Source organism: Haloferula sp. (assembly GCF_049672945.1).
Lineage (GTDB): Bacteria > Verrucomicrobiota > Verrucomicrobiia > Verrucomicrobiales > Akkermansiaceae > Haloferula.
Genome location: NZ_JBATWY010000150.1, coordinates 1 through 57671 on the forward strand (window position 1 = coordinate 1; position 57671 = coordinate 57671).

Here is a 57671-nt window from a genome sequence, read left to right on the forward strand (position 1 = left end):
GGTGAGCATGGTGCCACCGCCCGCGACGGAATTCATCACCGCGGCGAAGAAGCCGGCGAGGAGGACGAGCCAATCAGCGGTCGTGGGCACACGGGCAGTACGCAGGCTCAGACCGGATGTGCCAAGATAATTGAAAGGGGAGATGCCTCCGATGGCTGTTCGAGAATCCCAATGGCCTGGCGGTCGCTAATGAGGCATCGGAGTCCGGATTAAAATTCAGTTTTTCCCGAGATCTGCGTCCATCCACGTTCATCTGCGGTTGAAAATGGAAGTCCTAAGCGCTAGCAATTCCCCAGCCTGATCGCCCTGATAAAAACTACTGGGTCGTGATCAAACTAAGGGCGAGTCAGAGCAGAATGGACTGGATCGGTCGGATGATGGCCATGAAATTCGGCAATCATCAGGTCAATCATCGTGATTGGCCCTCGGAGCGAGCCGACAAAAAACCTAATAGCGGCGAACTACACGTCTGGTGGTGCGGCGTGCGACGCCGGCGTAAGAGATGGGAGTCAAGGGGCGGCCGATGACGTCGATGAAGAGCGAGCATTCGGCACCGCTGGTTGGGATGGTTCCCTCGAGGACCTTGATGTCATAGCTGAGATTGCCGTTTTCAAGGACGGGATTACGTAGTTCGACAACGACATCGTTGGGTTCCTTTTCGCCAAAGATGGCGAGTGAGGCGTTGGGGTTATCGATCCGGAAACTATCCTCGCCCATGTTCCAGTTTTTGGTGAAATCGGCGGTGGTCATGTGACCGGCAATGCGGTCAGGGCGGTCGGAGAACAGGATGGTGACGTCGCTGATTCCCGTGAGTGTCATCTTACCCTCCGAGAATGAAACGCCTTTGGCATTCTGAACGAAGAGATACTGGACTTTGGTGTCGTCCGGCATGGTGTCTTCGGCTGATGCGGTTTGCCGGGCAAGAAGCACAGCGGGAAGTGTGGCTGCGAGAGCGAGTTTGGCGGATTGACGGCGGGTGATATTGTTCTGCGCGTTCATGTTACTGTTTATCTTTGATTCCTTTCGTCTCGTCCGTGAATAGGCGGGCCGCTTGTGATCAAGCAGCCCGCGGGGTTCACGGGCGAAACGTGATTACTTGGCGTCGTCGGCGCCCTTCATGGCGTCTTCGAGCTTCTTGATGTCCGCTTCAGAAAGCTCCGGGCGGTCGACCTTGATCGTCAGCTTGTTGAGTTTGGCGGTGAGGGTGAAGGGTGGCTTGTAGTCGGCGTCGTTCACGCCGGTGAGCGTGTCGGAGCCGATGTCAAAGCTTTCGTCCCACTGCAGGATCATCGGCAGGGTCTTCTTCATCTCGATGGTCTGCACTTCCTTGCCGTTCACCTTGAGCACGCCGGTGCCAGGGCGGCCGAGGCCGCTCATGTTGTTGAAGGCCAGCGTGCCGGCACCGAGACCGTCGTATTTGAAGTCGAACTCGATGGTGTGTTGGCCGGGTGCGAGTGCATCGGGGCTTTGCCACTTGATGCGTTCGAGGTCGACCAGGTTCCAGAGGAAGGTGGGCTTGCCATCCTGCAGATAGAAACCATAGCCGGCGAAACGGCCGCCTGAGGTCAGGATCATGCCTTCCGCGCCGCCTTCGGGCACCGTGATGTCGGCAGTGATCGTGTAGGATGCATTCAGCAGGCCGGGCGAGTCGCCCTGCGGCAGGCCGACCATCGGGGTGGTATAAACGAACTCGGTGCGTCCGGCGGTGATGTTCGGGCGGGGTGCGACGATGCGGCCGGCCACCGAGGCGTCCAATGGGAAGACCTGGTATTTCTTCGCCTCCTCAATGAAGACTTCCTTGAGCCATTTCACGTGGTTGGGGTTTTCCGCGGCGATGTCTTCGGCCTGATTCCAGCTTTTCGACAAGTCGTAGAGTTGGAATTCCTGATTGTTGAGCGGGTCCGGATTGGCCGCGCCGAAGGCTTCCCACGGCGCGCGGTTGACCTTGGTGCTGAGCAGCCATGGATCCTTGTAGAGCGCCCACTGGCCCATCATTTCGAAATACTGGGTGGTGTGGCGGGTGGGGGCCTTGGCGTTTTCCTTGTCGAAGGTGTAGAGGAAGCTGGTGCCTTCGATCGGTGACTGTTTGATGCCGTCGACCATGTCGGGCTCCTGAATGCCGGCGGCTTCGAGGATGGTGGGGACGACGTCGATGACGTGCATGAATTGCTCGCGCAGGCCGCCCTTGTCCTTGATGCGGTCGGGCCACATCACGACCATGTTCTGGTTGATGCCGCCGAGGCGGGAGGCGTTCTGTTTGAACCAGTCGAAGGGTGTGTCAAAGGCCCATGACCAGCCGGCGGACATGTGGTTGTAGGTTTCCTCGGTGCCCCAGACGTCATACCATTTCATCTGCACTTCCACCGGCAGTTTGTTGAGGCCGTTGAAGAAGGCGACTTCGTTGGGCGTGCCCATCGGGCCGCCTTCGGCGCTGGTGCCGTTATCACCGTTGATATAAATGACGAGGGTGTTGTCGAGCTTGCCGAGGTCTTCGAAGGCCTGGATCACGCGGCCGATCTCGTAGTCACTGTAGGCGGCATAGGCGGCGAAGATTTCAACTTGTTTGATGAAGAGCTTCTTCGTTTCCGCGTCGAGTTTGTCCCAAGGTGTGAGTAGCTCGTCTGGCCATGGGGTGAGGACCGTGTCGGCAGGGATCACGCCGAGCTTCTTCTGGTTTTCGAAGATGGTTTCGCGCAGCTTGTTGTAGCCGCCATCGAACAACTTCATGGCGCTGATTTTATCCACCCACTCCTTGGTCGGGTGGTGCGGGGCGTGGGTGGCGCCGGGCGCGTATTTGATGAAGATCGGCTTATCGGGCTGGATCTGGTGGATCCGGTTCATGTAGGCGATGGCGTCGTCCGCCATGCCGGTAATGAGGTTCCAGCCGGGCTTGCCGTCGAAGGGATAGATCTGGGTGGTGTTGCGGAAGAGGTTGGGCTGCCACTGGTTCGCGTCGCCGCCGATGAAGCCGTAGAAGTATTCAAAGCCCAAGCCGGTGGGCCATTGATCGAAGGGACCAGCCTGGCTGGCGGCGAAAGCGGGGACGTTGTGGTCCTTGCCGAACCATGAGGTGGCGTAGCCGTTGTCGAGGAGGATGCGGCCGATGGTGGCCTTGTCCTCGGCGATGATGCTGTTGTAGCCGGGGAAACCGGTGGACTGCTCGGAAATCACGCCGAAGCCAGCCGAGTGGTGGTTTCGCCCGGTGATGAGGGCGGCGCGGGTGGGCGAGCAGAGCGCGGTGGAGAACATGCGGTTGTAGCGCAGGCCGTTCTCGGCGACTCGGTCCATGGTCGGAGTCGGAATGACGCCGCCGAAGGTGCTGGGCATGCCGAATCCGGAGTCATCGGTGATGATGAGGAGGACGTTCGGGGCTTTCGCTGGTGGCACGATGCGCGGTGCCCACCAAGGCTTGGAGCTGAGGGCGTCGTCGGTGATTTTCCCGCCGAAGGGTGGCTGGGGCGCCGGAAGCTGGTTTCCCGGGATGGTGGTGGTGGCGCTCGGCGAGCCAGGCGTGCCGGTGGTTTCTTGGGCCGAGACCACTGAGATGGGCGCAAGCAGGGTGGTGAATAGAACGATTGTTGGTATATTCATGGTCGCAGAAGCGTGGATTAAGAGGGCAAGCTGCCTAGTTGTGGTATTTCCGGCAATACAATTCCCTATCCTAAATCCGTAGCGAATCGACTTGAAGCAGGACTTTGGGTCAGTCTTTAGTGTCAGCGCGATGGCAGAGGGAAAGGCAGCCGTATTGACCGTTGTGCTGAACCCCGAGCAGTTGGAGGAGGCCATTCGGAGTGCGGCCCTTCAGCCGCTCCAATTGAGTTCGGCTCCCCTTATGAGCCGACTTGTTCGGGTGATGTGCCCGGAGCTCTGCCTGGATCTCGTGGAGCTCGGTCCTGCGATGTTGTTCTCTGGCTCGATGGCGAGGGATTGCTATACGATGATTCTGGTTACGAAGTGTCCGACGGTTGGGCGATCGTTCAACTTCGAGGTCGAGCACGTGGAGGGCTACATGGGCCTGTTTCCTCCTGGTGGACGAATTGATGCTTACACCCCGGAAGGGTATGCCAACGCGACTTTGACGATTCCTGAAGCATCCTTCCATCTGGCACTGGAACGGCACTTTCCCGACATGCCGGATGAACTCCTGTGCCACGGTGCGGGTATGAAAGTCAGTCCCGAGGCGATGTCGGTAATGACCAGCATTCTGGGATCCGTCGAGCAAGCATTGAACGGGCAGGAATGTCCGCTAGAGAGCCTGGAGACCCGCCGGAAATTACAAGATCAGTTACTCGGGGCATTTCTCGACGGGCTGAAAAGCGGGCTGGTGATGGATGGCGTGAAATACGGATCAAGGACGGGTGGCCGAGTGGAGCGCCTGCGCTTGGCGCGGGAGTTTGTGAGCGTGAATGCCCACCGGCCTTTCGGACTTGAAGAGATGTGTCAGGCGATCGGCATGTCCCCGCGTGGAGTGGAGCTGTTGTTCCGGGAGTCCCTGGGCATTTCTCCCGGCAGTTTCATCAGGAATCAGCGGCTTCATGGCGTCCGTCGTGTGTTGCTCGATTCCGAGAGGAAGACCGGGGTGGTGAAGGAAGCGGCAATGAAATGGGGCTTCACACACATGGGGCATTTTGGACAAAATTACCGGGCGCTTTTTGGCGAGACTCCGAAGTCGACATTGGAACGGAGATGACGGCGCGGACCGGGCCGGATGAGCCTTTGTGCCGGATTCGAATTCAAGGACGCTCGATTCCAAGTCTTCATCCATGAACCCCGCCATCGCTGGCGGGATCGCACCGAGTCTTTCGGGCACGATACTAACCACGGAAGTCTCCGCCCAAGGCCAAGTGCAGGTTGATGCGATTGGCGAGCTGGAGGTTTTGGAGTTTGACGAGAGCCGTCTGGCTGGCGAGCTGACTCGCTTGAAGCTGGAGCACTGAAAGGAGATCAATACTGCCGGCCTCATACTGAACCCGAGCGATGCGGACGGCATCGGTCCGGTCCTGCAGCTCCTCTTTTTCGAGCTGCAGGCGTTCGTCAATCAGGCTTTCGTTTGTTAGAGCGTTCTCGACTTCTTCGAAGGCATTCAGGATCGCGCTGCCATAGGCGGCCAGTGCCTGTTGCTGTTGGGCGTTGGCAATCCGGATCTCTGCTTCCAGCCGACCACCCTGATAGATCGGAACGTTCATTCCGATGCTCGAGCGGAGCAACCAGGGATTGAGTCGCAGTAGATCAAGCAAGCCATCGGATAGTCGGCCTCCCGTGACATCGAGGAAAAAGCTCGGTAACAGGGCCAGCCGAGCGGATTCCTCCGCCCGCAGGGCTGCGAGCACATCGCACTCAGCGGCCACCAGGTCGGGACGGCGCGCAATCAAGGCGGAGGGAATGTCCGCCTGCACTGGAGGGGGTATGGGAGTGAAGGTCCGCGCCACCTCGATCTCCGCTGCAGGATAGCGTCCGAGGAGTTTCTCAAGATTACGGCGGGATTCACTGTAGAGGCCTTGCGCGACTTTCAGCTGGCCTTTGGCCGCTTTGAGATCGGCCGAAGCTTCCACCACATTCAGATCCGTCACCTTGCCTGACTCGCGCTGGATCTTCACCAGCCTGAGGAGATCGGTGTAAACCGTGACGCCTTCCTCGGCGACGTCGACCAGGCGGCGGGTTTCGACCGCTGTGTACCAACTTTTTGCCACGGTGGCCGCAAGCGACTGGCGTGCGTAGGCAAAGTCGAGGGCGCTCGAATTGAACGACTGCTCGGCTGCGCTCCGTTGGGATCTGATTCGGCCCCAGACATCCGGCTCCCAGGCGACGAAGACGGTCGCGCCTCGGCTCTGCGCCGAGCCTGAATCCTCGTCCTGAATCGCCGCTCCGCTGACACTGCCGCCGACCTGTGGGAGCAGTTGCGAATTGATCACGGTCACGTTTTCGCGAGCGACTTCAACTCGTGCCGCCGCCTGACGAAGGTCCGGATTGTAGCTTATCGCTTCGGCGACGAGAGAGTTGAGGCGAGGGTCGCGGAAGGATTTGAGCCAGCCCTTCGTGACTTTGCCCGCGCTGGTTTGCGATGCCCACTGGCGTGGGACCACGGTTCCTTCGGGCAAGGCACCGGCCACGTTCTGCTGCTGGGATGGTAGTTCGCTTAGATGGCACGCGGGAATCAGAGTGCCCAGCGTGATGGCCCATCCGAGTCGCCCAATGCCCTTCGAGGAATTCAAGATCGTCCGCATCAAAACGGAAGGGGATAGAGCCAGTTCATCCAGGTGTCCTTGCGAATGATCACGCGCCGAATTGCCGTCCACGCGCCGGTCATTCCTCCGGTGTAGATCGCCGCTGATCCTTCCGCGCCGATCGGAAACTTCGAGGCGATTTCATCATCGAAGACGATTTTTACTGCGAACTGATCCTGCGGAATTTCCGGTGCCTGTCGTTCGAAAACGGGAAGGTTGCCGCTGGGAAGCAGCTGACCGACGCCGCTGGCTTTCCAGATCGCCTCCACCTTCGCGGGGAAGACCTGACCGGGATAGAGATCGAAAGCGACCTCCACAGGCTTGCCGGGGGTCACGTATTTCAAGCCTTCCTGATCGTAGTTGGCGAGCAGGTAGCGGCCATCATCGCAGATGAACGAAGCGATCGCACCGAAACGGATGTCTCCCGAGACCATGCCCGGGCGGACCTGGAGGTTGACGATGCGTCCATCCTCAGGTGCGACGAGGGTGGTGTTATTCAAATAGTAATGCGCTTGGGCGAGTTTAGCTTCGACTTCGGCAACGCCGGTGTTCACCCCGTCGATCTGGGAATCATAGTTGAGCTTGGCGCGGGCAAGTTCGGCTTCGGCTTCTTTGATTTGTGCTTGGTTGACCACCAGTTGGGCATCCCATCTCTGGGCTTCCTCCATTGGTCCGGCTCCCTGCGCTGCGAGGGAGTTTGCCAGCTTCTTCTGGTATTCGGTGAACACCATTTCGGCCTTGATCTTGGCGACTTTTTGAACGGAGACATCCACGTCCGATTCCAAAACCTTGACGTCTTGTTTGGCAGCGGCCAGTTGGGCCTCGAGCTCGTCGACCTTTGCCTGATAGATCCGTTTGTCGAATTCGAACAGCGGTTGCCCCTTCTTTACGGGCACATCGGGATCGACCAAAACGGCGGTCACGAGCGTCGGCTCTGAAAGCCGCGGGATGAGCTGGATGGTATGCTGCACGATCTTCGCCTGACTCGAGTAAGGCGTCATGAAGCGCAGCCCGATCATAAAGATCAGCAGCACGTGAGCGACAAAGAAAAGCGAGACGATCGCCCATCCGGGACTGAGCTTGAGCCACTTCAATTTAAAGAAAACCAGCCAAACGAAGAGGATGAACGCAAGGAGTAGGACAATGGCAAAAAGCATGGCGGCAGAGGTTCAATTTTCAGGATTGTCTTCACCCGAACTCGGATCTTCAGATGACGAATCCTTGGGCGGAGCTTCCTCCTTTGCTGGCTTGGCATGCTTCCTCACCGGTTTTGCGGTCATCGCTTTCAAGCGGGCGATCTCCTTGCCGATCTCCTGGGCTTCGGCCGCGGGAAAGCGTCGGATGTCGATGATATCGGTAGGCTTGAAGGCCCAGATGAAGGCCTGAATCCATGGCACTACCGCAAGAAATCCCGAGTAGCCCATCACCTTGACGGCTTCGGCATCGGGGTGATTGCGGGCGATCGCGATCTGCCCGGGTAGGCCGGCCACCCAGACAATGAAAGTGAGGCCGATCGCGATGCAGGCGAACAATACAGCAAAGGTCACATAATCCCAGAAGGTGATCTTGAATCCGAGTAATTCTTCCATGGTTCGAACGAGGCGTTTGTTTCAGTAGGTGGGAGGCTGCTATTCTCAAAATGACCTGCTCGACGCCTGCGCCTCCCGACCCTGATAGCGCAGAGCAGGCCTTGAGATTGACAATTTCAGCTTGGTTTGTCGAGTCTGTCCAAAAAAGGCGGGACCAGATTTCGCCCCCATGCTGCCTCCGCCCATAGCCGATGAGGCCCCGTATGGAAACCAATGGGGATCGAGGGGAGGGTCGGCGGATCTTCTGACTTCGCATGCCGGATCGTGAGACCCGACATACGAGCCAATTTTCAAGTCACTTCACGAGTTCGATCTCGCCGGGACGCCAGGTTTTGTCGATCCATGGCTCCAGTGGTCCATACATGCGCAGGATGCAGAACCAGCTCTTGTTAGGCAGGGTGGCAAGCCAGTTGCCTTCCTTGCCTTCAGGGGCTTTCGGGCCGAAGTAGAGGTCGTAGGAGCCGTCCTCATTCTTCTCAATCCCCTTGGTCAGGCTTCCGACCGTTGGGAACAATTGGCTGGTCTGGAGCTGGCAACGGGTCTGGGTGTCGTACATCGTGACGGCCCAGAAGTTGTTGACCGGCACATTCGGTGGCAGATGCAGCTTGTAGGTTTTCGACCCGTCAAAGGGCTGGTTGTTCTGATCAAGGAAGGCCAAGGCGTAGTCCGAGCCTCTTCCAAGATGCGGCGTTGCCATGGCGGGTGTTACGCCGCCGGCGTTGTAGTAGAACAGAACCCGGGCATCGAGGTTCATGATGCCGTCGGCTTCGAACGTGGTGTTCTTGTGGGCGTAGGCGGTCACCCACTGGCTATTGGTGTCGGGATAGAACTTCACTCCTGTGATGCGAGGATCGTAGGTGATCGAGCGACCGGCGGCATTGCCGAGCAAGGCGGCTTCGGTCAGCAGCTTCTTCATCCGCTCGTCGGGATTGAAGGGCTGTCCTTTGACGATGCCGATGCTGGCCATGTAGCCACGAACTTCCGGATTCACCGCTTCGATCGGCTCGGCCTGGACGATGTCGTTCAGGATTTCATAATATTCCAAAGTGCTCGGGAAGATCGTGCTGAATGATCTGCCGGACATGTTGATGAGCTCGGTCGGCGCTGGATTGGCGGCATCCTTGAGCGGATAGACCTTCAACCCCGATTTGAAGTTATCGACCGCCGCCTCGAGACCGTCCTTGATGGACCCGCGGAGGAAGAGGAAATTCCGGTTGGTAGGCGGTTTCAACAGGAAATACCCGTCCGGGATCTCACCTTCGTAGCCGGGAGGGATGACGAGGTATTTGCCACCTTTGCCCTTGTCCGGTCCGGTGAGCCCCATGTTGCCGACGAAGCGCTGCCAGGCATCGTCGAGGAAGCCGAGCATGTCGGGTGGGATCTCGATGACCGTCGGTCCGTCGTTCGCCAGGTCCGTCGGAGCGTAGGCATACATCGTCGAGGTATTGGAAGTAATGACCGGCGTCCGGGAATCCATCAGCTGTTCCCAGATGGCGATCTTGTTAGGCGCGTCGGCACCTTGCTCGGCCATCCCGAGAAGGACGGTCTTGATGGAAACCGCGCCGACGTTATCAAGGTAAACCCCGAGCGCGCGCGAACGGGTCAGATAGTCATAGACCTTATCGTTGGTGTCGCCGATTGGCACGCCGTCGAAGAATTCCAGTTCGCCGGCGACGGTCTGGACCTTGTCCGGGATGGAGGCGGCTTTCGTTTTCGCGGCTTCGCGAGCCGGGTCGTCCTGTCCGTAGGCGGTCGCCATGGTGAGCGCGCCCGTGAGTGTCAGTGTGATGATGTTTGGTTTCATGTTATTTGGTCTCTGGGATTTGAGAATGTCGTGATTTTGAATCTGGAATCTTACGATACTTGTTTGGGACTAGGGGAAGAGCAGGGAGAACTGAAAGTTGAAGCCCCATTCCGAGGCGTTGTTGGGGCGGACGGCGTTGTAGAGTGCTTGGACGGAAGCGCTCGCCGACTGCTTGCCGATGGTGAAGACCTTGCCGACGCCGCCGGCGACTGGGAGGGTCCAGCGGTCGCTTGACGGGCTGAGCCAATCGGCGGTGATGGTGGCATTGCTGTAGAGGAACCAGCCGTCCGGCAGGTTGTAGTTGAGGAAATACTGGGCACCGAAGGCATTGACTTCATTGACGCCATCGCCGCCCAGGGACCAGACGTTCTGGAGGACCACGCCGGCACCCCATTTTTCCTCGGCATAATAGAGCACGGCCGACGGACCCAAGCCGACGCGGTCGGAGCCGAGGAGAGGGTCGGTGCGGGTCGGGATCAGGACAGTGGGACCCGCGCCCCAGACAAGCTTGCCGTCTGGCTTGGCCGGTGAGGCAAAGAAGTTCAGCAGGGTATTGCCGAGGCCGACTTCGTAATCACCGTTTCCCAGCGGTGCCTGAAGGACGGGCACGATGGAGTAGGTAATCAGCTTCCAATCCTCGCCGAGTGGAAATGGCCAGACGATCTGGGTGGAGTAGGAGGCTTCCGTTCCGCCGGTGACCGGAACGTCGGGACTCATGGTCACATCGAGAGCCACCTGACGCAATCCGCTGACCGGGTTCTGCTTGAGTTTGACCAGATCCGCGATCGAAGTGTCGGAGCTGGTGGTCGACTGGCCACTTGCCGTTGCGATGCACGCGATGAGCGCGGAAAGCGGGATGATGTCGTGGAGGTTCATGGATGGGATAGAAATGGATTCGGTTCTGAATGCACGGGCCGGTTGGGGAAAATGCTGACAAGCTGAAATTCTGAAACGCTGAAATCGAGACGGCCGGTCTATTGGCTATCTAACATTTTAGCGTTTCAGGTTTTCAGCTTGTCAGCATTTTCCTGCCGGCCCGCGTGTTTCAGAATCGAGGAGTTGACTATTTTGCCTTCACGATTCCCGGTGGTTTCCAGGTGCCTTTGCCCGGAGGAAGAACGGACGGGTCTTCGGTCTTCGGCCAGTAGAGGCGCATCACGAGATAGACGGTGTCGTTAGGTGCTGGGAGCCAGTTGGCTTCCAGTTCGCCGCCCGGGTTGTCTTTCTGGATGTAAAGGGTGAGTGATCCGTCATCGCCCTTCTTCATGTTCGGAATCATCGGGGAGTTGATGAGGTAGCGGTTGATCGGGTTCTCGATTAGATACTGCGACTTGCCATCATACATAGTGACTGACCAGAAGGCATTCACCGGCGGGTATTGGCCCGCAGGGAAGGTGATGGTGTAGTTGTTCTTGCTGCAATCGAGGGTCTCGCCCTTGCCGTCCACGCGGGTCAGCGGGTAAACGGCTTCGGCGGCGCTGTTGCCATAGAGTCCTGCTTTGGCGGTGCCGGAACGCATGAGCCAGTCGCCATTGTAGTGGGCTTCGTCACCGGGCAGAGATCCGATCTGCCAGCCATTGACGTCGGTCATCCCCGAGGCGAGGAAGGTGCTGATTTTCTCATCACCGGCCTTCATGCCTTCGACGATGGCTTTCTGGTGCTCTGGCGAAAGTTCTTTCATGTCGAAGGTCTTGTTCGGGCCGATGCCGATGTTTGCGAGCTTGGCGCGGATGTCCTTGTCCATGTCCGTTTCCGGAACGTATTTGAGCGCGGCGTCGAGGTAGCTCCAGAAGTTCTCCTTGATGCCGGCAGTGGTTGCCGGACTGAAGTCGATCGTCGGAGCGGCGGCAGGTGCTGGTAGCTTGAGGAAGGCGGAAAGCGGCTCCACCTTGTAGCCGTCCTGGACCTTGATCACGTTCGGCATGTCTTCAGGGTTGAAGAGCTGGGTGCGGTAAGCGACGAGGGAGAAGGGCGTGGTGGACGTGAAGACTTGCTTGATGCCTTCCGGCTTTTCGCCTTTCCAATCAGGGCCGACGACCATGTAGCTGCCGGGATCGTTGCCGGTGGCTCGACTACCGATGTAGCCGTAGTTGTAGGTATTGGCGTCGCACAGCATGACGGCGTAGTAGCGGTCCTTTTCGACCGCAGGCACGGTGAGAACAATCGGTTCGGCGCGCAGGTCGAGCCAGACGAACGAATAGGGCGTGTCGCTATTCGGCGTGATGACCGCCGTGTCCTTGTAGGTGTAAACGCGTGGCTCGTTCTTGATTTGGTTGAATGGGGCCTTGAACTGGCTGCCTCCCTTGTCGACCGCGTATTCATACATGACGGCGTAGTTCATCACGATCGGCAGTCCGTAGATGAAGCCTTCTTCTGCGACGATTTTGATTTCCTCCGGAGAAGGCGCGATTGAATCGTCGGCGACTTGGGCGCTGTCGTAGCCCGGCTTGTCACACGCGGTGAACGTGAGCGCGGCGGCTGCGAGAGCAGCGGAGGCGATGATGTTTGGTTTCATGATGGTTGTTAGGTCGTTGGTGGGGTGTTTGGTCGCGCTACTTTACCAGTTCAACTTCACCCGGACGCCAGGATTTGTCGATCCATGGTTCCAGCGGTCCGTACATGCGCAGGATCGTGAACCAGCTTTTGCCGGGGACGGTTTCGAGCCAGTTGCTTTCCTTGCCTTCCGGAGCTTTCGGGCCGAAATAGACGTCGTAGGAGCCGTCCTCGTTTTTCTGGAAGCCTTCGCTCTGGCTGCCGACGGTGGGGAAGGTCTGGCTGGTTTGAAGGAGCGAGCGAGTTTGCGTATCGTAGATGGTGACCGCCCAGAAGTTATTGATCGGGACGTTGGGAGGCAGGTGGAGCTTGTAGGTTTTCGCGCCGTCAAAGGCCTTCTTGTTTGCATCCAGATAGGCCAGCGCGTAGTCGGAGCCTTGTCCGACATGCGGTGTTGCCATGGCGGGAGTCACGCCTGTCGCATTGTAGTAGAACAGTGGCCGGGCATCCAGATTCATGGCGCCGTCGGCCTCGAACGAGGTGTTTTTGTTGGCGTAGGCCGTCGTCCACGCACTGTTGGTGTCGGGATAGATGAAGACGCCGTCGATGCGTGGCTGATAGGTGATGGCGCGGGCAGTGGCGCTGCCAAGATTCGCGGCTTCATTGAGCAGTTTGGTCATGCGGGCATCGGGCTTGAAAGGCTTGCCCTTGACGATGCCGATCGCCGCGAGCTGTCCGCGCAATTCCGGGCTGATCGCATCGATGGGTTCGACCTGCACCAGCTCATTGAGGTGCTCGAAGAAGCTGATGTCGCGGGTGACGATGGTGCTGTAGCTTTTACCGGAAAAGTTGATGAACTCGGTGGCAGGAGGATTGTCCGCCTTGGCGAGCGGGTAGATCTTAAGCTTCGATTTGATGTTCTCCACCGCAGGCTCCAGTCCTTTGGCAATCGAGCCGCGCAGGAACATCAGGTTGTTGTAGGTGGGGAGCTTGACCGTGAAGTAGCCATCCGGCACCGCTCCTTCGTATCCTGGAGGGAGGAAGAGATATTTGCCGCCCTTGCCTTTGTCCGGGCCGATCACACCGAGGTTTTCGACGAAACGGAACCAGGCATCATCGAGGAAGCCAAGCATGCCGGGTGGAAGCTCGACGACCAGCGGGCCTTCGGCTTTCAGATCAAGGTAGGTGAGGGCATACAAGGTCGAGGTGTTGCCGGTCAGGTAGAGTGACTCGGGCTTGAGCAACTGCTCGGTGATCGTCACCTTGTTCGATGCGTCCGCGCCGATGTTGGCGTTGCCCTTGCGCATGGCGTTGAGCGAACCCGCTCCGGAATGGTTCAGGTAAACCTCGACCCCGCGCATCCGGTCGAGGTTGTCGTAAAGTTTGTCGATGGTGGCATCGTTCGGGACACCGTCGAAGAATTCCAGGTCGCCGATCGCGGTCTCGACCTTGTCGGGGATGGCGATGGCATCCATGACCTCTTTTGAAATCTGGGCGAATGCGGAGCCGCTGCCGGCGATGGCAAATGCGCCGATCGCGACGCGTGTCAGGGTGTTTGTTCTTAAAGTGCTTTTCATTGGAAGTGTTTGTTCGTGAATTTTGAAATTCGCTGCTGAATGCGCGGGCCGGATCGAGCGAGCCTGCCCGCGTGGTTCAAAGGCGAAGCCTGATCATTTCACGAGTTCGATCTCGCTCGGACGCCATTCCTTGGTGAAGAAGGGTTCGAGCGGGCTGTAGAGGCGAAGGATGGTGAACCAACCTCTGCCGGGCATCGTCTGGATCCAGTTGCCGCGCTCGACGCCTTCCGGTTGGGTCGGGCTCATGTAGACAGTGGTGGAGCCATCGGCAGCGGCCACCGCGGCGGGCGAGGGGTAGGTTTGGCTGCCGGCGCGCGGGAATTTCTGCGGAGTTTGCAGCATCGAGCGCGACTGGGTGTCATAGAGGATCAGCGACCAGAACGCGGCGGCAGGGATGTCCTTCGGCAAGGTAACCTTGTAGGTCTTGGCGCCGTCGTAGGGATTTCCCTCGGAATCGAGCATGCCCATCAGGTACTGCGAGCCGACTTCCGGGAGACGCATGATCATGCCGGGGGAGTCGAGGGTGTAGGCGTAGTAGAACGCGGTGCGCGAATCGAGGGTGCGGGCGCCAGTCGGCGGGAAGGGCTTGAATTCGCCTTCCTTGGTGATCGCTGGCGGTGGGGTTTCGAAATTGGCGCCGCCCTCCCACAGCATGTTCCACCACATCGAGCCCTCGTAGTAGGTCCACTCGGGGTGGAGGTCGGCAGAGTGAAAGTTGAGGACGCGGCCGGTGGCGTCGCCGAACTTCGCGGCGTCGGTCAGGACGCGCTTGGTGTCGGCGTCCGGTGCAAATGGCTTGCCCTTGACGATGCCGATGGCGGCGAGCTGGCCGGCGAGTTCGACGTCGTAGCTGGTGGCCGGTTGCTGCTGGACGTTCTCGTTGATCATTTCAAAGAAGCCGTAGTCGCTCGGTGGGATCGTGTTGAAGATCTTGCCGCTCGCATCAATGAACTTCGTCTCAGGAACCGGCGGGTTCTTTCCAAGCCGCACGCCTCCTTCGAGAGCGGTGGCGATGCTGGTGCCAAATCCACCCGGGGTGTAGGGGTAGATCTTCATGGTCGACTTGATCATCTCCACGGCCGGTTTGGGATCGTTGTCCACCAGATAAGCGCGGCAGGCGTAGAGGGCGCGGTTGGTCTTCGAGTGCGCGACGTGGAAGCCACTGTCCGGAAGCAGGCCGTCGTAGCCGGGAGGCACGATCAGATACTTGCCGCCCTCGCCGCGATCCGGGCCGGGGAAGCCGATGTCGATGATCCAGGAAAACCACATGTCATTGATGGTGCCGACGCTCTTGGGTGGTTGTTCGACGACGATCGGACCCTTCGTCAGGTCGAGGGTGGACAGGTAGTAGACCGTGTCGGTGTTGCCGGTGAGAAAGAGCGAGTTCGAATCGAGCAGCTCGGGGAAGATGACGACCGAGTTGTCCTCGGCGCCGATGCTTTGGAAGCCCTTCTGCAACGCGTAGGCGGAGGCACCGCGGAAGCTGTTGTTGTAAACGTTCAGGCCGTTGGTGAAGGTGAGGAATTCCTTCACGGTCTTGGCGGTCTCCTGAGTTGGCACGCCGTTCTTGAAGGTCAGCTTGCCAAGGCCGGTCTCAACGACGTCGGGGGTCGTCATCGACTGCGGGATCGTGTCGATGGATTGGGCGGATGCGATGGACAAGGGCAGAGCTCCGAGGAGTCCGGCCGTTAGGACGAGGGTGCTTCTTCTGGATTTCATGATTTCAACGGTTTGTTTTGACTGGATGGGGTCGGGAAAATGTCAGAGCGGGAAATAGGTGACCGCGAGGCGCGGACCTCAATCGGGACAGTCGCCGGCGATGGGATGGCTCCGCGTGTTTCGCGGAGCGCTTGTTCTGGTTTCATGGCAATGGCTGATTTGGTATTCTGGAGGGGTGGATGCCAGTGGAATGCTGACCTAATTGTGCCAATACCGCCTCCAGAAGCTCGGCGACGACGAAGGGCTTGCGCAGGAAGGCGCAACCGGGGATCTGCGCGACCTTCTCGCGGAGATCGCCCTCGTCCTGAGCGCTGATGAAAATGGCGGTGCGTTCCGGCGCGCTTGCTGCGAGCTGATGGAACAACTCGAGGCCGGTGATGCCGGGGAGTTGGTAGTCGAGAATCAGACAGCCGTAGGATGCCGGCGGGGAGCCGAGAAATTCCTCGGCTGAGGAGAAGGTCCGCACTTCATGGCCTGAAACGCTCAAGAAGCGGGTGACCGCGCGGCTGAAGCTCGGGTCGTCCTCGACGAAGGCGATGGGCAGAGGGGCGGACATGGTCGGAAGTCGAAACGCGGGTAGGATGGTCCGCATCAACTCGCGCCGGGTATTGGCCTTTCGGGCAAAATGTATGCCGCGCGCTATTTTCCTTCCGGGATGGGCAGGATGATGTGCGCGGTGGCTCCGGCTCCGGCATTGTTTTCGATCCAGATGCGCCCTCCATGGGACTGGATGATGCGGCGGCAGATCGACAAGCCCATGCCGAGGCCGGTGGCCTTGGTGGTGAGGAATGGCGTGAACACCTGATCGAGCTTGTCGGCGGGCAGTCCCGGGCCGCAATCCTTCACCGCCACATGGAGTTGCCCGTCATCTTCAATGCTGGCGGCGACATGGAGCGTCCTTTCGTCGGGTGGGCAGTCTTCCATCGCCTGCAGTCCGTTGAGGATGAGATTGAGAATGACCTGCTGCATTTGCACCCGGTGGCCGTGCACCTGTGGCAATCCGGCAGCAGTGTGAAAGGTCAGCGTCGTCCGGCGTTGGGTCGCATCGGGATTGGCAAGTTTTTCCACTTCCGCGAAGAGCCGCTCCATGTCGAGTGGTTGAAAATCGATTTCCTGCTGCTTGAGAAAGGTGCGCATGCCATGGATGATCTGCCCTCCCCTGACACTGTCGTCCTGGATGTCCGTGAGAATGGCCCGCAACTCGTCACGGTTCGGCACGTCCACGTCGAGCAGAAGCCGGGCGGTTTCCGCATTGGCAAGTACCGCACCGAGCGGTTGGCCAAGGTCGTGGACGAGGGCTCCGGAAAGCTCTCCTACCAGGCTGACACGGCTCATGTGGGCGAGTTCCCGGTCGTGGCGCAGAAGCTCTTCCGCCGCTTGTCTTTGCGCCGAGATGTCGATGCTGGCACCCATCAGGCGATCGGGCTCACCGTCTTCGCCGGTGTAGGGACGGCCGCGCGAGGAAAGCCAGCGGGTGGCGTCATTGCCATCGGAAACGCGGTATTCCGCTTGGAATTTGGTGCCGGTGCTCAGTGATTCCGTCAGGGCTTTTTCGACCCGCTCCCGATCGTCCGGGTGCCAGGTTTCGCGAATGCGATCGAGGTCCGGCACCTCGTTGGCGGAAAACCCGTGCAACTGCCGCGCCCGCTCGGTGAGCCACAGGCATTTGCCATCCGAGTCCAAGGCCCAGAGTCCGGCACCCGCCGAGTCGGCCGCCAGACTGAGAGCCGCCTCACTTTGGCGAAGCTCGTCCGCGAGCCCGGCGACCTGGATGAGACTGCGGCCGAGCTCGAAAGCGATCACCACAATGATGGGCAGGAATGAGAGTGAGATGAAATAGGGGATCCGGATGATATGATATTCCTGCAACGCGGACATGCCTCCGGCCAGGAGAAGGAAAAGGACAATGCTTCCCCCGACCACTCCTGCGCGGCGGCGGTTCTCCCTGCCGCCCCGCCGCCAGAGACGAAGCGAAGCATCGACCATGAAGACAATCCAGAGCAGCGAACTGAGATTGTTCAGGTGGACCCAAGGACTGGAAATCGCTTCGGTGATCACGCTCACCTGAGTCCCCAACAGGTCGAGTGATCCCACTGCGGTGACCTCGCGATAGATATCGTTTCCACTGATGCTCAGGGAGACGATTGCGGAAAGGAGTCGCAGGGCGATGGAGGCGCCGGCGAGCCAGCAATTCCCCGTCCCGAATTCGAGGCAAACGTAGGCGACGAGTCCGACGTTCAGGCCCAGAATCGTCAGCCCTCCATAGCCGAGGAAAGCATTGATTTGCTCCGGGTTCGTCGAAAGCATCATGCCCAATTCGCAAGCGGCACAGGCCGCTACCGAAGTGGCTGCGATGGAAAAGGCCAGTGAGGCTTTTGCCCGGCGGTTCTGGCTCCAGGCGAGTAAGTGGACCAGACCCAGAGTGAGGCAGGCGGCGGCCACCATGCCCCACACCAGGATGACCCAATTCATTGCCATCAGGATGGCGAGGGTACGAATTTCTCCCCGATCCACTCCACGGCACGTCCCAGCTCGGCAGGAGATTGCACGCACAACTTGCGCATGACTTCGGCGCGATGGGCTTTCACGGTGCGCTCGCAGACACCTGTTTCCGTGGCGATTCCCTTGTTGGGCAGGCCTTTCACGATGAGCGCGAAGACCCGGCTCTCACAGGGTGTCAGGGAGGCGTAGCGTTCGCGCCACATCCGTGTCAGCGAGCGGGTCTCGCGTTCCTCGTCAACGAGCGCCAAGGCCCGGTTGATGGCATCGATCAACTCCTCGCCGCGCACCGGCTTGGTCAGAAAGTCGACCGCGCCGCCCTTCATCGCGCGCACCGAGGAAGGGATGTCGCCGTGAGCGGTGAGGAATACGATGGGCAAAGCCTCGTCTTTGGCGGCAAGCCACTCCTGCACCGCGAATCCGGACAAATCCGGCATCTGGAGATCCACCACCGCGCAAGCCACCCGCTCGGAGCAGTGATGGTCGAGGAAATCCCGGGCGGAATCGAAGGCTTCCACCTCGAAGCCCGCCGCGCGCAGTCGTCGGCCGAGGGCACGCAACAGCGAGACATCGTCATCCACCAGATAGATGACGGGTCTTTCCGCAGGGTCGGATGGATTCCGACCATTTGATTCAGCGGGTTCCATACGTCACGGATTCATGTTGGCGATGGCGGCTGTCAGATTCAAATTCCGCACGTCGCAGCCTAGAAGCAGATCCGCATGGTTCAAGGGTGAAGGCGGAGCACTTCATTTTCACCATGTCCGGCGCTGACGAGGTGCCTTCGGGAAGGAAGGCGATGAGGGTGGAATGGATTCCGGCAGACCCCTTTGAAGCGGACGCCCTCACCGGTGATCAGTCCTTGTTCTTCCCATCCTCATCATCGTCGTCGAAAGGGATTCGGGAATCCCTTTCGAAGCGCGCTTTGCGCTTTTTGCTGAATACCCAGATGACGATGCCGAAGAATGCCAACACGATCAATAGCCAGTGGTAGATGGTCAGGTCCATTCGTCTGGTTTGGTTGGGAGTTCAGTGGTGGTCAGCTTGGAAGCCGAGATGGAATGAAACGGGAGAGCGTGGAGCTTGAAGCCAGGTTGGGGGGATCAAAGGGAAGTGGTTCGATTGAAGGTCGAGACTTCGCCCCGGTCGCTCTTCAACGAAAGCTCCTCCTTGCTGAAGGAGAGGATGGTGCTCGAAGTGCTGCTGTTTTCCAGCCGCTCATCCTCCGAGCTGGTGATCTGCATCGTGATGGTCGAACCGCTGATTTCCCACGTGCCGCGAATCGTGCCGGTGACCCCCTCGGAAAGCGTGTTGCTGATGAAACCCTGCGGACGCAGCTTGGCGACGAAGCTGTCGTCGGCACTGAAGGAGATCGACTCTTTCATGTCGCCCACAGCACCCATCCAGTCGCCGACGATTTCCGAGGCATAGTCTGCTTCCGCCACCGGTTGGACTTTCGTGCAGGCGGAGATGCCCGCTATCAGTGTCAGCGCCAGCAGCGTTCGCGCGGCAAAGGTCGCGCGATTAACGAAGTTAGGTTTGAGGTCGTATAGGAATTTCATCATCGCCAGGGTTGATTGCTTTTCGAGTTGGAGTGTGATGACTGGGTAGCCGATTTTGAAGATTTGGATTTCGCTGGCGAATGCGCAAGCTACTTCTCCCAGCACCTTCATCAGGAATCAGAGGCTTCACGGCATCTGTCGTTTTTGCTCGAATCGGAGTAGAAGACCGGGCTGGTGAAGCAATCGGCGACGGAGTGGCGATTCAAGCACACGGGGCACTTTTCGCGGAACTACCGACAGCTCCCTGGTGAGACCCCGAGTGAGACAGTGTCGCGGTGAGGCTTGCCACGGCGTCGCGACGGGGGAGCGGAAGGTGGCGATTTCCCGTTTCCAAACGATGAGTTTGGCCGGTGCAACGATCGAGGGCGTGTCCACCGTTTCTTCCGCGAAAAGCTGGCTACCGGAGAGGAGAACGAGGACGACGAGGAAGTGTTACGCGAAAATCGAGGTGATCGGCTCGCCCTTGAGGCCACCCATCTTGAAGGGGCGTCGGGTTGGCGACATGACGGGAAGGTCGTGGGGGATTCCCATGGCGAAGGCGATGCTGGCATTGAAGTCGTCGGCTCCGACGGGATCCTTGATGACGTTCGATGCGGTTTCATCGGTTTCACCGTAAACCTGGCCACCGCGAATCCCGCCGCCGGCCATGAGGCAGGAGAAGGCTTTCGGGAAGTGGTTGCGACCGGCCTTGTCGGCGACGATCTTCGGCGTGCGCCCGAACTCGGTGGCGACGACGACAAGTGTGGATTCTAACAGGCCACGCGAGGAGAGGTCGGCGAGGAGGGCGGAGAGTGCCTGGTCGAGCACCGGGATCTTGTCCTCCATTTGATCGAAGTTGTCGGCATGCCAATCGAAGCCACCGTATTCGACCTCGACGAAACGCACTCCGCGCTCGACGAGGCGGCGGGCAAGCAGGACGCCTTGCGAAAAACGATCATTGCCGTAGGCAGCGCGGGCGTCCTTCGTTTCTTTCGAGAGATCGAAGGCTTCGAGATCCTCGCTGCGCATCATTTTCACGGCGGAGTCGTAGACTTCATTGTAGGCGCGGACGGACTTCTGGCCCTTGTGGTATTTGGTGTCGAAGTCGTGATCGAGTTGCTGGCGCAGGTCGAGTTGGCGGTCAAAGGATTCGTCACTGGTGCCCCCGCGGCGTCTGATGTTGCGCAGGCCGAGCTTGGGGTCGCCGATGGGAAGCGGGGAGAATTGGGGTTCGAAGAAGCCGCCGCCGGGATGGCGGTTGCCGGCGCCGACCAGGACGAAGGAGGGAAGCGTCTCGTTCATGCCGCCCGCGAGTCGGGAAACCCACGATCCGGATGAGGGATGACTGACCGTGCCACGAGGCGCGTAGCCGGTGTGCATCAGATATTTGCCTTGTTCGTGGGCTCCCTGAGTGGTGTTGAGCGAGCGGATCAGGGCGACCTTGTCCATGTGGCCGGCAAGCAGGGGCAGACAGTGGCCGAGTTGGATGCCATCGACATTGGTGGAGATCGACTCTGTCGGGCCACGATACTCAAGGGGCGCATCGGGCTTTGGGTCAAAGGTGTCGATGTGGGTCATGCCGCCGGACATGTAGAGATAGATGACCTGTTTGGCTTTTCCTCCTCCTGCTTTCACGACGGCCGGATCGGCGGCGAAAGCCTGGTTACTGAAAAGGCTGGCAGCGGATCCACCGATGGTGAGGCCAAAGCAGGTGCGTGCGGTCCGTGCGAGGAAATCGCGACGCGAGAGTTCGTTGAGCTGATTCGGGTTCATAGGTGGAAGGATTTCGAGTTTTGAAACGCCAAGACGCAAAGGACGCCAAGTATTAGAATGGATTTCGTTTATTGGACGAAGATGAATTGATTGGAGGTGAGCATCGCGCGGGTCAGATCGCGCAGGGTCGTGGGATCGGAGGCGAGCGGGGTGAAACGTTCGAACTCGGCGGAGCTGGGAAGACGCGAGTAGAGGGCCAGGAAGACGGCTTCGAGACGGTCTCTGGGTGACTCGAGTGAGTTGAGTTTCTTCCCAAGGAAGCTCTTTCTGTTTCCGACGATGTCCGTTTTCGGGTCGTTGAGCAGGGCGAGGGCCTGGGGGACCGTGGCGGTGGTGTCGCTGGAGGATGGAGTGGCGCGGTCCGATCCTCCGAATTCACGGATCAGTGTTCCGGGGTTGAAGGGTGCGGGTTGTTCGGAGGCGCGGGAGGTCGAGCGCGTGGAGTTCTTTTGATTCATGCCCATCATGTTATTCATCTGCACGGGGTTGCGGTCGCGGTTGGCAACATTCTGCTTTTCGCGAGCCTCCTGATAGGCGACCTGCACTCGTTTCCGATCGGCAGGATTGGTCGTGCTGGACAGTTCCTTCTGAATGCGGCGGACTTCGGCCTGGGCCTCGCGGAAGCGCTCTTCGGCCTGGCGGGTGGATTCGGCGAGGATTATGAGATCGCGGGACTCGGCATTGAGGAGGTCGGCAATCTGATTGCGGTAGGCATTCCATTTCTCGGCATGGGTGGTGACTTGTTTGTCGTTCACCTCGCCCCTGGTGAGGACCAGAAAGGAATCATAGAGTTGCTCCGCGCTCATGCGTTGCAGGGTGGGTCCCCTGACCAGGTGAGGGACTCCCGGGGCAGGCTCGTCGACTTCACATTCACGCTGGAAAGTTTTGGTCAGGAAAAGCACCCGGAGGAACTGGCGAAGATCATAGTCGACGCCCTGCATGGTGGTTTCGAGATAAGCGAGGACTTCCGGGTGGGCGGGTTCGCTGTCGGAGCTCCAATCATCGATCGGATCATGAAGTCCGTGGCCAAAAGTGCGGGCCCACAGGCGGTTGGCGATGACCTTGGTGAAATACGGATTGTCGGGCGAGGCGACCCAGGTGGCGAAGGAATCGCGGCGGTTGGCGGAGTCGATTTCTTGCAGTTGCTGACCAAAGAGGGTGCGGGGTGCCACAACTTCGTTCGGTTTGGCGTCGTTGTATTGATAGTCTTCAGGAAGACGAAGCTCCTGTCTGGGATTGTCGAAAATGGAGTTCTTGTTGAAGTCCTTGAAGACAGGCCGGATCTGGTTGGCGATGCTGCGGGATTTGTTTTGTCGCTCCCTCTGCTTTTTCCTGGCCAGTGCCGCGGCTTTCTGGCGCTGTTCCTTGGAGGCGGGCTTGGCCATCGGCCTGAGCTTTTCGTCCGGGCCGCGGAGTTCGTTGCTTACCCGGTTGACGAGATCGATCACTTCCTGGCTGCGGTAGTTGAAGCCACCTCCGAAAGCAGCCATCTCGTAATACTCGTACTGGGTCCAGTCATCGAAGGGATGATCGTGGCATTGCGCACAGCCGATCTGGCGACCAAGGAAGACCTGCATCGTGTTGCTGAAGTTATCGAGCTGCATGTTGCGGTCGCGCAGGTAGTAACCGACCGCCGGATTGGAGGCCGCGTGGCCGGTCGAGCCGAGCATCTCGATGACCAGATCGTCCCAAGGTTTGTCCTCGGCGAGAGACTGGCGAAGCCAGACGTGCCAGCCGAGACCGAATTGTTCCTGACGGGTCTGGACGCGGAGCAGGTCGGCGGCCCAGTTGAAGAGGTGGGAGTCAAAGCCCGGAGAGGCGACGAGCTGGTCGACGAGCTCGGCGCGCTTGTCGGGCGTGGCGTCGGCGAAGAAGGCGCGGGCTTCCTTTTCGCTGGGGATCCGACCGATGATGCCGAGGTAGGCACGACGCAGGAAAGTGGCGTCGTCAATGAGGCCGTTGGGCTCGAGCTTGGCCTGTTTGAGGTCGGCGCCGACAAGTGAGTCGATCTTGGCAGCGGCTTGGCGGGCTTCCTGATTTGAAAGCGGTTTGGCGGCAGCCGGGAACGAAGCGGCTAGCAGCGTAAGGGTGATCAGAGAGCACGAGATTTTCATCCTAGAGCATGGTTACACGGAAGCGGTGAGAATCCTTTCATGGCAGAAACCAGCCGCTGGGTGAAGGCGGAAGGACTGCCATACCCAAGCACTCCGGAAAATCGACGAGTTGCCGAAGATTTTGGAGGTTCTCTGAGGAAAATGGTGCCGGTTTGGCGCTCCATTGGTGGCAGGCATCAGTCCTGCGGAATGGGAAATACCGGATTCGGCTCGGCGCTTTCCCACATGCGGTATCCGCCAATGAAGGCGTTGGCATTGCTGCCCAGCCTTGATCCCTTCGGGAGCTCTTTCAGTCGTTTCGCATTTCCGCCACCTAGAACCACATCGTCCAATTGAAGTGCGGCGCCGAGACGCGCGACACAGCGGGCAACATGTTTGCGCCATTTGGCCTTACCCAGTTTCTTCCTGCCCCGTTCGCCAAGATAGCTTTCGTAGGTTCCCTTCTTGTAGGAAAGGTGGGCCAGCTCCATCGGGATGACCACGCCTTCGGCGACGAGAGCCGAGCCGAGACCGGTGCCAAATCCGAGAAAGAGCATGGTCCCTCCTTGATAGCTCCCAAGAGCCTGCATCGCCGCATCGTTGATGATTCTAACAGGTTTGTGGAATGCCGCTTCAAAATCGAATCCCATCCAGCCTTGTCCGAGGTTGTGTGGTTCCTTCGCAATCTTTCCCTTTCTGACGGGACCGGGGTAGCCGATGGACACGACGTCGTATTCCCAGTCGCCCACGATTTCTTTGACGCCTTCCACCATCGTGGTTGGGGTCATTTCTGGACCAGACGGAAACTTGCGCCGTTCACTCTGGCCGGTGGCGAGGATCTTGATGTTGGTTCCTCCGATATCAATGGTGAGAATGTTCATGATTCGTGATTAGCTTGTCGGCTTCTTTCTCCCATCCAATACCGCTTCCTTGCCCCGCTCAAGGATATCATCTCCGTCGGTCGAGGCGAAGAGATGGATGATGCGGGCGATCGCTCCGGTCCACCCGGTCTGGTGGCTGGCCCCGATGCCGACGCCAGTGTCGCCGTAGTAGAGGTGGTATTGAATCAGTGCGCGGAGAATCAGGATGTTGACGGGTATCCAGATCGGGCCGCGCCAGTTCGAGCTGCCTCCGAACATGTCGCTGTCCGACTCGCCGGGAAGATAGGCCACGCAGCGTGGTGGGTGCGGGCCTCTTCAAGTCGGCTTTTTTCGGCGTTCATGTCAGCCTCCTCCTGATGCTTGTCGTATGCGCGCTTTCTGGGCGGGTCGGATCAGACGGGAGACATCGAACCCCGAAGCCTCTGCTTTGTCGACAAGCGACGTGTAGCGCAACTCGGGAATGGTGGGTGTTCGTGAGAGGATCCAGAGATACTTGCGGTCCGGCGTGCCAACGATGGCTTCCTGATAGGAATCATCGACGTGGAGCACCCAGTAGTTGCCTTCCTTCGGCACGGGGATCAGCGGGCCGAACCAGGTGCTGAAGCGCACGGCGAGTTTGGTATTCTTGGGAGGATTCAGCACTGTGGCCTTGCCGCGGATGTCATGCTGGGAACCATCGGGACGAATCGCGATGTTGTGGACCGACAGCGTGCCATCCGGATTGGCACCGTACTCGGCGATCGCGGCCTCGTCGTCCTTTTGAAACGGCATCGGTAGGCGCGCAATTTCATGCCAACGGCCGGTGTAGCGGCTGAGGTCCACGAGTTTTGCCGTCGCCGGCGGATTCTCGGTGTTCTTCGTCGCGCAAGAAGACGTGATGCCGATTGCGAGAAGGATGATCACCGGTCGGCAATACATGGCGAGTCGATAATGCCACTGAATCGGGATGGCAGCTCGGGTGGAAGAAGGGGTGTTGAAGGTGGAAAAAGACACTACAACCAGCTTGTCGGCTCACATCAGTTTCGAAAGGAGAAAATCGTTCATCGGAGTGTTGATCCCGCAGTGCGGCGATGGCATGGCGGTTGGTTGGGAAAATACGTTCGGCTCCAATCTGATCGGGCAGGTGATCGTTTTTCAGCAACCGACTCGACAAAAGTCAGCTTGGTATTTCCGAAGGTGGTGACGGAGATTTCGGTAGGGTCAGCGCTCATGGTCGGGATGCTTGGCGATCGCTTGGTAGGTGGAGTCCGACGAGCCTTCGAATCTGCCGATCCAATGGAAGTGGGGGGCTCAGGGGGGTGGCTTTTGCTTTCATCGGAAGATTCGATCCTCCGCCGCTTGCCAGCGGGTCGCTCATCGTTCAGAACCCCGCTTCCATCCATGAGTGACGTTCCTGCCGACCCTGCTGCCGCCCATCTTGAAACCATTTCCCTCGAACTCGGCGTCCCGCTGAGCTCGGTGGCGGCAACGGCCAAGTTGCTGGCCGAAGGAGCAACGGTCCCTTTCATTTCGCGCTATCGCAAGGAAGCCACGGGTTCGCTCGACGAAGTGCAGATTCAGGCGGTGCGTGATCGCATGTTGCAGCTGGCCGAACTCGATAGCCGCCGGGCGTCGATTCTCAAGTCACTCGAGGAGAGGAGTTTGCTCTCGCCTGAGCTGAAGAAGAAAATTTTGTCGGCGCTGACGCTGAGCACGCTCGAGGATATTTTTGCGCCCTACCGTCCGAAGCGTCAGACACGCGCGACGAAGGCAAAAGACCGGGGTCTGGAGCCGCTGGCCACGTGGCTGCTTGAAAATCAGGATGGCGATCCGGCGGAGGAGGCGGCGAAGTTTGTCGACGAAGCCAAGGAGGTGCCGACTGCGGAAGACGCACTGGCTGGAGCGCGTGACATCATTGCCGAGCAGGTGGCTGACGATGCGGCGCTGCGTGGTCGGACTCGCAAACTCTACGAAGAGGAGGCGGTGGTTTCCTCGAAGGTGATGTATGGCAAGGACAAGGAACCCGATGCCGCCAAATTTCGCGATTATTTCGAATGGAGTGAACCGCTGAAGTCGATTCCCTCCCACCGAACGCTGGCGATCCGCCGCGGGGAGAAGGAGGGATTTTTAATCATGAGGGTCGAGGTGCCGCTCGAGCGTGTCGCCCCCCTGGCGGTGCCCGAGTGGGTGACGGGATCCGGTCCCGCAGCGGAAGAAGTTCGCAAGGCGGTTGAGGATGGTTGCAAACGGCTGTTGATGTCCTCGATGGAAACCGAGATGCGTCTCGCGGCGAAGAAGTTGGCGGATGCGACCGCCATTCAGGTGTTCGCGGACAATTTGCGGGAGCTGCTGCTCGCCTCGCCATTGGGAAGAAAGAGAACGCTTGCGATTGATCCGGCGTTTCGAACGGGCTGCAAGACGGTGGTGCTCGATGACAAGGGGACTCTGCTTCATCACACGGTGCTCCATGCGACGGCGGGTTCCAGCAACCAGCAGTATGAGGCGGCGGTCGAGTTGGCGGGTCTGATCAAAAAGTATGACATTGAAGTGATCGCGATCGGCAATGGCACGGCCAGCCGTGAAACGGAGACTTTCGTGAAGAAGCTCAAGCTGCCGGCCTCGATCCCGGTCGTCATGGTCAACGAGAGTGGGGCATCGATCTACTCGGCATCGGAGGCGGCGCGCGAGGAGTTTCCGAACGAAGATGTGACGGTGCGCGGAGCGGTGAGTATCGGTCGGCGTCTGATGGATCCTTTGGCGGAGTTGGTGAAGCTTGATCCGAAAGCGATCGGCGTCGGGCAATATCAGCACGATGTCGACCAGCGCGCTCTGAAGGCGGGTTTGGATGACGTGGTCGAAAGCTGCGTGAATGGGGTCGGCGTGGAGTTGAATACGGCGTCGAAGCAGCTGCTGGCGTATGTCTCGGGGCTCAATGCAACATTGGCCGAGAACATTGTTGGCTGGCGTAATGAGAACGGTGCCTTTTCCTCGCGGGCTGATCTCAAGAAGGTCCCACGCTTGGGTGACAAGGCTTTCGAGCAGGCGGCGGGCTTCCTGCGGATTCGCGGGGCGGCGCATCCGCTCGATGGATCGGCGGTGCATCCGGAACGGTACAAGCTGGTCGAGCAAATGGCGAAGGATGCGGGTTGTCAGGTGGAGGACCTGATGCGGGACGATGCGCTCAGGAAGAAGATTGATCTGCGCAAGTATGTCGGTGAAGAGGTGGGCTTGCCGACTTTGCAAGATATCATGGGTGAGCTCGCGAAACCGGGTCGCGATCCGCGAAAAGCCTTCGAGCTTTTTTCCTTCGCCGAAGGAGTGGAGAAGCCGGGTGATCTCGTTCAGGGCATGAAGCTGCCAGGGATCGTGACGAATGTCACCGCCTTTGGTGCCTTCGTCGATGTGGGTGTCCATCAGGATGGCCTGGTGCACATCAGCCAGTTGTCGGATCAGTTTGTGAAGGATCCCGCGGAGGTCGTGAAGGTCGGTCAGAAGGTGCAGGTCACGGTAATGGAAGTGGACATTCCGAGAAACCGCATCTCGCTAACGATGAAATCGGACCCGGACTTCGAGCCCCGCCAGCAGCGTGGGGCTCCGTCGGATCGGCCGAAATCCCGTGCTCCACGGCGCGATGCCCCTCGCGGTGGGCAAGGGCAAAGTGGCGGTGGAGACTGGTTCAGCCAGGCGATGAATCAGGCGAAGAAGCGCTGAAAATCGAGCGCGGTTCCAATTCGGTCGATTTACTGGCGAGATTGGAGCATTCTTTTCTTTGACCCGTGGCGAAGCATCGTCGACAGGATTGCTGATTATTCACAAACCAACCGACCTTATGAAATCAACTGCCGTTGTCACCACCGCCCTGATTATTTTTGCGCTCACTTCCTGCGAGAATCCCGCAGACAAGACAGCCGACGCCGCGACGAAAGAAGCGGTCGCCGTGGAGACACCTCTCAGCGAAGGGGAGGTCTACGTGATTTCGTCCGAGTCCGAAGTGGGATTCGTGGGTTCGAAAGTCACCGGCAGTCACGAGGGAGGATTCAAGAGTGTTTCCGGCAGCTTCACGGTCAAGGATGGGGAGGTGAACGGCGGAAGCTTTCAGATCGACATGAATTCGGTATGGAGCGATAACGAGAAGCTTACCGAGCACTTGAAAGCGGACGACTTTTTCAATGTTCCCGTGCACCCGCTCTCGACCTTCATGGTGACCGGAGTCGAGAAGACTGATGGCGGGTATTTGGTCTCCGGAAATCTTGAGATGCGCGGTGAGACAAAAAACATCACCTTTCCTGCCACTGCCACGAAAGAAGGCGACACCATCAAGGTGAATGCCGAATTCGACATCAATCGCAAGGACTGGGGCATCGTTTACGAGGGAAAGAAGGACGACGTGATTCGCGACGAGGTGGTCATCAAGTTTGATATCGTCGCCACTGCCCAAGCAGGATAAGGGTCGGTCAAGTCCGATGGCAATTTTTGAACCTCTTCAACTCGGAGCGCTGGCGCTACCGAATCGTGTGATCATGGCACCCTTGACGCGTTGTCGCGCGGGGGACGGTCGTGTGCCGACCGATCTGATGGCGGAATACTATGCCCAGCGTAGTTCTGCCGGGTTGATCATGTCGGAAGCGACTTCTGTTTCAGCGATGGGTGTGGGGTATCCGAATACGCCGGGGATCTGGTCGGAGGAGCAGGTCGAGGGTTGGAAGAAGGTGACGAAGGCGGTGCATGAAGCGGGAGGACTGATCCAGCTTCAACTTTGGCACGTCGGCCGGATCTCGGATCCGATTTATCTGGACGGGCAGCTCCCGCTTGCACCGAGTGCCGTTGCCGCGGCTGGGCACGTCAGCCTGGTCCGACCGAAGAAGGACTACGTGACGCCTCGTCCGATGACGATTGATGAAATCAGCACGGCGGTGGAGGAGTTCCGAACCGGGGCCGAGAATGCCAAGGCAGCCGGTTTTGATGGAATTCTGATTCACTCGGCGAATGGCTACCTGATCGACGAGTTTTTGCAGGATTCGACGAATCAACGGGAAGATGAATACGGGGGCTCGATTGAGAATCGCAGCCGGTTCCTACTCGAAATCGTCGATGCCGTGAAGACTGTCTGGGAATCCGGAAGAGTCGGGGTTCATCTCGCTCCGCGGGGTGACGAGCATGACATGGGAGACTCCGATCCGCGGGCGCTGTTCACTCATGTCGCCCGAGAACTTGGATCAAGGTCCATTGGTTATATTTCCGCACGCGAGCACCATGAAACTCCGCCCTTGGGCCCGGAAATGAAGAAGGTCTTCGGTGGTCCATTCATTGCCAACCATGGCTTCGATCAAGCTAGTGCCGAGAAAGTGATTCAGGACGGCGATGCCGATGCGGTGGCTTTCGGCAAGGCCTTCATCGCCAATCCGGATCTTCCCGAGCGGTTCAGAATCGGGGCATCATTGAACGAACCGGATCCATCAACCTTCTACTTTCTGGGTGATGGGGATATCAGGCACGGCTACACCGACTATCCGATGCTGGGTGAAAGTTGAGTTGCTACTCGAGACAGGCGCAAATTTCGATGCGGTAGCTGTAGGGTTCTCCTGAGGAACTTCCATTTCGGCTGCGGGCTTCGTCGAAAAACTCTGCGTCTTTGATCCGCTGGTAGGACCCGATGAAGTTCGCTTGGGTGGAAATGAAGGTGACTTTAACAATCCCTCGCTCGCCTTCCGCCAGCAGACCGGCGTGGACGGACGCGCCCGCCAGAGGGGAAGTGCTTTTGTAGACGAAGTCCCGAGTCGATCCATCGGGCGCGGTGCCGCCGATGACATCGAAGTCATTAACGACACCGACGACTTCACAATAGATGATCTGCCCGGGTTCGATGGCGTAGCTGACCGACGGCAGCGCGGCGATGTTGGTGAGGCCGTCGAGGGTGGCGAGGTCCTCCATGCTGATCGGCTTTTCGGCCAGGATGCCGGGAGCGAAGTTGTCGGGGTTGAAGCGACCCTCGACGCGGAAGAAGCGGGTGGAGTCGTTGTAAGGGTATTGGGACTGGAGGGTGACGCGTTCCTCGAAGTTGCTTGGGAGGGCCTCGACGGACTCGACAAAGAGCGGCGCGCGTTCCCACGTTTGCAGGTCGAGGCTGGTGAAGGGCAGGTAGCGGGCGTCGCGATAGTTTTCCAGCCCGGTTGAGCCGCCGAACATGGCGCCCCTCGGGCGGACGAAGCTGACGCGGGGATAGCGGTTGCCGTCGGTGTCTGTGGCGGGCTCGAGTATTTGAGGCTGTCCGCTGGCAGCGAGGGTGGGAGTGATGAGCTCGGTGGTGCCTTGGTGCTGGACGGCCTGGAAGAAAAACTCGTTGGCGTTCGAATAGCCGTTGCCGGTCGTGTCCTGCGACGGGTTGGCCAAGACCCCCAAAGGGTTGATCATGCGCACGTCGGTCGCCCAGGTGGTGTAGTCCATGAAGGCGCTGCCGAAGTTGGGAACCACTTTGACCGCGTAGCCCCGCTCGTTGCGGAGCGTATCGTTGAAGGGAACCAGATCGAGGCGATAGTCGCTGCCCGGGATCTGGCCGCTTGGGAAGATGAGGCCGCGGATCCGGTAGACGACATCATTGAACTGGCCGGGCAGGCCGAAGCCATTGCCAGTCAACGTGGGGGCGGCACCCGACCCGGCGGGGCCGGTGATGATTTTCCAACTGTCGCCGAGGTCGAAGTTGGCGGTGACGTCGCCGGGTGCGGCATCGGGGAACAGGTCGATGAGGAGTTCTCCCGCCGACGCGATGTTGAGGGTGTCGAGCTGAATCCTGCCGAACTGACCCTGCTCCGGACGCGAGGCGATCTTCACCGCGATGGCTCCGGCGGACACGTTGAGGGTGTTCGCTTCCAGCACCGCGCCGGCACCGACCTCGATGAGCTCGCTGCCGAAGGCTCCTTGGTCGACCTGGGGCCTCTGGAGGGCGAGTTTGGTTCCGGTGCCCTCGAGGATGATCTGTCCGTAGTGCTCCGTCAGTTTCTCGAGCGCGGGGAAGTAGATGCCCTCGTCACCGGCGACTTCGGCCCGCTTGCCCCGCAGGGTGATCTTCGATCCGGGCGAGGTAACCGAGATGTTGCCGAGGATGATGGTCACGGCTTCCTGGCCGGACTCGGGAAATCCGGTGACCGGATCGATCGCAGCGTTCTCCGAGTCGCGGAGCGGGGCCTCGATGGTGAGTTGGCTATTGGCGGCGACCACGCCGCCCGAAATATTCAGGACGTCTGCCGTGGCCAGACTGATGACCGTTCCTCCCATGATCGCGAACTCCTTGGTGCTCGAGGCAACGGAGCCGGAGACGCTGGTCCGGGAGTCCTCACCGCGCTGGAGGAAGACGCCATCGACGGTGAGGGTGCTGCCCGACCCGGTGGACACTTGGCCGGCGTTGACAAACCCGCTGCCGGGCGTGCCGTTCGGGCTGAAGCTGGCGCCATCGACCACGGCCAGCCGACCGCCATTGAATTGGAGTGTATCGAGTGCGGCACAGGTCCAGGCGGGTCCGCGCAGGGTGATGTCGGCGGCCTGGCCGAGGGAGAGCTGGCGGGAGCCGGGGGCCTCCGCTTCGCCGGTGGTGAACTGGGTCTCGTCGAAGGCCCCCGACTCGGTGGTGGCATAGGCGGCGTTGGCACCGGTGCGGATGAACTGGGCGCCTTCAATCTCAAGGTTGCCGGCGATGTCCCAGGTGCCGCCGAGCAGCGACTCCGGAGTGGCGTTGGCGATGCCCGGCTGGCGGACTTCGCCTTCTTCGACCGGGGTGACGTTTTCCCGAATGAGGAAATGCCCGCCGGGCAGCACGCTGAGCTTGCCGGCGTTGGCGAGCAGCATGGCGTTGACCGACTCGACCATGCCGGCGGCTTCTACGGTGCCGTGATTGATCAGGCTGACCCGGTCGAGCAGGGTGTCGGTGAGCGAGAGGCTGCCCGAGAGGTCGTTGACGAGCGGGCTTTTGGCGGCCCTCGACGCGGCGAGCAGGATCGCAAGTTGCTCAGGCGGGGTGAAGTCCGAGGTACTGGGCGGCGGGGAGGTGCCAAGGAGTTTCTTCAGGGAGTCGAGATCGGGGCCGAGGAGCATCCCGCCCTCGGCGACGTCGATGGTCACGTTGCCATTGCGGTCGAAGGCACGGACGTGGAGGTTGCCGCCGACCAACGCGACGATGACCACCGACTGGTCTGCAGACGGCAGGTCTTCCACGCGCAGGACTTGGCGCAGGCTGAGGAAGTATTCGGTGACGTCGCCGATCTCGAACATCGAGCCGCAGAACATCGCGTTGGTGGCCTCGATGGCGCCGCGGTTCGAGGCCTCCAGGCAGCCGCCGAAGAGCTCGGTGTCGATGACTTGGATCGTGCTGGATGCGACGCCCAGCGCTCCGGTTTCCGTTCCGCTCGCGCGGAAGAATCCGAGGTCCCGGGTGAACGACTGTCCCGCATCCCAGCGGCTCGTTGAATCCGTCGGCCGGGGGGCGATTGCGACCAGCCCGCCTTCGGTGGCGGAAATGAGTCCACTATGCTTGGCCTCGCTGCTTCGAAGGTCGATGCCGCCGGACACGTGGACGGCCTCGATCCGGCTGCCCTCGCGGTTTTCAAAACGGTCGGCGGCGAGTGAGTAGGTGTAGCCGTCGCGGAAATTGTTGCCGGTGACGGAGGTGCCCTGCGAGCGGAGAGTTCCCTGATTAATGATCTCGTTGGCGTTCGTCTGCAGGCGCCCGCCGGGCGGGGCGGCATCGAAGATCGGGTTGGCCGAGATGGTGCCCATGTTGTTGAGGACCGACCAGCCCTCGGGCAGTTCGTTGGGTTTCAGGCCCGCGGCCGGATTCTGAGGAGCCCCACCGATCACGCCGGCGAGCTGTTTGATCGTGGTCTCCGAAAGGGCACGGTCAAAGATGGCGAAATCGTCGAATCTGCAGTTGGCCACGGGTGGTTCGCCGTAGACGTCCCGGCCAATCCAGAATTGGCTGAAGTCGCTGGGCATCGGAAGGGCGTTGGTGTCCTGGGCGATCATCTCGCCATCCAGCCAGATTTGCCTGATCGGGCCGTTCTTGACGAAGGCGACGTGGTGCCAGTCGAGGAAATCCACGGCGGTTTGGGCGGTGCTGCTGGTCCGCTGGGTGCCGGGATCAAAGCCGAGGGTCGAATAAAAGAGGGTTTTGTTTGTCGCTGGTGAATAGATCTGGAGGCCGGGAAGTGTAGGATTATTACTGGGTGAATAGCCATAAAGCGCCACTTGCGCCGTGCCGGGGGTCACCGAGGCGTTCAACTTCGACCAGTAGGCGATGGTCAGTGTGTCGGCGGCCGCGGCGGTGTTCAGTGCGGTGAGATTGGACAGCCGGGCGGTGCTGCCGGCAACGTTGGGAAAGTTAAGGGACTGGTCACCGGGATTGCCGGATCGTCCGTCGCTGACGAGGCCGGCGAAGCCGCTGGTGGTTAGTCCCGGCCCGAGAATGGGGCTATCGAAATCCCAGTAGTAGATGAGTGAGGATGGGGCGTTCTCGCGGTAGGCGTTGAGGATGGCCGAGGTTTCCGAGTTCTGCTCACCGCCGCCGGTGATGGTGTTGAAGTTGCAGAGGGTGAAGTCGCCGCTCGGGGGGGCCTCGATCGAGCCGTCGGCGACGTAGAGGGTCCCGGGACCGCAGAGCGTGCCGACTTCTCCGTAGAACTCGAGGCGGTCGCGCAAGACGATGGTGCCGGTGTTTTCCAGTAGGCCGCCGGTAATGCCCAGGGTGCCATCGAGGGAAAGCTCGGGCATGTTGTAGGGCAAGCCGCCATCCGGACGGACGTTCGCGACCTTGAGTGTGGCAACCTCAAGGTTGCTTTGGAGGCGGGGCCAGTAATAAGGCCCGAAGGGTCCCGTGAGGGGGGAATCGATCCGGGCGAGATTGCTGCCGACGGAGCCGGGCGCACCGGGATAGGCGGTTTGGGTGTTGGTGCTGAGTTCACGCCAGTTGGTCTCCATTCCCCCGGTGGGGTCACCGGGGCCATAGGGGGCGATCCAGTTGTTTTCTGCCTGCCCCAGCGCGTTGTTGGAGGCGAGGTCATTCCGCCACTGGAAGTCCGCAGGCCCGAAGGCCTGCATGGTGAACTGGAGCTTGCCCTCGCCGCGGCTGGCCAGTGGGTTGGGAGGTCCGTCGAAGACCGTGAACTCGCCAAACTTGAACTTGTGGGCGCCTTCGACGAGCGGACCGAAGTCGAGTTTTCCGACGTAGTCGACCGAGATGCCGGCCTTCAGGGCCGCGTAGTCGAGCTGGCCGATGAAGGGCAGGGAGACGAGGGCCTCAAGTTTCGGCCGGAGTTCATAAGTGATTTCGATCTCGACGGGCACCTCATTGATGAGGCTTACGGCGGGCAGCGCGAAGCAGGTGTCGTCCGGATTGCCGTCGCAGTTGGTGAGGAGGACGATCTCGTTCGCCTGTCGATCGGGCCGCCACTGGCCACTGACCAACTGACCGGCGGGATCGTATGAGGGAGAGTTGGTCGGCCAGACGAGTCGCACGCTGCGCGGGGAGGTCGAGGGGCCCGGCTCGGTGAAGGTGATCTGCGTGACCACCAGATCCCAGGTCATCTCGAAGTCGGTTTGCAGTTGGATTGCCGGGCCGATGTCCAGGGTGGCGAGGTCGTAGCTGCCCTTCAGTGGCCCTTGGCTGATGCTGGCCTCGAGCGGCGGCATGGTCTTCACCGGAATCAGGTCGGCGATGATGTCGAGCACCTTGATCTGAAGGTTCATGAGGTCCCCGGTGCCGCTGCTTCGCAGGGTGTCCGGAGTATTGAAGAGCGAGCCAACGGAAGTCGAGTTCACCGTCGGGACGTCGAGCTTGAGGCTTCCATAGTCTCCCGTGGGGCCGATCGGGATCTCCTGCATCGGGTCGAAGCTCGATTCGAGATAGGGCTTCTTCCAGAAGTCCGTCGCATTGCCCGCATTGAAGTTGAGCATCCGCACTTTTTTGGAGTCATCACGATTGAAGGACGCGATTTCGATCGCGCAGTAGCCATCACCGAGCGTGGGATCGCAGCGTGTCGAGGGTTTGAAAAGTCGCTCGCGCGAACTCGCTCCGGCCGGGAACTTCGGGTTGTAATCCGGGTCGCAGTTCCAGAAGTCGATGTCGACGGCGTCGAAGCAGCTGAAGACGCAGGCGTTGGCCTTCAACTGGGCGCGGAGATCGAAGATCAGGTCCGCGTAGGCTTCGGGAAAGGGAGGAAACTCAGTGCTGAAGCCGGACATCTTCACCGGCCCGCCGCCGACCTGGTAGCTTTCGAGGAAGCCCTCGGAGACGGTCAGCGGGATCGCCAGGCCGAAGGGATAACTGTCCGGCACGCTGATCGATGGCTGGAACGCGAGTTGGTAGTCGGCGCTGCCTCCGACACAGAGTCCGATTTCCAGTCCGAAGGCGGCCTGGACTCCGGCCGAGAGCTTGCCGCCGAACTTCGCTTCATCGAGGAGGTAGTCGACGGTGACCGTCTTGCCGACCTCCTCAGCGACGTTGATCTCCACCATATACTGCTTGAAGACGTTGAGGAAGGCGTCCTCGCCGAAGAGGGGTTGGCGGCTGGGGGCGGTGAATTCGATGAGCTCGCCCTGGACGGTTTCCGCATCGCCCGATGAGAAGCATGCAGCGATCAGGAGCGCGGAATAGAGGGCGGTCGAAGATCCGCGGGGGGGAAACGAAAGCGGCATGGAATTCTGAGGTGGCCGGAAAAGAAGCCGGACGGGTTGTTAGGATTGGCTTCATCCGGACCCAAAAAACCAGCAGTCCACGGAACTATCCCTCAGTTGTGAACTACTGCCATAGCCCGAGGGAAGACAAAAGGAAGTGATCGGTTGCGACAGTAGTTGAACTTACGAACTCCTTGATCATCTTGCTGCCCCAAGAATCCGCGACGTATTTGCTTGCCCAGGATGTCATGGCATTCGGCGCGTGCAGTTGATCCGAGTTTCATAGCGCGTTAGGAAACCGAATAGGGTTACAGGGCCGATTCCCTAGAGCCCGAGTTCTTCACGAAATGCGTCAAAGAGGGGGTCTTTGGTTTCCTCTGTTGATAGGTCCGGCTTCGGTGACTCTCTGGGAATGGTCTGCTCAAGAGTCTCCGCGATGTAGCGTGAAATGGGGATGCGCATGCGTGCGGCCCGGGCGACGATTCGAAGAAGGAGAGGGCGGGGGAGATCGAGCGTGGTCTTCATTTTCGCAGGTAGGGGTTTTCAGCGGAGGAAGTTTCCCTCTCGGGTGAGCGGTTTGAGGTCGTGGTAGGTGGCGTCTCTTTCGTCACGAGCGATTCGGTGAAGGTCTCGCTCCAGTGTTCGAGGAAGAATTTCTTTTCGTTGGTGAGGAATTTGTCGGACTGACCAAGGATGGGACGGAGCGAGGTCGTGAGTTGCAGGGTCACGAGCAGGAAGATGATGCTCCAGATGGTCATCGGGCTCTTCTGGGTGGTGCCGTGTTCCTTGAGGACGGTGGTGATGAAACGGAAGGCGAAGGTCAGGGCGATGAGCCAGGCACCGACGGCAAGCGATCCCATGAAGCCGAAGGAACTGGTGCCCTGCGCGAAGATCCAGATGGCAGGCGCGAAGCCGAGTAGCAGCAACCCGGCGAGGGCGAGCATCCCTCCGAGGGTCGCGGCAAGACGTGTGGCCGAGGCTTGGCAGCCGGCCAGCGAAGAGAAGATGTAGAGGCTCGGGAAGCAGATGATGCCGGCAAAGAGCAGACCTGCGCCGATTTTCAGCGGTGCGGCCCAGAGCTGGGCACCGTAGGAGAAGGTTCCGAGGACGAAGCCAAACACCAGCATCGAGACGAGCGCCAGCAGAGCGAAGTTCCGCAAGGCGCGAGTTCCGCCGGAAGCCTGATGGCTTGCGAGTTCGGCCGGGCGCCGGAGAAGGGCTTCGAAGAGATCGCGGATGTTCGGGATTTCGGGAAGGGGCGGCAGCGTCCTTGGAGCTGGCGGTGGTGTGGCCGGGTCGGGAGGAGGCGAATCAGCTGAGGAGTGTGGCGTGTCGTTCATGGTCGTTTGATGCTTGGAGAGTTTCTGCGGCTTTCGCGTATGAGAATCAGGGCGAAGAAGCAGGAGATGAGGATCGTGACGGCGGTGATGGGCAGGCTTCCATCGGGAAGCATCCGCCAGACATGGAGAATGGATCGCCAGACGGCTTCGGCAAAGTTGCCAGTCATGGGGTCTTCCCGCAGGAAGGCGACCTCAAGGTTGGGCGACCCGAAGAAGGGTCGGAAGATCCACGAGAACTGCATGCCGAGGAAGGCGTTGCCGGCGATCCAGGCAGCGAGGGTGGCGCGGGCTACATTACTGGAAACGCAGTAGTTGTGGAGAAGGTTTGAAAGGCGAAGCACACCGATGACGCCGGCGATGGCGATCAGGGCGGTGTGGAACAGCAGGTAGGTGGCATGCGCGGTTGAAGCCGAGGGCGAATCCGGTGCCGGAGCATTGAGGGCAAAGAAGAAAGTGACCGGTGCAATCGACCCAAGGATCAGCGCGGAGATGGCAAAGGCACCCAGCAAGGCATGGAGTGACTGCTTGAAGCCCAGATTGCTGCCGAGGAGCAGACCCAGCAGGCCGTTCAGCAGGCCGTTGAAGCCAAGCGTACACGCGATCAGAAGCGGCATTTTGAGCGCCACGTAGGCGCCCATCAGCGGAGATCGCCAAAAGCCGACGGTGAATCCGTAGAGTCCGAATCCGAGGGCGGCAATGATGGCTGTGCGGCCGATGACGACTCCTCTCGATTGCTCGAGGGTGCGGGGTTCGGGGCTGAGGAGTTCTCGCATCGGTTCATCTCCATGGAAGGCCTGACCGATGAAGAGAAGATGAACGCGCGGTGAAAAGTCGCCCTTCAGTTCGAAGCTTGTGGCAAGATGAGCGTGGCGAGGGTGCCGGTGGACTCGCTGGAGTCGAGGGCGATGGTGCCGTGGTGAAGTTCGACGGCTTCCTTGACGAGGGTGAGACCGAGGCCGGTGCCTTTGCGGCCGGCCTTGAGGTGGCGCAGTGAGAAGAAGCGCTCGAAGATTTTCTCTTTTGCATAATCCGGAATGCCGGGTCCGCGATCGTGAACGGTGAGGATGTGCTCGTCGTCCTTGTGGCTGAGGGTGATCTCGACGGCTTCTCCGTTGGGGGAAAAGTCGATGGCGTTCTCCAGGAGATTGGTGACGGCGGCGCGGATGATGAAGGAGTCGCCGCAGACGAGCAGCGGGTGCTCGGTGGGGGTGAAGTCGAGCTGGACGCCGGCAAGCTCGGCCATCGGCTTGGCTTGCTCGATGGCCCGCCCGACAGTTTCGCGGAAGTCGAAGGTCTGGGTCGCGTCGAGACGGGATTTGCCTTCAAGGGCGGAGAGTTCGAGGAGGCGGTTGAGGAGGCGTTCGGCACGGACGGACTCCGCGTGGATGTTGGCGAGGAAGCGCTTGCGATCCTCGATCGGCATTTCCTCATTGAGGAGCTCGGCGGCGCCCTGGATGGCGGCGAGCGGGCTTTTCATTTCGTGGGTGAGGTTGCGGACGTAGCGCTCGGCATACTGGCGGCCTTCGAGGGCCTCGCGCATGGATTCGAGGGCGTTGGCGAGGGTGTTGACCTCGCGACCGGCACCGAGCTTGGGTAGGGTCGGTCGCTTGCCCTGCTCGATGGCCCTGGCGTAGTCGGTCAGACGGCTGATCGGGCGGTACTGCCAGACGAAGACAACAATCACGAGGAAGAGGATGCCTCCGCCGATGAGCCAGGTCCCGGACCAGATTTCGAACTCCCGCCTTCTGACGATGGGGAGGACGTCGGACTGGGGTTTGTAGGCGGTCAGGACTCCGAGAGGCTCCTCGGAGGTGCCGATGAGGGCACCGATGTAGAGGATTGAAGACGTTGCGTTCTTTTCGTCCTGCCTGCTACTACGTGCGCCGTATTCTCCGCGCAGGGTGAGGGCGACGTCGCGCATGTCGGAGAGGTCCATGCCTTCCCGTTTGCCTTCATCGGAGTCAAAGATGACGATGCCTTCGATGTCGGTGACGTAGACTCCCATGCCGACGGTGGTCTTGAGGTGATTGTAGATCCTGGCTTCAAAGGTCCGCTCTTGGGCGTCGGCGAAAGCGCTTCTGAAACGTTCGGGCTCGAACCCACCGTTCCTGGTGTCGCTTTCGACAAAAGCCGCGAGGATGTGGGCGGCGTCGACCATGCTTTCCTCGGTGGCTTGGAAGGTGCGCGGCTCGACCTGGGCGAGTTGCTGTCGGACGAGCAGGTAGAATCCGGACCCGATGATGAGGGCAATGACGAAGAGGGTAACGCGGGTGACGCGAGTGACGCCGGTAAAACGCATGAGATGGGATGGGCTTGGCTTCAGGGATCATTCAAGTCCCTGCTTACGACGCGGGCACATAGGCGTAACCCAGGCCGCGGCGGGTCTGGATGAGGTCTTCGGTGCCGGGTGAGGCCGAGCGGAGTTTGGCGCGGATGGTCTTGATATGGGCGTCGATGGTGCGGTCGGTGACAGCACCCGGATCCTGCCAGGCGTGATCGAGGAGTTGGTCGCGAGTGAAGACGCGGTTCGGCTGGCGAAGGAAGACGAGGATGAGTTTGTATTCGTGGGCGGTGAGGTCGAGTGGGGAGCCGGCACAGACGATGCGCATCGATTTTTCGTCGTGGGCGAGGTGGGAGTTGGAGATCGGTGCGGCAGACGAGTTGGAACGTTCGTCGCGCCCTTGGTCGGCGCGACGCATGATGGCCCGGACGCGGGCAACGATCTCGCGCGGGCTGAAGGGTTTGGTGACGTAGTCGTCGCCACCGAGTTCGAGTCCGAGGATGCGGTCGACTTCGCCATCGCGCGCGGTGAGGAAGAGGATGGGAACGGAGGAGCTTTCGCGGAGTTGCTTGCAGACTTCGAGGCCGGTGATGTCGGGCAGGCCGATGTCGAGAATGACGAAGTCGAAAGGCTGATCGGCGTGGAACTCAAGCGCGTCGCGGCCGGTGAGGGCGTGTTCGACTTCGAAGCACTCGGTTTTGAGGGCGTAGATGATGGTGTCGGCGATGGCCGGTTCGTCTTCGACGAGAAGGATGCGTGGCATGTGACGAAAATTGGCAGGGTTGGGTGAAGGGAGGATGTGGGCTTTGTGAAAAGTGAGCGATTCGGAAGCGGGGAATCTCCAATATCCAGCAAGGAACTTCCAATATTCAATTCTGGTAAAGTGGCTCCTCCGGTGGATTGAAGATGGTTTCTGGCGGAGTGGCCATCTTAGCTTGGCGTCGGGCCTGACTTGGGTGGGTGGGAATCCGGTGAAAAAACAGGCGGGAGTTCGTCGGATTTTGGTGTTTGATATCCGGGTGATGCTGGAAACCAAGCTGAACGATGGAACGTCTGTGGTGGCCCGGCCCTTGGGTCTGGCGGATCGTGCCAGCTTGGCAGAGGGCTATCGACGGCTGTCTCCGGATTCCCGCTATCAGCGGTTTTGGGTTCGAACGGGCGGGGTTATTGGCGACAAAATGCTGGATCGGATGCTGGCGGGTTCGGCGGAGGAGCACGGGCTGTGGGCGGTGCTCGATCCGACGAGGGAGTTTCCCGGGTTGGGGGCCGCGAGCTTCTGGCGATCCGGTGAGGAGGGAGATGAGGCGGAATTTTCCTGCACCGTTCTGGATGAGGATCAGCGTCGCGGAGTGGGAACGCTGCTGCTCGCGATCCTCTGGTTGGTGGCCTTTCGGCAGGGCATCCGTCACTTCGTCGGCTATACCATGCCTGAGAACACCTCGGCGATTCGCTGGATGCGTGATACCGGGGCGGAGGCGGAGTGGGATGGTTACAAGGTGATCTTTCGCTGGGATCTCTCGTCATTGGATAGCATCCCGGCCTCTACGGCGGGAGTGATGCTGGCGGAGCGCCTCGCGGAGTTATCACCAGCCTTGCTTGAATCTTAGCGCGGTCGCAGCGCAACTTCAGGAGGTGGACTTGGTCATCTCCGACTCGCCGAGGATGCTCTTGGCTTCGGGGAGGTAGCGTTTCTTGAGTCCGAACTGGCGCACCGCATGCCGTTGGAGATGAGCGATGGCTTCTTTGGGATCATCGGTGAAGAAGATGAGTTCCGGATCGTCCGGACTGATGGTTCCGGCTTCGGCCATCTTGTAAACAAAGTCCATCAGCGGCTGCCAATAGTCCTTGCCCATCAGAATGATCGGAAAGTTTCGTAGTTTGCCGCACTGAATCAAGGTCATGGTTTCGAACATCTCATCCATCGTTCCGGCACCGCCTGGCAGCACGACGAAAGCGTAGGAGTACTTTACGAGAATGGTTTTGCGGGTGAAGAAGTAGTGCATGTCGACCGAGCGATCGACATAGGGATTGATGTGCTGTTCGAAGGGAAGTTCGATGTTGACACCGATGGAGCGCCCGCCGGCTTCGTGGGCACCGCGGTTTCCCGCTTCCATGATGCCGGGGCCTCCGCCTGTGATGACGGTGAAGCCAAGTTTGGCGACTTCCGATCCCATGGTGCGTGCGAGTTCGTAGTAGGTGGTGCCGGGCTTGGTGCGTGCCGAACCGAAGATGGTGACGGCGGGTCCCGCGAAGTGGAGGGTGCGAAAGGCTTTGATGAAGTCCCAGGAGACACGAAACAGGGTGCCGAGTTCCCGGAGCCTGGACTTTGGGCCGGAGAGCAGTGAGCGATCGGGCGACTCGAGTTCAAACTGCAACTGCTCACGAATGGCAGCTTCGTCGACGGGATCGGTTGCCGGGCAGTCGGGACAATCAGGTGCGGTCATGAAGGCCATTCCTAACATGAGAGCCGACAGGTTCCAGCATCAGACATGGCATCTCGTTAAGTCCGTCGTTGGTGGGATGGGGTGATAAAACTACGTAATTTTTGAACTCGGAAAGAAGCTCGCAGAGGTGGTTAATGTTCGGCAAAGCTTAAGTAATCTTTGAAGCAAAAAGCTCCAAAGATCTTGGTTTATCCAGAAACTTTTAAAAAGTTAGCATTACTTAAATTTCAACTTGATTGTTTGAGTTTTGGGGACGATGTGTCGCTCGATCGCGTCTTGAGAATTCCCCCTTGCTTACGATTATGAAGTTCATCTTTTTACTGCCTCTGGCACTACTATTGAGCGGTGTTGCCTACGGCCAACGTTTCGAGTTCAACAGCGTCTCCGGAGTGAATTCGGCGACGGATGATTCGATCGACGGCTGGTCCATTTCCGACACGTTTCTGGGTCAGGAGTTTAATGGTTACAGCGGGGAGCTGGCTTTGATATTTGCGAACGACGAAGATGTTCCGGGCGGCATCGGGACGCCGCGCGGGACCTTTCGTGGCGATACGGGTGGGGCCTATGCAGGCAAGCTCGGGCTGGTGGTGTTTTGCACCGATCCCAATACGGAGTTCAAGAGTTCGTCCAGTCCTTCGGTGAAGTTCACTTACGAGGCGCATAGTTTGTCATCGGCGGAACGTCGTTATCTGACGGAAGGAGTGAGCGGTTACCGGGCGGGTGGTTTGTTGCGTGCGGCCTACCTCATTGAGACTTTCTATGATCAAGCGCATGCAGCTGGTGATCTACAAGCGGCCTCATTGCAGTCGGCGATTTGGGAAGTGCTTACCGACGGCACCCCGAGCTTGGCCCCAGGTCAGGGTAACTATTTTTTACGCAACGACACGGGTTTGGGCGTCATCGATCTTCGATCCGATGAGATGATTGCGGAGACCAATTCCTGGTTCGCTGCCGCGATTGCGGACGACTGGGGTGGAGCTGGTTACGATCCGGGCAACCGGGTGGCGTTCTGGTTGGACCCGACGAATGTAAATCTCAATCAGTCGGTGATTTCTCTCAATCCCGATACCAATTCGCTCATTCTCGTTCCAGAGCCTAGCAGTGCCCTGCTGGTAATGTTGGGAGGAGTGATGCTTGCGGGTCGGCGTCGGCGTCTTGCCATCTGAGTTCGGGTGGAAGGGAGCCCTTTGTCCCAAGCGCCGAACATGATCGCCGTCGTTCGCTGGGGAGGTGGGCCGATCGCCGAAGGGGTCCGGGTTTACCAAGCGGATGATTGCTGCCTGGTACACGAGGACGGGATCGAACCGCCGACCGCCCCGGTGTAAACGGGATGCTCTACCGCTGAGCTACTCGTGCATTGAGTCAGGCTGCTGGGGGGAAATGAGCCGGATCACGAGGTCGGGTGCAAGTGCGAAAATGGAGGTTTTCTCAGAGGGCGATCGAGCCAGGGAAGAATCGGACCAGGATGGATAGGATAAATGGGATGAAGGCACTGAGATCCAGAAATCCTCAGGTTTTTCATCGTGAGTGGGCCAAGTGCTGTCAGTTGATCGCGGACGATGACTCCAGAATCCGATCCATCTTTTCTCCATTCTGGTCCCAAAATACACTCAGTAGGAGTTGGTTTTCCCTTAGCTTGGTTGCCCTGGCTTTTCCCATGGAGTTGACAAGTTTGAGCTGATTGGTCGAAGAAGCTTGTCGGGTCGGGCTTGCGGGTGAGGTCCAAGGGTGGTTGTTTTGAACTTCGAATGCATCTGCGCTTTACCGACAAGGAACTCGCGACACTGGTGGAGATGGTGAGTCTCGCGACGAGTGTGGCGATGTGGAACCGCAAGCCCGGCGCGGAGGAGGGTTTGGCGGCATTCGAGGGAATGGAGCAGAAGATTCTCGAAAAGGTGAAGCACGCGGGGCAGGGAAGCCTGATTGAGTTCGATGAGGAGAAACAGGTCCATCAGGTGAGTCTTGAGTATCAGGAAAGTTCCTTCTTTCAGGAGTGCTACGATGAGTTTCGTAATGAGTGTTTCTGGGAAGAGCTGGTGATTCGTCTGGCGGATCGTGATCTGGCGAGGGTGATCGGTAAGTCGGCCTGGGAGAACCTCACGGAAGAGCAGCGGCGCGAGCGGACCGAGAAGATCGAGAAGCGCTACTGGGAGGAGCTCACCACGAACGGTATTGATCGCGTTGCGGTGATTTTTCCGCCCGGCGAGGGATAGAATCGAAGGATTCGCAGCTGTCGGGAGGAGTCTGCTTGGAGCGGCCCTCTTTTTTACTCAGAGACGTCCGGGTAGGAGCCGAGGAGCTTGACCATTGAGCAGTGCTTCTCGAGTTCGCCGAGGGCTTCCGTGACTTCTTTGTTCTCACAATGGCCGGCGAGATCGACGTAGAAAACGTATTCCCAGTCCTTGCGCTTTGAAGGGCGGGATTCGATTTTCGACATGTTGATGTCGAAGTGTTCGAAGGCCTGAAGGGCGCGAACCAGCGAGCCCGGCCGGTCATGAATAGCGAAGAGCATCGAGGTGCGGTCGTTGCCGGTGGCCGGGCAGGTTTTTTCCCCGATGACCAGGAAGCGGGTGGTGTTGGTGGCCCGGTCTTGAATGGCTTCCTCAAGCATGGTGAGACCGTTCATTTGGGCGGCCAGCGCGCCCCCGAGAGCCGCGGCTCCTTCGTCCGCCTTGTCGCGTGCGATCTGGGCGGCGCGGGTGGTGGAGGAGACTTCAACCAGATCAGCTTTTGGGAAATTCTGAAGGATCCACGAGCGGCACTGACCGAAGACCTGGGGGTGAGAGTAAAGGGTCTTGATTTCTTCCTTGGGAATCGAGGCCATCAGTCCGTTCTCAATGCGGAGAAGAATCTGGGCGCAGATCTGGAGGTTGGAATCGACGAAGAGGTCGAGGGTGTGGGAGACCGCGCCCTCGGTGGAGTTTTCGATCGGGACCACGCCGTAGTCGGCCTTGCGTCGTGTCACTTGGTCGAAGACCTCGGCAAAATTCGGCTGGGCACTGTAGGCCACCGAGTGTCCGAACTTCTTGATCGCGGCTTGATGGGTCCAGGTGCCTTCAGGTCCGAGGTAGGCGATTTTCAGATCATCTTCCAGGGCCAGGGCAGCCGACATGATTTCGCGGTAGATTGCGCGGATCGATTTTTCAGGCAGGCGTCCCTTGTTGATTTCAATCAGCTTGCGCAGCAGGGCTTCTTCGCGCTCCGGGGCGTAGATTTGAAGGTTGTCACGCTTCTTGACGACCCCCACTTCGTGGACGAGGTCGGCACGTTCGGAGAGCAGGTCGAGCAATTGACCGTCAATCCGGTCGATTTCCTTGCGGATGTCGTCGAGATTCACGCTTCGGCTTTCTGGGTTTCGTCTTGGGGAGCTTCGTCGGCAGCTTCTTCGCTGGCATTCGGGGCTTCGTCAGCATCTTCAGTGCCTTGCTGCGCTTTCTTATCGGCGGCGCTGAGCGCGAGTTGTTCCTCGGAGGAGGCCTCGTTGGTTTCGTCCTTGGGCTCCGGGAGTTTGACCTTGCGAAGCTCTCCAGCGTTCGGGAGATCATCGATCGAACGAATCCCGAAGTGTTCATAGAACAGCCCGGTGGTTTCGTAGAGCAGAGGGCGACCAGGAAGGTCGGCCCGGCCGCCGATGCGGACGAGCTCGCGATCGAGAAGTTTCTGGAGCATGCCGTCGCAGGAAACGCCGCGGACGGCTTCGATGGCGGCTTTGGTGATCGGTTGGCGGTAGGCGACGATGGCCAAGGTTTCCATCGCGGGGGCGCTGAGTCGCTCGGGTTTCCGGCCGGGAAAGAGCTGTTTGACGAAGTCACCGTAGTCCACACGAGTGAAAATCCGCCAACCCTTGGCGCCTTCGCGGAGGCTGAAGGCACGTTTGGTTTCATCGTAGGCCCGGTTGAGCTCGGCGATGGAGGCGATGATTTGTTCCTCGGCGACGGCGGCCAAAGCGCCCATCCACTCCGGGAGTGGCTCCACAGTTTCGCCCTCCTCGGTCTTGCGGGCGAGGATATCCTCGGCTTCGGCGACGCGGGCGCGTACCAGACGGGCGATTTCTTCAGACGAAAGGGGTTCGTCTGAGGACGTAACGAGTGCTTCAACGATCGAGCTCAATTCCATGGCGGGGGGCGCAGCTTAGGTGGCCCGGTGGCCATTTCAAGCGTGTCGAGCGAAAGGATGGATTCAGCGAAGGAACTGAACTTTCAACTTGCAGGGGGGGATAAGAGTCGATATTCGACCGCGCCCTATCTCCGTCAGGCGATGAAAGATCTGCTTTAGGCGCGACGTTTCCGACTACCTTATCCCAATGGCTGCGAAAAAAAAGACCACGAAAAAGACTGCTTCCAAGAGTGCCCCGAAAAAGGCGGCGAAAAAGGTGGTAAAGAAGAAAGCAAAGGCTCCAGCCGAAAAGGTGACCAAAAAAGTGACCAAGAAGGTGGCCAAGAAGGTGGCCAAGAAGGTGGCCAAGAAGGCGCCTAAGACCGTGGTGAAAAAGGCGGCAAAAAAGGCTGCTCCAGTCAAGAAAGTGGCCAAGAAGTCCGTGAAAAAGGCGTCTCCCACGAAAAGTGCGACCGCAAAGGAGGCTCCTGTAGTGGCGGAAGCTCCAGCGAAGCCCAAAGCCCCGGTCAAACCGAAAGCTCCGGTGAAGCTGACCGCATTTGCCGTCAAGCAGCGCCAACGGCTCCTCGATTTGCGGGATGAGTTGGTGGATGCGATGTCCGGCGTGGCCGGCGAAATCAGGGATAGTGCGTCTGGGAGCGATGCTTCCGGTAGCGGCATGCACCAGGGTGATGCGGGAAGCGACGCTTATGACCGTGATTTCGCGCTCAGCATGCTGGCGAAGGAACAAGACGCTCTCTATGAGATCGAGCAGGCTCTCAAGCGGGTCGACCGGGGAGCTTACGGCATTTGTGAAATTTCCGGGGCGAAAATTCCCCAACCCCGCCTCGAAGCCCTGCCTTTTGCCCGTTTAACGGTTGATTGTCAGGCCAAATGGGAGCGGGATTACGGCAACCAGCGCTTCCGTCCGGCGTCGGAAATCGGCTTCAGCAACGGTCATTATCCCGATGAGGACGATTCCAGTTCAGTTTCTCTTGACGCAGAGGATTAGTTTCCTAGTCTCCGCGCCCCCCGAGTCTTTACCGATTTTTCCATGCCACGCGACATCATCACACTCGAATGCACCGAAGCACGTGCGGAAGGCAAATCGCCTTCACGCTATGTGACCACGCGCAACAAGAAGAGCCTTCGCACTCCAGGCCGATTGGAGAAGGTGAAGTTTAATCCTGCTCTCAAGCGCCGGACCATCCACCGCGAACTCCGCTAACAAGTCATGTCTGAACCAAAGCCCGTTCAACGCCGAATCAATTTCCGTAAGGCGAACCGCAAGATGCCGACCCGTCGGCATGATATTCCCGTCGAAAAGGTGGAATACAAGAACCCAGAGCTTCTTTCCAAGTTCACGTCCGAGACCGGCAAGATTTTGCCACGTCGCGTAACCGGGGTCTCTGCGAAACTGCACCGTCGTATTTCCCGCGAGATCAAGCGCGCACGCGCTGTGAATCTGATGCGCTGATCGGCGGTTTCCACGAATTCCGACGAGGAAGCCTGCCCGCTGAACGCGGCAGGCTTTTTCTTTTTTCAATGAAGGAGCTCAAGGACACTCAAAACGAGCGCGACGATCGCCAACTGCCCATCGACCGGGTCGGAGTGAAAGGACTCCGCTTTCCGGTTGAGGTCAGGGACAAGGACGGCTCGGTCCAGAGGACCGTCTCCACCGTTGCTCTGGCCGTGGACCTGCCGGAGCATTACAAGGGGACGCACATGAGCCGTTTTGTGGAGGCGATCAATTCGCATGGTGGCTGTCTTGATGTTCGGTCCATGGCGGCTTTGCCCAAAGAACTGCTTGCCCGCCTTGATGCGGGCAAGGCGCATGTGGAGTTTCAGTTTCCGTTCTTCCGTTCGAAACCCGCGCCGGTGACGGGCAAGCCGGGGATGATGGACTATGAGGTCCGCTTCGAGGTCGAGGCGATGCGCGATGGTCCCATCGACTTCGTGGTGACCGTGATGGTGCCTGTGGCGACCCTTTGTCCCTGCTCAAAAGAGATCAGCGATCGGGGGGCTCACAATCAACGTGGCGTGGTGACCTATTCGGTGCGTTTTCGTGAGCCGGTTTGGATTGAGGATCTTATCGATCTGGTGGAGCGTTCGGCGAGTTGCGAACTCTACAGTCTTCTGAAGCGGCCGGATGAAAAGGCGGTTACCGAGCGAGCATATGACAACCCCGTCTTCGTTGAGGATCTGGTGCGCAACGTGGCCTCGCGCTCGGAGGCCCACGAAGAGATTGTCTGGTACCGGGTGGAAGCGGAGAATTTCGAATCGATTCACAATCACAATGCCTACGCCGTGATCGAGAAGAAGATCGAATGATCTCGAACTACGTTCGATCCAGTAGCATTATCTGGTTCGTCTGTTCTGGATAATCAGTGCAAGGCTGGTCAGGGCGCAGGCAATGAAGTTGGTCAGGGCGAGTGCCGCAGCATCGACGTTCAGAGTGGAGACGTAGTCGTCCTTCCAGGGCTTCTTTTCAGCGAGGAAGATGCTTGACCGTCTTCCGAGTTCTTCGTTTCGGTAGTCCGTGCGGAAGGTTTCGGCTTCGCGGACGAGGAGGTCGATGCGGTTGTTGACGAAGAACTCCGAGAGCGGGACGGTGTCCGGAGAATCCGGCCAGATCTCGAGGGATTCGATTTCGAGTCGGGTTCCGCCCCGTGCAAGTCCGGTGAGTTCGGTGGCAAATTCGTCGGCTTCTTTCGCATTGGTGGCTCCCGCTGCGACCAGGGTCCGCAATGCGGTCTTCAGGAGATCGAAGCGCATCTCGACGGCGGGATCCAGGGGGGGCGGGAGTTGTTTGATCGTTTCCACCCGCCGCTGGATCCGGATCCTTTCAAGGTCGAAGGGATTGCGGGTGGCCTGAGTGATGACCATCGCTTCATAGGCAAAGCGGAGGGGCATGATTTTGGCGGGGACGGGTGTGCCGCCCCGCTCCCGCTCGATGCCGGCATTTTCGAAGAGGCCGCGATTCATTTCCCGGAAGGGAACGAGTGCCCCGGCGAGCAGCATCTGCGGGACGAGCAACAGCGGCACGGCTGTTAGAGCCGCGCGTTCACTGCGCACGAGAGCAGAGACGAGAAGGGCGAGCGAGGTGCCGGTGCAAGCGGTCAGCGTCATCCACATCCATTGATCGAAGAGGGTCCCCTTGATCTCCAGCATCTGGTGCCCGACCGTGGTGTAGATCAGGCATTGGATTGCGGCAACGAGTGCGAGCGAGACGAATTTCGCGGCGACGTAGAGAGTGGGACTGCGCCGGTAATTGCGTTCCCGACGCAGCATCGGGCGGTCGCGAAGAATCTCGGTGGCCGAATTTGTCAGGCCGAGGAACATGGCGACGGTGGCCGAGAGAAACAGGTAGGCGGGGATATGGAGGGCGGTTGAGAAACGGTAGGCCCCCTCGGGGGATGAGCGGAGGGTGAGCGCGATCAGCGCTGCCAGTAGTGGTGCCTCAATCAGGGATGAGTAGATGGTTCCGCGGTTTCGGAACTTGGAAAGCAAGGAGCGCATCAGCTGCGTCTTGAAAACGCTGAAACCCTGTTTGATGGTTTGGCGACGGGCGCGACTGGTGGGTCCTGAAGCGACGAGTTCCGGCAGGGCGTCGATGCGCGAAGGCGGTGGGTTGCTTCCAAGTGATCGGATCAGCGCCCGGCTTTCAAATCGCTCCTGCCAGAAGTTGGCGGAGAAACGTCGTGTCGCCGCCGGGCTCTGGCCACCACCGATCTGAGCGAGCGGTGTCTCGAGAATATCAAAGACGAAATCAGCACCGAGTCGGCCGCTGGCGGCGACACCCGGATGGGAAATCGCAAGGCTTTCGCTGGCTTCCTGGAAGTATTCGATCATGCCCGAGGGCGAGCCGAAGAAGGCCAGCCGTCCGCCGTTGTCGAGAAGCAGGACCTTGTCGAAGAGTCGCAGGACATTGGCTCCGGGGCGGTGGAGGGAGGCAATGACGATCTTGTCGCGCGCCAGTGAGCGCAGGGTTTCCGCGACGTGCTCGGAGTCCTTTGAGGAAAGCCCCGAGATGGGCTCGTCGAAGAGGAAGACTTCCGCGGCGCTGCCGAGATCGAGGCCGAGATTCAGACGACTGCGTTCGCCACCGCTCAGGGTTTTTTCGCCGGGTGCGCCAACCCGTCGGCGGGCGATGGCTTGAAGACCGAGTTCGGCAAGGATGGCGTCGGCCCGGCGGTCGACTTCCGACGCCGGTAGTGAGGCTCGCCTGATAGCCGTGGCATGTCGCAGATGCTGCCGGACGGTGAGCTGGGGGTTGAGCGCTTCCTCCTGCGGCATGTTGGAGATGAAGCGGATCAGCTCTTCCCGGTATTCGTAGAGGGAGGTGTCGTTGAGCCGGACTTGTCCACGGGTAGGCTTCAACTGGCCGGCAAGCGTTGCAAGCAGCGTGCTTTTGCCGCTGCCACTGGGACCGATGATGCACATCATTTCGCCGCGCCGGACTTCGAAAGAAACATTGTCGAGCGCACGGGATTCCGGGCCGAAGTCGTGGATGAGGTCATCGACCCGGAGCGTCTCAATGAGGTTTCGTTCCTCCTCGATGATGCCTTCGCTAAATCGGCATCGGAGGGCCTGAGTGCGCGACAGGCGGACGACGGAACCCTCGTGAAGTTCCGCTGAACTGCGAACTGGGGTGCCATCGGCGATGACGGGCCCGGCAGCTTCGCGAATGAACAAATCGCCCGTTCTTTTTTCTGGATCAATCCTGACTCGGAGGACGACGCGTGGGGCGAGTCCTGGACTGAGCAACAGGTCGCCCCGTTCCAGGACCGAGGGATCGTTAGAGACCCGAAAATCACGCTGGTCGGCAGTCAGTCGAAATCGGCCGCCGGCTTCCGCGGCGCGCTTGCGCAGGACATCAAGGGATGAAGAGAATCCATGCTCGCCGCTGAGCCTGTCATGGTGGTCGCAGATGACCGGCAGTCCGGGAATCAGAGGGCCATGGCCACTGATGATCGTGGCCGTTGGTCTTAGTGCTTCGACCTCTGCATGCAGACCGAAACGGATGCGCACGGTGCTCTGCCGGCTGCGCGTTCTTTCGCTCGTCCATCCTTCCTCACTGCTCGCGAGGAAAATGGTCGAGTGATTGCCGGTGAGGGCGACATTGAGAAAGAAAATGAGGTCTTCGCAGGTGAGGGTCCAATCGGGAACCACCAGCTGCTGGCGCGCGCGCATGCGCAGGAAGTTTCCGGACTCGAGCGAACGTCCGCGGACCCAGAGCGGGGCTTGTCCCGTATTTCTAACCAGCACCAGATCCGCTGCTCGATAGACGCGGAAGGCGTGGTTTTCCGCGCTTGCCGGCAGGCGGATGTCTGACTCTGCCGTGGTGTCGAAGATCACCCGCTCGAAACCAACAGGACGGTCGAGAGGATTGGTGCCCATTTCGGTAAGGATCTGGCGTGCGTGATCCGGACGCCCGAGGCGGCGCATGAAAACCTCGAATGCCGAGCGACTGCGCTCCGTGCGGCCAACGGCATCGACCAAGGTGTAGAGTTGAAGGCCGACCGCCATGATCTGGGGGTCGTCGAGGGTCTCCCGCAGATCCGCCGCCGTGCTGGCCAGCGGCTTGGGGTCCCTGACCGCACGCTGAACCCGCCGTGCCAGCCAGCTGTGGTCGGCTTCCGGAAAGGCGCTGCGGAGGAGGTCCAGAATCAAATCCGCCTCGCCGGGGTCAAGCCGACCGTCCAAGGTGGCGAAGCCGGCGAAGGCTTCGACCATCATGCCGAGAACTCGTCCGCCAGTCGCATCCGGAGCCCGGCGCCTTGCCCACAAGCTGCGGAAGCCCCTGCCGGCAAGTGGCGTGGGAGATGGGGGCTCGGTGGGCTCGGCGGGCATCCGGCGAATGCTTCCTGATGGCGGGGGTGGGGGCAAGGCTTGGGAGAAAAAAGGGGGTTTCCTTTCCGCGCGGCGTCGCTAGTCTCCCGCGCCTTTGCACGAGACGATGAAGCGTGCTAGACTCCCGACGCGGCGGGAAAAATCCGCCTCTCATTCAATACCATGCCAGAATCGCCTCAACAACGTCCACCCGAGGGTCCCAATGGCCAACGCGGGCCGACCGAAACCCCCGGATTCAATTGGCGCCTGGCAATCTTGCTGGGAGCCGCCTTTGTGATCCTTGGAGTTGCTTTCTTCAATAATGGGTCAACGAAGCCAAAATCACTAAGCTACAGCGAGTTCCGCAAGAAGTGGGACCAGGAGCTGATCGTTGTCGATGACGCCAAGCGTCCGCTTCAGGTGGTCACGGCAGAAGGCGCGGCCGATGCGAAAATCACGGGCTGGTATGAGCCCATGCCGACGGTCGAGGAGGGATCCGGCAGCTCCGAAGTGGTGGCCTTGAGCTTCGGTCGACGCACGCCTCAGGAGGAAGAGGTCAATGATTTGCTCAAGGAAATCATTCCCAACAGGGTTCACTCCGAATCGCTTCCGGAAGATGTTCTCAAGGACGCGAAAATCATCACCATGAAGGAGTTTCGCAAATTCATGGCGTTTGGATACTTTGAACCTTCGAACCCGAGGCAGCCGCTGACGCTTTACACGACGCCGTATGACTCGGTCCTTGTGGGCACGGTGGTCGTGCCGACGACGGTTGCTGCCGTCGCTGATGCGGATGGCAAGACTCCCGGGCCGACCGAGTTTACGGTCGATACCTCGATGTATCTTTTGGACTCGGAACTTCGCAATTTGCTGAACGAGGATGCCAAGTTTTACCGCAACACCGACATGCTCGGTAAGGCGATCATCACCTTCCTTCCGGTGCTGCTGATTGTCCTGTTGCTGTTCTTTTTGTTCCGCCAGCAGATGAAGGCAGCGGGCCGTGGCGCCATGTCATTCGGTAAGAGCAAGGCAAAGATGCTGACCCGGGATCACAACAAAGTGACCTTCAAGGACGTGGCCGGCATTCAGGAAGCCAAGGAAGAACTCTGGGAAATTGTGGATTTCCTCCGTGATCCCCGGAAATTTCAAAAGCTCGGTGGATCGATTCCGAAGGGCGTATTGATGGTCGGAGCTCCAGGCACCGGTAAGACCCTGCTCGCTCGTGCGATCGCGGGTGAGGCGGACGTTCCATTCTTTTCCATCTCAGGTTCTGACTTCGTTGAAATGTTCGTTGGCGTGGGTGCTTCACGTGTCCGTGACATGTTCGAGCAGGGCAAGAAGCACGCCCCGTGTCTGATTTTCATCGATGAGATCGACGCCGTCGGCCGCCATCGCGGTCATGGCATGGGTGGTGGTCACGATGAACGTGAGCAGACGCTCAACCAGTTGCTGGTTGAGATGGACGGCTTCGATACCCAGGAAGGCATCATCATCATCGCGGCCACCAACCGGCCGGATGTGTTGGACCCCGCACTGCTTCGCCCGGGCCGTTTTGACCGTCAGGTCACGGTTTCACTGCCGGATGTGAAGGGACGGGAAGAAATCCTCGGGGTGCACGTGAAGAAGATCAAGCTGGCGCCCGGCACCGACCTCAGTGTCATCGCCCGCGGCACCCCCGGATTTTCCGGCGCCGAGCTGGCGAACTTGATTAATGAAGCGGCATTGCTTGCGGCTCGTGGAGGGCTCAAGGCGGTGACGCTTGCCGAACTCGAAGAGGCCCGTGACAAAGTGCGTTGGGGCCGTGAACGCCGCAGCATGGCGCTGAGCGAGAAGGAAAAAACAACGACGGCTTACCATGAAGCAGGTCATGCTTTGCTGCTAACCCTGCTGGAACACGTCGATCCGCTTCACAAGGTGACGATCATTCCACGGGGACCGTATCTTGGTGCCGCGTTCCACTTGCCGACGGAAGACAAGTATCACTTCCACAAAAAACAGGGTCAGGAACAACTGATCGTGACCATGGGTGGTCGGGTGGCTGAGGAGATTGTCTTCGGTGACGTGACCAGCGGCGCTTCGGGCGACATCAACCAAGCCACCAACCTGGCTCGCAAGATGGTTTGTGAGTGGGGCATGAGTGAGGAACTTGGGATGGTCGAGTATGGCGATCCGCAGGGTGAGGTCTTTCTTGCTCGCGATATTTCCCGCCAGCGGAACTACTCCGAATCGACCGCGCAGAAGATCGATGCGGAGATCAAGCGAGTGATCGATCATGCCTATGCCGAAGCCAAGAAGTTGCTTCTCGAGCGACGCGAACAGCTGGAGCTGATTGCCCAGGCCTTGTTGGAGTTTGAAACGCTCGACGCGAGCCACATCAACGATTTGATCGAGTTCGGCGAGATGCGGAATCCACCCAATTCACCGACGCCCCCGAGTCTGCCCGATGATGTGCCGCCAGCATCCAAGCCGGCGCCAAGCAGTGAAAAGCAGGAGGATGATGACGGCCCGATGCCCGGGGAAGTCGTTGGCGCGCCTGCATGATCTCAGGATCGATCGCTGCCTGACCTGAGGCAGGAAAATGCCTCTGAAAATGGGGCATTGCATACTCCTCTTGATTTCCTATTGCAAATCCCGGAGTGGGATCCTAATTTCCGCCCGCCGTCGGCGAAAAGTCCCTTGGTGTAATGGTAACACAGCTGATTTTGATTCAGCTATTCCAGGTTCGAGCCCTGGGGGGACTGCCAACACCGACCAAGAGCCCCTTGGTGTAATGGTAACACAGCGGATTCTGATTCCGTTATTCTAGGTTCGAGCCCTGGGGGGGCTGCCACCTGACTCAGTAACCCATGTGATGGGAGAGTTTTTCCCTCAAGGTTCCTCGAGCCCGGAAGAGCAGGCTTTTGACCGAAGAGACCGAAGTGTCCAATACCTTGGCGATTTCCTCATACGGCATCGATTCGTAGGAATAGAGGACCACCGCCGTTCGTTGAGCCTCCGGGAGGCTCTGGATGGCCTGATCGATCTCGTCGTGCATCTCCGACTTCAGGGTTTCGGCATCCGGTTCCGAACGGGCATCGGCGACTGGTTCAAGTCCGCGGTCCTCGTTGCGCTCGTCCGATGAAACTTCTTTGCGTCGCGACCGGCGTCGACTCTCGTTGTAAACGAGATTGCGGGTGATGGTGAAAAGGTAGGTCGTGAATTTGGCATCGGGACGCCAGCGTTTGGCATGCTTCCAAATCCGCAGGAACACGCGTTGGGCGATGTCTTCCGCCTCGGTCGGGTCTCCAAGCATCTTGGCGACGGTTCCGATGACGGCGTTCTGATGGCGCTCGACCAATTCGCGGAATGCCACCTCGTCTTCCTCTGCCACGCGTCGCATCAACGCCACATCAATGGCGTTGTGAGGGTCGACGTTTGGAATGGTCTCTGGCATCTCGAAGATCCCGCTGATGGCCGCGATCGCGCTCATGCTTCACGGGCATGAACCCTTCGGCCAGCGGGAAGTTGCGGCGTAGGCCACAATGCCCTTCAACCATCCAAATGAGTCGAGTGGAATTTCCGGTTCTGGAAGTGCTACAGCGAGAAGGTGTCGTCCTGAGGAGTCTTGCCGAGGGAGATCTGGACATCGCCGTTCGAGGCGAGGTGATTGAGGCAGTGGTAGACGTCTTCGACGTCGGCATCGACTTCGTAAGCGATCTGTTCGGCGTTCTTTGGTTCGCCAACAACCCGGCTGCGGACACCGCTCAGCACTTCCAGGAAAATACCGGCCGCCTTCTTCCCGGCTTCCACTCCGGGTTGATGGTAGGCGTTCACATGGATCAGGGAGGCGTAGAATGAGACGGCCCGCTCGAAGAGGCCGATGAGCATGCCAAGACTGAAGGGGGTGACTGCGCGTATGGAGATGGTCAGGGATTTGCGCCCTGATTCGTAGAGTGCCTTGCGGGTGCCGCGGAGGAATCCTTGAAGGTAGTCGGCCGAGGTGTTGCCGGGTTCGACTTCGATGGTGTCGCCGCTGCGCCCCTTGCGCACCTCGATGAAGGTGGCGAAGAAGTTCGGAACGCCGTCGCGCAGTTGTTGGACGTAGGCGTGTTGGTCGGTCGATCCCTTGTTGCCGTAGACGGCAATACCCTGATTGACGACGTTTCCATCAAGGTCGTGTTCCTTGCCCAGGGACTCCATCACCAATTGCTGCAAGTACTTGGAAAATAGTACCAAGGAATCCTTGTAAGGAAGGACGACCATGTCCTTTTCACCTTTGCCGTTGCCCGCGGCATACCAGCAAAGCGCCAGGCGCATGGCGGCATTGCTTGAAGCATCCGTCTTGCGGGTCTCCGCGTCCATGGCAGCGGCACCTGCCAGGAATTCATCAATATCGATGCCTTGCAGCGCGGCAGGTACCAGACCCACCGTGGACATGACCGAGGTGCGGCCTCCAACCCAGTCTTCCATCGGGAAGGTGGTGATGAAGCCTTGTTCGGAAGCGTAATGGAAGAGTTTTGATCCCTCGCCGGTGATGGCCACCGCATGCTTTCCGAAATCGAGGCCGGCGGCATCGTAGGCAGCCTTGGCTTCGATCATGCCATTCCGGGTTTCAGGAGTGCCACCGGATTTTGAAATCACCAGCACCAGGGTTTTCGTCAGCCCCTTGGAACCGATTCCCCCGAGGGTGTGATCCATGCCCGCCGGATCGGTGTTGTCAAAGAACAGGATGGGAAGTCGGGCGCCCTGGCCAATCGCCTGATCGACCAGTTGTGGTCCAAGTGCTGAACCGCCAATACCGATGACCAGAATGCGTTCGAAGACGCCTCCAGCAGGCGGGCTGATGGCTCCTGTATGAACTTTCTCGGCAAAATCCTTGAGTGCTGCGAGCGGTTCGGTGATCTGGCGACGGATCTCATCGTTTGGAGCCAGTGCGGGATTTCTCAGCCAGTAGTGGCCGACCATGCGTCCTTCGTCAGGATTGGCGATCGCTCCGGCTTCAAGCTCAGCGATGTCTGCGAAGGCTTTTTCAACCTTGGCCTCCATCGACTCGAGAAAGGACGCACTGAGATCCATCAAGGACGAATCCAGTGAGAAGGCGAGCTCTGGGTAGCGGATCAGTGTGGAAGAATAGGATGCAAAGGACATGAGGTTCGGATGGAGGGCGACAGCGTGCTGAGGAATGAAATGACTGGCAAGAAGGACTGATGCCGGGAATCGCAAAAACGTTGCCGCGACCCATGAAGGAGGCTCATTCGTAGTTGAGGATGGACTCGATCCGATGGGAGCCCAGTTTCTCGCGGCCTTTGAGAAAGCCGAGCTCGATCAGGAAGGAGACGGAAACCAGTTCGGCTTCGAGTCCGTCGAGCAATTGAATCGCGGCAGCCGCCGTGCCGCCGGTGGCGAGGAGATCGTCGACCAGCAGGACTTTTTCTCCCGGGTGGACCGCGTCTTCGTGAATTTCGACGACCGACTCGCCATATTCCAGGGTGTAGGAGAGTCCTCGGGTGTTCCATGGCAGCTTGCCTTGCTTGCGGACGGGGACGAATCCAGCCCCCAGTCGGTCGGCGACGGCGGCGGCAAAGATGAAGCCTCGGGCATCGATTCCGACCACTTTGTCAATTTTTGCGCCATTGGCGGTATCACAGAGGAGACTGATGGAGTCCTGAAAAAGCCGGCCGTTGCCGAGAATGGGCGTGATGTCCTTGAAGACGATCCCCGGCTTCGGGAAATCGGCGACGTCGCGGATGGCGGAGCGGAGTGTCTCTACGGATGGCATGTGGGAGCTATAATCCCGGGAGGGCAAAGGCCAAACTTGAAATTGGGGATTTGCGCTTTCTGGCGTTTCGGGTTGGCGCCGGGAGGCTTGA

General features: G+C 59.4%; 45 protein-coding genes, 3 tRNA genes and 1 pseudogene. 15 read left to right on the forward strand and 34 right to left on the reverse strand.

Annotation, left to right across the window (positions count from 1 at the left end; genetic code table 11):
* Positions 1-447: 447 nt before the first annotated feature.
* Both WBG04_RS13425 and WBG04_RS13430 read right to left on the reverse strand, forming a co-directional pair.
* The gene (locus WBG04_RS13425) at positions 448-999 is read right to left on the reverse strand and encodes a hypothetical protein (RefSeq protein WP_424314958.1); all 552 of its coding nucleotides are present in this window, start codon (positions 997-999) and stop codon (positions 448-450) included.
* A gap of 93 nt (positions 1000-1092) precedes the next feature.
* Positions 1093-3591: an arylsulfatase gene (locus WBG04_RS13430; protein WP_424314959.1), complete on the reverse strand. Its 2499-nt coding sequence runs from the start codon at positions 3589-3591 to the stop codon at positions 1093-1095.
* A gap of 130 nt (positions 3592-3721) precedes the next feature.
* On the opposite strand from WBG04_RS13430, the gene WBG04_RS13435 reads away from it, so the two are divergent.
* Complete coding sequence (locus tag WBG04_RS13435) at positions 3722-4690, forward strand: helix-turn-helix domain-containing protein (protein WP_424314961.1); 969 nt, start codon at positions 3722-3724, stop codon at positions 4688-4690.
* A gap of 124 nt (positions 4691-4814) precedes the next feature.
* Here the strand turns inward: WBG04_RS13435 and WBG04_RS13440 are convergent, their stop codons facing one another.
* The 18 genes and pseudogenes from WBG04_RS13440 to WBG04_RS13525 all read right to left on the reverse strand — a co-directional run bounded on the left by WBG04_RS13440 (position 4815) and on the right by WBG04_RS13525 (position 25111).
* Positions 4815-6212 carry an efflux transporter outer membrane subunit gene (locus WBG04_RS13440; RefSeq protein ID WP_424314962.1) on the reverse strand — a complete coding sequence of 466 codons (1398 nt, stop codon included), beginning with the start codon at positions 6210-6212 and terminating at the stop codon, positions 4815-4817.
* 11 nt (positions 6213-6223) lie between these two features.
* Positions 6224-7381, reverse strand: coding sequence for an HlyD family secretion protein (locus WBG04_RS13445; protein ID WP_424314964.1), 1158 nt, complete (start codon positions 7379-7381; stop codon positions 6224-6226).
* Between the two features lie 12 nt (positions 7382-7393).
* Complete coding sequence (locus tag WBG04_RS13450; RefSeq protein ID WP_424314966.1) at positions 7394-7813, reverse strand: superinfection immunity protein; 420 nt, start codon at positions 7811-7813, stop codon at positions 7394-7396.
* Positions 7814-8108: 295 nt separating this feature from the next.
* Positions 8109-9617 carry a DUF1254 domain-containing protein gene (locus WBG04_RS13455; RefSeq protein ID WP_424314967.1) on the reverse strand — a complete coding sequence of 503 codons (1509 nt, stop codon included), beginning with the start codon at positions 9615-9617 and terminating at the stop codon, positions 8109-8111.
* 69 nt (positions 9618-9686) lie between these two features.
* Positions 9687-10493, reverse strand: a complete 807-nt coding sequence (locus tag WBG04_RS13460) for a neuromedin U (protein WP_424314969.1) — start codon at positions 10491-10493, stop codon at positions 9687-9689.
* A gap of 187 nt (positions 10494-10680) precedes the next feature.
* A complete protein-coding gene (locus WBG04_RS13465) occupies positions 10681-12132 on the reverse strand; it encodes a DUF1254 domain-containing protein (RefSeq protein ID WP_424314971.1) in 1452 nt (483 codons plus the stop codon).
* Positions 12133-12169: 37 nt separating this feature from the next.
* Positions 12170-13687 (reverse strand): DUF1254 domain-containing protein, encoded by a 1518-nt coding sequence (locus WBG04_RS13470; protein ID WP_424314973.1) that lies wholly within the window; start codon positions 13685-13687, stop codon positions 12170-12172.
* Positions 13688-13780: 93 nt separating this feature from the next.
* Entirely contained in the window at positions 13781-15406 is a 1626-nt protein-coding gene (locus WBG04_RS13475) for a DUF1254 domain-containing protein (protein WP_424314975.1), read from the reverse strand.
* A gap of 142 nt (positions 15407-15548) precedes the next feature.
* A complete protein-coding gene (locus WBG04_RS13480; protein ID WP_424314976.1) occupies positions 15549-15962 on the reverse strand; it encodes a response regulator transcription factor in 414 nt (137 codons plus the stop codon).
* Between the two features lie 83 nt (positions 15963-16045).
* Positions 16046-17878: a sensor histidine kinase gene (locus WBG04_RS13485; RefSeq protein ID WP_424314977.1), complete on the reverse strand. Its 1833-nt coding sequence runs from the start codon at positions 17876-17878 to the stop codon at positions 16046-16048.
* A 5-nt stretch (positions 17879-17883) separates the two neighbouring features.
* On the reverse strand, positions 17884-18552 hold the full coding sequence (locus tag WBG04_RS13490; RefSeq protein ID WP_424314978.1) for a response regulator transcription factor: 669 nt from the start codon (positions 18550-18552) through the stop codon (positions 17884-17886).
* Positions 18553-18760: 208 nt separating this feature from the next.
* Positions 18761-18913, reverse strand: coding sequence for a cbb3-type cytochrome oxidase subunit 3 (locus tag WBG04_RS13495; RefSeq protein WP_424314979.1), 153 nt, complete (start codon positions 18911-18913; stop codon positions 18761-18763).
* A 95-nt stretch (positions 18914-19008) separates the two neighbouring features.
* Positions 19009-19470, reverse strand: coding sequence for a hypothetical protein (locus WBG04_RS13500; RefSeq protein ID WP_424314980.1), 462 nt, complete (start codon positions 19468-19470; stop codon positions 19009-19011).
* 429 nt (positions 19471-19899) lie between these two features.
* Positions 19900-21219 carry a DUF1501 domain-containing protein gene (locus WBG04_RS13505; protein ID WP_424314981.1) on the reverse strand — a complete coding sequence of 440 codons (1320 nt, stop codon included), beginning with the start codon at positions 21217-21219 and terminating at the stop codon, positions 19900-19902.
* A 68-nt stretch (positions 21220-21287) separates the two neighbouring features.
* Positions 21288-23333 (reverse strand): DUF1549 domain-containing protein, encoded by a 2046-nt coding sequence (locus tag WBG04_RS13510; RefSeq protein ID WP_424314982.1) that lies wholly within the window; start codon positions 23331-23333, stop codon positions 21288-21290.
* A gap of 176 nt (positions 23334-23509) precedes the next feature.
* Positions 23510-24193, reverse strand: a complete 684-nt coding sequence (locus WBG04_RS13515; protein ID WP_424314983.1) for an ROK family protein — start codon at positions 24191-24193, stop codon at positions 23510-23512.
* Positions 24194-24202: 9 nt separating this feature from the next.
* Positions 24203-24484, reverse strand: a pseudogene (locus tag WBG04_RS13520) (hypothetical protein); the annotation flags it as partial.
* Positions 24485-24535: 51 nt separating this feature from the next.
* Positions 24536-25111, reverse strand: coding sequence for a lipocalin family protein (locus WBG04_RS13525; RefSeq protein ID WP_424314984.1), 576 nt, complete (start codon positions 25109-25111; stop codon positions 24536-24538).
* 28 nt (positions 25112-25139) lie between these two features.
* On the opposite strand from WBG04_RS13525, the gene WBG04_RS13530 reads away from it, so the two are divergent.
* The 4 genes from WBG04_RS13530 (at position 25140) to WBG04_RS13545 (ending at position 29703) form a co-directional block, all read left to right on the forward strand.
* Positions 25140-25376 carry a hypothetical protein gene (locus WBG04_RS13530; RefSeq protein WP_424314985.1) on the forward strand — a complete coding sequence of 79 codons (237 nt, stop codon included), beginning with the start codon at positions 25140-25142 and terminating at the stop codon, positions 25374-25376.
* Positions 25377-25573: 197 nt separating this feature from the next.
* On the forward strand, positions 25574-27883 hold the full coding sequence (locus WBG04_RS13535; RefSeq protein ID WP_424314986.1) for a Tex family protein: 2310 nt from the start codon (positions 25574-25576) through the stop codon (positions 27881-27883).
* 118 nt (positions 27884-28001) lie between these two features.
* On the forward strand, positions 28002-28619 hold the full coding sequence (locus tag WBG04_RS13540) for a YceI family protein (RefSeq protein WP_424314987.1): 618 nt from the start codon (positions 28002-28004) through the stop codon (positions 28617-28619).
* 16 nt (positions 28620-28635) lie between these two features.
* A complete protein-coding gene (locus WBG04_RS13545; protein WP_424314988.1) occupies positions 28636-29703 on the forward strand; it encodes an alkene reductase in 1068 nt (355 codons plus the stop codon).
* Between the two features lie 4 nt (positions 29704-29707).
* Here the strand turns inward: WBG04_RS13545 and WBG04_RS13550 are convergent, their stop codons facing one another.
* The 6 genes from WBG04_RS13550 to creB all read right to left on the reverse strand — a co-directional run bounded on the left by WBG04_RS13550 (position 29708) and on the right by creB (position 40214).
* Positions 29708-35851 carry a LamG-like jellyroll fold domain-containing protein gene (locus WBG04_RS13550; protein ID WP_424314989.1) on the reverse strand — a complete coding sequence of 2048 codons (6144 nt, stop codon included), beginning with the start codon at positions 35849-35851 and terminating at the stop codon, positions 29708-29710.
* Between the two features lie 303 nt (positions 35852-36154).
* Positions 36155-36355, reverse strand: a complete 201-nt coding sequence (locus WBG04_RS13555) for a hypothetical protein (protein WP_424314990.1) — start codon at positions 36353-36355, stop codon at positions 36155-36157.
* Positions 36352-37170: a hypothetical protein gene (locus WBG04_RS13560; RefSeq protein WP_424314991.1), complete on the reverse strand. Its 819-nt coding sequence runs from the start codon at positions 37168-37170 to the stop codon at positions 36352-36354. The genes WBG04_RS13555 and WBG04_RS13560 overlap by 4 nt, the downstream gene beginning before the upstream one ends.
* The gene (locus tag WBG04_RS13565; protein ID WP_424314992.1) at positions 37167-37943 is read right to left on the reverse strand and encodes a hypothetical protein; all 777 of its coding nucleotides are present in this window, start codon (positions 37941-37943) and stop codon (positions 37167-37169) included. The genes WBG04_RS13560 and WBG04_RS13565 overlap by 4 nt, the downstream gene beginning before the upstream one ends.
* 65 nt (positions 37944-38008) lie before the next feature.
* Positions 38009-39469, reverse strand: a complete 1461-nt coding sequence (gene creC / locus WBG04_RS13570; RefSeq protein WP_424314993.1) for a two-component system sensor histidine kinase CreC — start codon at positions 39467-39469, stop codon at positions 38009-38011.
* Between the two features lie 43 nt (positions 39470-39512).
* The gene (gene creB, locus WBG04_RS13575) at positions 39513-40214 is read right to left on the reverse strand and encodes a two-component system response regulator CreB (RefSeq protein ID WP_424314994.1); all 702 of its coding nucleotides are present in this window, start codon (positions 40212-40214) and stop codon (positions 39513-39515) included.
* Between the two features lie 259 nt (positions 40215-40473).
* On the opposite strand from creB, the gene WBG04_RS13580 reads away from it, so the two are divergent.
* On the forward strand, positions 40474-41058 hold the full coding sequence (locus tag WBG04_RS13580) for a GNAT family N-acetyltransferase (protein WP_424314995.1): 585 nt from the start codon (positions 40474-40476) through the stop codon (positions 41056-41058).
* An 18-nt stretch (positions 41059-41076) separates the two neighbouring features.
* Here WBG04_RS13580 and WBG04_RS13585 read toward each other — a convergent pair whose 3' ends face one another.
* Complete coding sequence (locus WBG04_RS13585) at positions 41077-41895, reverse strand: TIGR00730 family Rossman fold protein (protein ID WP_424314996.1); 819 nt, start codon at positions 41893-41895, stop codon at positions 41077-41079.
* A 302-nt stretch (positions 41896-42197) separates the two neighbouring features.
* Between WBG04_RS13585 and WBG04_RS13590 the strand changes: the two genes are divergently transcribed.
* Complete coding sequence (locus tag WBG04_RS13590) at positions 42198-43061, forward strand: PEP-CTERM sorting domain-containing protein (RefSeq protein ID WP_424314997.1); 864 nt, start codon at positions 42198-42200, stop codon at positions 43059-43061.
* A gap of 115 nt (positions 43062-43176) precedes the next feature.
* On the opposite strand, the gene WBG04_RS13595 is transcribed toward WBG04_RS13590, so the two are convergent.
* Positions 43177-43251, reverse strand: a tRNA-Val gene (locus WBG04_RS13595).
* 392 nt (positions 43252-43643) lie between these two features.
* On the opposite strand from WBG04_RS13595, the gene WBG04_RS13600 reads away from it, so the two are divergent.
* Positions 43644-44108 (forward strand): hypothetical protein, encoded by a 465-nt coding sequence (locus WBG04_RS13600; RefSeq protein ID WP_424314998.1) that lies wholly within the window; start codon positions 43644-43646, stop codon positions 44106-44108.
* A 53-nt stretch (positions 44109-44161) separates the two neighbouring features.
* On the opposite strand, the gene pheA is transcribed toward WBG04_RS13600, so the two are convergent.
* A complete protein-coding gene (gene pheA / locus WBG04_RS13605; RefSeq protein ID WP_424314999.1) occupies positions 44162-45232 on the reverse strand; it encodes a prephenate dehydratase in 1071 nt (356 codons plus the stop codon).
* Positions 45229-46011: an SMC-Scp complex subunit ScpB gene (scpB, locus tag WBG04_RS13610; protein WP_424315000.1), complete on the reverse strand. Its 783-nt coding sequence runs from the start codon at positions 46009-46011 to the stop codon at positions 45229-45231. The genes pheA and scpB overlap by 4 nt, the downstream gene beginning before the upstream one ends.
* 187 nt (positions 46012-46198) lie before the next feature.
* Here scpB and WBG04_RS13615 point away from each other — a divergent pair, with 187 nt between their 5' ends.
* The 4 genes from WBG04_RS13615 (at position 46199) to folE2 (ending at position 48321) form a co-directional block, all read left to right on the forward strand.
* Complete coding sequence (locus WBG04_RS13615) at positions 46199-47002, forward strand: TraR/DksA family transcriptional regulator (protein ID WP_424315001.1); 804 nt, start codon at positions 46199-46201, stop codon at positions 47000-47002.
* Between the two features lie 42 nt (positions 47003-47044).
* Positions 47045-47218 carry a 50S ribosomal protein L33 gene (gene rpmG / locus WBG04_RS13620; protein ID WP_379711003.1) on the forward strand — a complete coding sequence of 58 codons (174 nt, stop codon included), beginning with the start codon at positions 47045-47047 and terminating at the stop codon, positions 47216-47218.
* A 6-nt stretch (positions 47219-47224) separates the two neighbouring features.
* Positions 47225-47467, forward strand: a complete 243-nt coding sequence (gene rpsR / locus WBG04_RS13625) for a 30S ribosomal protein S18 (RefSeq protein ID WP_424315002.1) — start codon at positions 47225-47227, stop codon at positions 47465-47467.
* Between the two features lie 68 nt (positions 47468-47535).
* Complete coding sequence (folE2, locus tag WBG04_RS13630) at positions 47536-48321, forward strand: GTP cyclohydrolase FolE2 (protein WP_424315003.1); 786 nt, start codon at positions 47536-47538, stop codon at positions 48319-48321.
* Positions 48322-48348: 27 nt separating this feature from the next.
* On the opposite strand, the gene WBG04_RS13635 is transcribed toward folE2, so the two are convergent.
* Positions 48349-51843, reverse strand: a complete 3495-nt coding sequence (locus WBG04_RS13635) for an ATP-binding cassette domain-containing protein (protein WP_424315004.1) — start codon at positions 51841-51843, stop codon at positions 48349-48351.
* Positions 51844-52005: 162 nt separating this feature from the next.
* On the opposite strand from WBG04_RS13635, the gene ftsH reads away from it, so the two are divergent.
* The 3 genes from ftsH (at position 52006) to WBG04_RS13650 (ending at position 54652) form a co-directional block, all read left to right on the forward strand.
* Positions 52006-54363: an ATP-dependent zinc metalloprotease FtsH gene (gene ftsH, locus WBG04_RS13640; protein ID WP_424315005.1), complete on the forward strand. Its 2358-nt coding sequence runs from the start codon at positions 52006-52008 to the stop codon at positions 54361-54363.
* A 129-nt stretch (positions 54364-54492) separates the two neighbouring features.
* A tRNA-Gln gene (locus tag WBG04_RS13645) sits at positions 54493-54566 on the forward strand.
* 12 nt (positions 54567-54578) lie between these two features.
* Positions 54579-54652: transfer RNA gene (locus WBG04_RS13650), tRNA-Gln, on the forward strand.
* A gap of 6 nt (positions 54653-54658) precedes the next feature.
* On the opposite strand, the gene WBG04_RS13655 is transcribed toward WBG04_RS13650, so the two are convergent.
* The 3 genes from WBG04_RS13655 to WBG04_RS13665 all read right to left on the reverse strand — a co-directional run bounded on the left by WBG04_RS13655 (position 54659) and on the right by WBG04_RS13665 (position 57580).
* Positions 54659-55291, reverse strand: coding sequence for an RNA polymerase sigma factor (locus WBG04_RS13655; RefSeq protein ID WP_424315006.1), 633 nt, complete (start codon positions 55289-55291; stop codon positions 54659-54661).
* 104 nt (positions 55292-55395) lie between these two features.
* The gene (locus tag WBG04_RS13660) at positions 55396-56949 is read right to left on the reverse strand and encodes a glucose-6-phosphate isomerase (protein ID WP_424315007.1); all 1554 of its coding nucleotides are present in this window, start codon (positions 56947-56949) and stop codon (positions 55396-55398) included.
* A 103-nt stretch (positions 56950-57052) separates the two neighbouring features.
* On the reverse strand, positions 57053-57580 hold the full coding sequence (locus tag WBG04_RS13665; protein WP_424315008.1) for an adenine phosphoribosyltransferase: 528 nt from the start codon (positions 57578-57580) through the stop codon (positions 57053-57055).
* Positions 57581-57671: the final 91 nt, after the last annotated feature.

Coding starts and splice junctions, on each gene's coding strand:
- WBG04_RS13425 (WP_424314958.1), bottom strand. CDS start 999: ATGAACGCGCAGAACAATATCACCCGCCGTCAATCCGCCAAACTCGCT.
- WBG04_RS13430 (WP_424314959.1), bottom strand. CDS start 3,591: ATGAATATACCAACAATCGTTCTATTCACCACCCTGCTTGCGCCCATC.
- WBG04_RS13435 (WP_424314961.1), top strand. CDS start 3,722: ATGGCAGAGGGAAAGGCAGCCGTATTGACCGTTGTGCTGAACCCCGAG.
- WBG04_RS13445 (WP_424314964.1), bottom strand. CDS start 7,381: ATGCTTTTTGCCATTGTCCTACTCCTTGCGTTCATCCTCTTCGTTTGG.
- WBG04_RS13450 (WP_424314966.1), bottom strand. CDS start 7,813: ATGGAAGAATTACTCGGATTCAAGATCACCTTCTGGGATTATGTGACC.
- WBG04_RS13455 (WP_424314967.1), bottom strand. CDS start 9,617: ATGAAACCAAACATCATCACACTGACACTCACGGGCGCGCTCACCATG.
- WBG04_RS13460 (WP_424314969.1), bottom strand. CDS start 10,493: ATGAACCTCCACGACATCATCCCGCTTTCCGCGCTCATCGCGTGCATC.
- WBG04_RS13465 (WP_424314971.1), bottom strand. CDS start 12,132: ATGAAACCAAACATCATCGCCTCCGCTGCTCTCGCAGCCGCCGCGCTC.
- WBG04_RS13470 (WP_424314973.1), bottom strand. CDS start 13,687: ATGAAAAGCACTTTAAGAACAAACACCCTGACACGCGTCGCGATCGGC.
- WBG04_RS13475 (WP_424314975.1), bottom strand. CDS start 15,406: ATGAAATCCAGAAGAAGCACCCTCGTCCTAACGGCCGGACTCCTCGGA.
- WBG04_RS13480 (WP_424314976.1), bottom strand. CDS start 15,962: ATGTCCGCCCCTCTGCCCATCGCCTTCGTCGAGGACGACCCGAGCTTC.
- WBG04_RS13485 (WP_424314977.1), bottom strand. CDS start 17,878: ATGAATTGGGTCATCCTGGTGTGGGGCATGGTGGCCGCCGCCTGCCTC.
- WBG04_RS13490 (WP_424314978.1), bottom strand. CDS start 18,552: ATGGAACCCGCTGAATCAAATGGTCGGAATCCATCCGACCCTGCGGAA.
- WBG04_RS13495 (WP_424314979.1), bottom strand. CDS start 18,913: ATGGACCTGACCATCTACCACTGGCTATTGATCGTGTTGGCATTCTTC.
- WBG04_RS13500 (WP_424314980.1), bottom strand. CDS start 19,470: ATGATGAAATTCCTATACGACCTCAAACCTAACTTCGTTAATCGCGCG.
- WBG04_RS13505 (WP_424314981.1), bottom strand. CDS start 21,219: ATGAACCCGAATCAGCTCAACGAACTCTCGCGTCGCGATTTCCTCGCA.
- WBG04_RS13510 (WP_424314982.1), bottom strand. CDS start 23,333: ATGAAAATCTCGTGCTCTCTGATCACCCTTACGCTGCTAGCCGCTTCG.
- WBG04_RS13515 (WP_424314983.1), bottom strand. CDS start 24,193: ATGAACATTCTCACCATTGATATCGGAGGAACCAACATCAAGATCCTC.
- WBG04_RS13525 (WP_424314984.1), bottom strand. CDS start 25,111: ATGTATTGCCGACCGGTGATCATCCTTCTCGCAATCGGCATCACGTCT.
- WBG04_RS13530 (WP_424314985.1), top strand. CDS start 25,140: ATGGCAGCTCGGGTGGAAGAAGGGGTGTTGAAGGTGGAAAAAGACACT.
- WBG04_RS13535 (WP_424314986.1), top strand. CDS start 25,574: ATGAGTGACGTTCCTGCCGACCCTGCTGCCGCCCATCTTGAAACCATT.
- WBG04_RS13540 (WP_424314987.1), top strand. CDS start 28,002: ATGAAATCAACTGCCGTTGTCACCACCGCCCTGATTATTTTTGCGCTC.
- WBG04_RS13545 (WP_424314988.1), top strand. CDS start 28,636: ATGGCAATTTTTGAACCTCTTCAACTCGGAGCGCTGGCGCTACCGAAT.
- WBG04_RS13550 (WP_424314989.1), bottom strand. CDS start 35,851: ATGCCGCTTTCGTTTCCCCCCCGCGGATCTTCGACCGCCCTCTATTCC.
- WBG04_RS13555 (WP_424314990.1), bottom strand. CDS start 36,355: ATGAAGACCACGCTCGATCTCCCCCGCCCTCTCCTTCTTCGAATCGTC.
- WBG04_RS13560 (WP_424314991.1), bottom strand. CDS start 37,170: ATGAACGACACGCCACACTCCTCAGCTGATTCGCCTCCTCCCGACCCG.
- WBG04_RS13565 (WP_424314992.1), bottom strand. CDS start 37,943: ATGCGAGAACTCCTCAGCCCCGAACCCCGCACCCTCGAGCAATCGAGA.
- creC (WP_424314993.1), bottom strand. CDS start 39,469: ATGCGTTTTACCGGCGTCACTCGCGTCACCCGCGTTACCCTCTTCGTC.
- creB (WP_424314994.1), bottom strand. CDS start 40,214: ATGCCACGCATCCTTCTCGTCGAAGACGAACCGGCCATCGCCGACACC.
- WBG04_RS13580 (WP_424314995.1), top strand. CDS start 40,474: ATGCTGGAAACCAAGCTGAACGATGGAACGTCTGTGGTGGCCCGGCCC.
- WBG04_RS13585 (WP_424314996.1), bottom strand. CDS start 41,895: ATGACCGCACCTGATTGTCCCGACTGCCCGGCAACCGATCCCGTCGAC.
- WBG04_RS13590 (WP_424314997.1), top strand. CDS start 42,198: ATGAAGTTCATCTTTTTACTGCCTCTGGCACTACTATTGAGCGGTGTT.
- WBG04_RS13600 (WP_424314998.1), top strand. CDS start 43,644: ATGCATCTGCGCTTTACCGACAAGGAACTCGCGACACTGGTGGAGATG.
- scpB (WP_424315000.1), bottom strand. CDS start 46,011: ATGGAATTGAGCTCGATCGTTGAAGCACTCGTTACGTCCTCAGACGAA.
- WBG04_RS13615 (WP_424315001.1), top strand. CDS start 46,199: ATGGCTGCGAAAAAAAAGACCACGAAAAAGACTGCTTCCAAGAGTGCC.
- rpmG (WP_379711003.1), top strand. CDS start 47,045: ATGCCACGCGACATCATCACACTCGAATGCACCGAAGCACGTGCGGAA.
- rpsR (WP_424315002.1), top strand. CDS start 47,225: ATGTCTGAACCAAAGCCCGTTCAACGCCGAATCAATTTCCGTAAGGCG.
- folE2 (WP_424315003.1), top strand. CDS start 47,536: ATGAAGGAGCTCAAGGACACTCAAAACGAGCGCGACGATCGCCAACTG.
- WBG04_RS13635 (WP_424315004.1), bottom strand. CDS start 51,843: ATGCCCGCCGAGCCCACCGAGCCCCCATCTCCCACGCCACTTGCCGGC.
- ftsH (WP_424315005.1), top strand. CDS start 52,006: ATGCCAGAATCGCCTCAACAACGTCCACCCGAGGGTCCCAATGGCCAA.
- WBG04_RS13655 (WP_424315006.1), bottom strand. CDS start 55,291: ATGAGCGCGATCGCGGCCATCAGCGGGATCTTCGAGATGCCAGAGACC.
- WBG04_RS13660 (WP_424315007.1), bottom strand. CDS start 56,949: ATGTCCTTTGCATCCTATTCTTCCACACTGATCCGCTACCCAGAGCTC.
- WBG04_RS13665 (WP_424315008.1), bottom strand. CDS start 57,580: ATGCCATCCGTAGAGACACTCCGCTCCGCCATCCGCGACGTCGCCGAT.